Source organism: Stutzerimonas chloritidismutans, assembly GCF_051486945.1.
Classification (GTDB): domain Bacteria; phylum Pseudomonadota; class Gammaproteobacteria; order Pseudomonadales; family Pseudomonadaceae; genus Stutzerimonas; species Stutzerimonas chloritidismutans_B.
Window position 1 is genome coordinate 55,707 of the sequence record NZ_JAHVDX010000003.1, and the last position, 57,671, is coordinate 113,377.

51 protein-coding genes (2 of these 51 cut by a window edge) are annotated in these 57,671 nt (G+C 62.4%); 20 read left to right on the forward strand and 31 right to left on the reverse strand.

Going from position 1 to position 57,671, the window contains the following annotated elements; genetic code table 11:
- From KXR72_RS12305 to KXR72_RS12360, 12 genes are all read left to right on the forward strand, one after another.
- A protein-coding gene (locus KXR72_RS12305) for an HAL/PAL/TAL family ammonia-lyase (RefSeq protein WP_437421393.1) crosses the window boundary here: on the forward strand, positions 1-1,093 show its 3' portion. It extends 452 nt beyond the left edge of the window; the window shows 1,093 of its 1,545 coding nt (coding positions 453-1,545); its start codon lies off the left edge, out of view; the stop codon is at positions 1,091-1,093.
- Positions 1,086-1,511, forward strand: a complete 426-nt coding sequence (locus KXR72_RS12310; RefSeq protein ID WP_437421394.1) for an acyl-CoA thioesterase — start codon at positions 1,086-1,088, stop codon at positions 1,509-1,511. Before KXR72_RS12305 ends, KXR72_RS12310 begins: the two co-directional genes overlap by 8 nt.
- A 32-nt stretch (positions 1,512-1,543) precedes the next feature.
- Positions 1,544-2,113 (forward strand): outer membrane lipoprotein carrier protein LolA, encoded by a 570-nt coding sequence (locus KXR72_RS12315; RefSeq protein ID WP_437421972.1) that lies wholly within the window; start codon positions 1,544-1,546, stop codon positions 2,111-2,113.
- Entirely contained in the window at positions 2,097-4,433 is a 2,337-nt protein-coding gene (locus KXR72_RS12320) for an MMPL family transporter (RefSeq protein WP_437421395.1), read from the forward strand. Before KXR72_RS12315 ends, KXR72_RS12320 begins: the two co-directional genes overlap by 17 nt.
- A gap of 129 nt (positions 4,434-4,562) precedes the next feature.
- Positions 4,563-5,807 (forward strand): NAD(P)/FAD-dependent oxidoreductase, encoded by a 1,245-nt coding sequence (locus KXR72_RS12325; protein WP_437421396.1) that lies wholly within the window; start codon positions 4,563-4,565, stop codon positions 5,805-5,807.
- Positions 5,808-5,817: 10 nt separating this feature from the next.
- On the forward strand, positions 5,818-6,327 hold the full coding sequence (locus tag KXR72_RS12330) for a hypothetical protein (RefSeq protein ID WP_437421397.1): 510 nt from the start codon (positions 5,818-5,820) through the stop codon (positions 6,325-6,327).
- Positions 6,324-7,505, forward strand: a complete 1,182-nt coding sequence (locus KXR72_RS12335; RefSeq protein ID WP_437421398.1) for a beta-ketoacyl-[acyl-carrier-protein] synthase family protein — start codon at positions 6,324-6,326, stop codon at positions 7,503-7,505. The genes KXR72_RS12330 and KXR72_RS12335 overlap by 4 nt, the downstream gene beginning before the upstream one ends.
- Positions 7,502-7,954, forward strand: coding sequence for an ApeP family dehydratase (locus KXR72_RS12340; RefSeq protein WP_437421399.1), 453 nt, complete (start codon positions 7,502-7,504; stop codon positions 7,952-7,954). The genes KXR72_RS12335 and KXR72_RS12340 overlap by 4 nt, the downstream gene beginning before the upstream one ends.
- On the forward strand, positions 7,951-8,679 hold the full coding sequence (gene fabG / locus KXR72_RS12345; protein ID WP_437421400.1) for a 3-oxoacyl-ACP reductase FabG: 729 nt from the start codon (positions 7,951-7,953) through the stop codon (positions 8,677-8,679). Before KXR72_RS12340 ends, fabG begins: the two co-directional genes overlap by 4 nt.
- Positions 8,679-9,905, forward strand: coding sequence for a beta-ketoacyl-ACP synthase (locus KXR72_RS12350; protein WP_437421401.1), 1,227 nt, complete (start codon positions 8,679-8,681; stop codon positions 9,903-9,905). Before fabG ends, KXR72_RS12350 begins: the two co-directional genes overlap by 1 nt.
- Before the next feature lie 30 nt (positions 9,906-9,935).
- Complete coding sequence (locus KXR72_RS12355) at positions 9,936-10,373, forward strand: excinuclease (protein WP_437421402.1); 438 nt, start codon at positions 9,936-9,938, stop codon at positions 10,371-10,373.
- 124 nt (positions 10,374-10,497) lie between these two features.
- On the forward strand, positions 10,498-10,791 hold the full coding sequence (locus tag KXR72_RS12360; protein WP_437421403.1) for a hypothetical protein: 294 nt from the start codon (positions 10,498-10,500) through the stop codon (positions 10,789-10,791).
- Positions 10,792-10,833: 42 nt separating this feature from the next.
- On the opposite strand, the gene hemE is transcribed toward KXR72_RS12360, so the two are convergent.
- From hemE to KXR72_RS12415, 11 genes are all read right to left on the reverse strand, one after another.
- A complete protein-coding gene (hemE, locus tag KXR72_RS12365; RefSeq protein ID WP_437421404.1) occupies positions 10,834-11,898 on the reverse strand; it encodes a uroporphyrinogen decarboxylase in 1,065 nt (354 codons plus the stop codon).
- Positions 11,899-12,043: 145 nt separating this feature from the next.
- Positions 12,044-13,462 carry an FAD-dependent oxidoreductase gene (locus tag KXR72_RS12370; RefSeq protein ID WP_437421405.1) on the reverse strand — a complete coding sequence of 473 codons (1,419 nt, stop codon included), beginning with the start codon at positions 13,460-13,462 and terminating at the stop codon, positions 12,044-12,046.
- 111 nt (positions 13,463-13,573) lie between these two features.
- Positions 13,574-18,022, reverse strand: coding sequence for a glutamate synthase large subunit (gene gltB, locus KXR72_RS12375; RefSeq protein ID WP_437421406.1), 4,449 nt, complete (start codon positions 18,020-18,022; stop codon positions 13,574-13,576).
- 171 nt (positions 18,023-18,193) lie between these two features.
- Positions 18,194-19,660, reverse strand: coding sequence for an SPOR domain-containing protein (locus KXR72_RS12380; protein WP_437421407.1), 1,467 nt, complete (start codon positions 19,658-19,660; stop codon positions 18,194-18,196).
- Between the two features lie 9 nt (positions 19,661-19,669).
- Entirely contained in the window at positions 19,670-20,770 is a 1,101-nt protein-coding gene (gene aroB, locus KXR72_RS12385) for a 3-dehydroquinate synthase (RefSeq protein ID WP_437421408.1), read from the reverse strand.
- Positions 20,771-20,794: 24 nt separating this feature from the next.
- A complete protein-coding gene (aroK, locus tag KXR72_RS12390; RefSeq protein ID WP_437421409.1) occupies positions 20,795-21,343 on the reverse strand; it encodes a shikimate kinase AroK in 549 nt (182 codons plus the stop codon).
- Between the two features lie 2 nt (positions 21,344-21,345).
- Entirely contained in the window at positions 21,346-23,418 is a 2,073-nt protein-coding gene (pilQ, locus tag KXR72_RS12395) for a type IV pilus secretin PilQ (RefSeq protein WP_437421410.1), read from the reverse strand.
- 53 nt (positions 23,419-23,471) lie between these two features.
- Entirely contained in the window at positions 23,472-23,999 is a 528-nt protein-coding gene (gene pilP / locus KXR72_RS12400) for a type 4a pilus biogenesis lipoprotein PilP (RefSeq protein ID WP_437421411.1), read from the reverse strand.
- A complete protein-coding gene (pilO, locus tag KXR72_RS12405; RefSeq protein WP_437421412.1) occupies positions 23,996-24,619 on the reverse strand; it encodes a type 4a pilus biogenesis protein PilO in 624 nt (207 codons plus the stop codon). Before pilO ends, pilP begins: the two co-directional genes overlap by 4 nt.
- On the reverse strand, positions 24,616-25,188 hold the full coding sequence (locus KXR72_RS12410; protein ID WP_437421413.1) for a PilN domain-containing protein: 573 nt from the start codon (positions 25,186-25,188) through the stop codon (positions 24,616-24,618). The genes pilO and KXR72_RS12410 overlap by 4 nt, the downstream gene beginning before the upstream one ends.
- Positions 25,188-26,252: a pilus assembly protein PilM gene (locus tag KXR72_RS12415; protein WP_437421414.1), complete on the reverse strand. Its 1,065-nt coding sequence runs from the start codon at positions 26,250-26,252 to the stop codon at positions 25,188-25,190. The genes KXR72_RS12410 and KXR72_RS12415 overlap by 1 nt, the downstream gene beginning before the upstream one ends.
- A gap of 182 nt (positions 26,253-26,434) precedes the next feature.
- Between KXR72_RS12415 and KXR72_RS12420 the strand changes: the two genes are divergently transcribed.
- The gene (locus KXR72_RS12420) at positions 26,435-28,855 is read left to right on the forward strand and encodes a penicillin-binding protein 1A (protein ID WP_437421415.1); all 2,421 of its coding nucleotides are present in this window, start codon (positions 26,435-26,437) and stop codon (positions 28,853-28,855) included.
- Positions 28,856-28,982: 127 nt separating this feature from the next.
- Here the strand turns inward: KXR72_RS12420 and KXR72_RS12425 are convergent, their stop codons facing one another.
- The 3 genes from KXR72_RS12425 to rpmE form a co-directional block, all read right to left on the reverse strand.
- Entirely contained in the window at positions 28,983-30,251 is a 1,269-nt protein-coding gene (locus KXR72_RS12425) for a malic enzyme-like NAD(P)-binding protein (RefSeq protein ID WP_437421416.1), read from the reverse strand.
- A 146-nt stretch (positions 30,252-30,397) separates the two neighbouring features.
- Positions 30,398-31,186, reverse strand: a complete 789-nt coding sequence (locus KXR72_RS12430; RefSeq protein ID WP_437421417.1) for a thermonuclease family protein — start codon at positions 31,184-31,186, stop codon at positions 30,398-30,400.
- A 19-nt stretch (positions 31,187-31,205) separates the two neighbouring features.
- Positions 31,206-31,418, reverse strand: coding sequence for a 50S ribosomal protein L31 (rpmE, locus tag KXR72_RS12435; protein ID WP_037025455.1), 213 nt, complete (start codon positions 31,416-31,418; stop codon positions 31,206-31,208).
- 199 nt (positions 31,419-31,617) lie between these two features.
- Between rpmE and KXR72_RS12440 the strand changes: the two genes are divergently transcribed.
- From KXR72_RS12440 to KXR72_RS12450, 3 genes are all read left to right on the forward strand, one after another.
- Positions 31,618-33,840: a primosomal protein N' gene (locus tag KXR72_RS12440; RefSeq protein ID WP_437421418.1), complete on the forward strand. Its 2,223-nt coding sequence runs from the start codon at positions 31,618-31,620 to the stop codon at positions 33,838-33,840.
- Between the two features lie 105 nt (positions 33,841-33,945).
- Positions 33,946-35,685 carry an arginine--tRNA ligase gene (gene argS, locus KXR72_RS12445; RefSeq protein WP_437421419.1) on the forward strand — a complete coding sequence of 580 codons (1,740 nt, stop codon included), beginning with the start codon at positions 33,946-33,948 and terminating at the stop codon, positions 35,683-35,685.
- On the forward strand, positions 35,686-36,354 hold the full coding sequence (locus KXR72_RS12450; protein ID WP_437421420.1) for an SPOR domain-containing protein: 669 nt from the start codon (positions 35,686-35,688) through the stop codon (positions 36,352-36,354). It abuts the gene before it with no gap.
- A gap of 49 nt (positions 36,355-36,403) precedes the next feature.
- On the opposite strand, the gene KXR72_RS12455 is transcribed toward KXR72_RS12450, so the two are convergent.
- The 4 genes from KXR72_RS12455 to trxA form a co-directional block, all read right to left on the reverse strand.
- Positions 36,404-37,375 carry a CDP-6-deoxy-delta-3,4-glucoseen reductase gene (locus KXR72_RS12455; protein ID WP_437421421.1) on the reverse strand — a complete coding sequence of 324 codons (972 nt, stop codon included), beginning with the start codon at positions 37,373-37,375 and terminating at the stop codon, positions 36,404-36,406.
- Between the two features lie 34 nt (positions 37,376-37,409).
- Positions 37,410-38,876, reverse strand: a complete 1,467-nt coding sequence (ubiD, locus tag KXR72_RS12460) for a 4-hydroxy-3-polyprenylbenzoate decarboxylase (RefSeq protein ID WP_437421422.1) — start codon at positions 38,874-38,876, stop codon at positions 37,410-37,412.
- Positions 38,877-38,997: 121 nt separating this feature from the next.
- Positions 38,998-40,257: a transcription termination factor Rho gene (gene rho / locus KXR72_RS12465; protein ID WP_437421423.1), complete on the reverse strand. Its 1,260-nt coding sequence runs from the start codon at positions 40,255-40,257 to the stop codon at positions 38,998-39,000.
- A 231-nt stretch (positions 40,258-40,488) separates the two neighbouring features.
- Positions 40,489-40,815, reverse strand: a complete 327-nt coding sequence (gene trxA, locus KXR72_RS12470) for a thioredoxin TrxA (RefSeq protein WP_003283463.1) — start codon at positions 40,813-40,815, stop codon at positions 40,489-40,491.
- A 200-nt stretch (positions 40,816-41,015) separates the two neighbouring features.
- Here trxA and ppx point away from each other — a divergent pair, with 200 nt between their 5' ends.
- Complete coding sequence (ppx, locus tag KXR72_RS12475; RefSeq protein WP_437421424.1) at positions 41,016-42,518, forward strand: exopolyphosphatase; 1,503 nt, start codon at positions 41,016-41,018, stop codon at positions 42,516-42,518.
- A 45-nt stretch (positions 42,519-42,563) separates the two neighbouring features.
- Here ppx and ppk1 read toward each other — a convergent pair whose 3' ends face one another.
- A complete protein-coding gene (gene ppk1 / locus KXR72_RS12480) occupies positions 42,564-44,777 on the reverse strand; it encodes a polyphosphate kinase 1 (protein ID WP_437421425.1) in 2,214 nt (737 codons plus the stop codon).
- A gap of 43 nt (positions 44,778-44,820) precedes the next feature.
- Positions 44,821-45,834, reverse strand: coding sequence for a porphobilinogen synthase (gene hemB, locus KXR72_RS12485; RefSeq protein WP_437421426.1), 1,014 nt, complete (start codon positions 45,832-45,834; stop codon positions 44,821-44,823).
- 302 nt (positions 45,835-46,136) lie between these two features.
- Here hemB and elbB point away from each other — a divergent pair, with 302 nt between their 5' ends.
- Together elbB and KXR72_RS12495 are read left to right on the forward strand one after the other, a co-directional pair.
- On the forward strand, positions 46,137-46,802 hold the full coding sequence (elbB, locus tag KXR72_RS12490) for an isoprenoid biosynthesis glyoxalase ElbB (RefSeq protein WP_437421427.1): 666 nt from the start codon (positions 46,137-46,139) through the stop codon (positions 46,800-46,802).
- 142 nt (positions 46,803-46,944) lie between these two features.
- Positions 46,945-47,415 carry a thioesterase family protein gene (locus KXR72_RS12495; RefSeq protein WP_437421428.1) on the forward strand — a complete coding sequence of 157 codons (471 nt, stop codon included), beginning with the start codon at positions 46,945-46,947 and terminating at the stop codon, positions 47,413-47,415.
- Positions 47,416-47,424: 9 nt separating this feature from the next.
- On the opposite strand, the gene KXR72_RS12500 is transcribed toward KXR72_RS12495, so the two are convergent.
- The 5 genes from KXR72_RS12500 to KXR72_RS12520 are packed head-to-tail and all read right to left on the reverse strand — an operon-like array spanning position 47,425 to position 51,835.
- Positions 47,425-47,886 (reverse strand): YaiI/YqxD family protein, encoded by a 462-nt coding sequence (locus KXR72_RS12500; protein ID WP_437421429.1) that lies wholly within the window; start codon positions 47,884-47,886, stop codon positions 47,425-47,427.
- An 8-nt stretch (positions 47,887-47,894) separates the two neighbouring features.
- Complete coding sequence (locus tag KXR72_RS12505; RefSeq protein ID WP_437421430.1) at positions 47,895-48,527, reverse strand: LysE family transporter; 633 nt, start codon at positions 48,525-48,527, stop codon at positions 47,895-47,897.
- 52 nt (positions 48,528-48,579) lie between these two features.
- Positions 48,580-49,341 carry a TerC family protein gene (locus tag KXR72_RS12510; protein ID WP_437421431.1) on the reverse strand — a complete coding sequence of 254 codons (762 nt, stop codon included), beginning with the start codon at positions 49,339-49,341 and terminating at the stop codon, positions 48,580-48,582.
- Between the two features lie 5 nt (positions 49,342-49,346).
- Positions 49,347-49,928, reverse strand: coding sequence for a mechanosensitive ion channel domain-containing protein (locus KXR72_RS12515; RefSeq protein ID WP_437421432.1), 582 nt, complete (start codon positions 49,926-49,928; stop codon positions 49,347-49,349).
- Complete coding sequence (locus KXR72_RS12520) at positions 49,925-51,835, reverse strand: ATP-binding cassette domain-containing protein (protein WP_437421433.1); 1,911 nt, start codon at positions 51,833-51,835, stop codon at positions 49,925-49,927. The genes KXR72_RS12515 and KXR72_RS12520 overlap by 4 nt, the downstream gene beginning before the upstream one ends.
- 65 nt (positions 51,836-51,900) lie before the next feature.
- Here KXR72_RS12520 and KXR72_RS12525 point away from each other — a divergent pair, with 65 nt between their 5' ends.
- On the forward strand, positions 51,901-52,380 hold the full coding sequence (locus KXR72_RS12525) for a TIGR02444 family protein (protein WP_437421434.1): 480 nt from the start codon (positions 51,901-51,903) through the stop codon (positions 52,378-52,380).
- On the opposite strand, the gene KXR72_RS12530 is transcribed toward KXR72_RS12525, so the two are convergent.
- The 6 genes from KXR72_RS12530 to KXR72_RS12555 all read right to left on the reverse strand — a co-directional run.
- On the reverse strand, positions 52,362-53,234 hold the full coding sequence (locus KXR72_RS12530; RefSeq protein WP_437421973.1) for an AlgP family protein: 873 nt from the start codon (positions 53,232-53,234) through the stop codon (positions 52,362-52,364). The genes KXR72_RS12525 and KXR72_RS12530 overlap by 19 nt on opposite strands.
- An 81-nt stretch (positions 53,235-53,315) precedes the next feature.
- A complete protein-coding gene (rsd, locus tag KXR72_RS12535) occupies positions 53,316-53,780 on the reverse strand; it encodes a sigma D regulator (RefSeq protein ID WP_437421435.1) in 465 nt (154 codons plus the stop codon).
- Between the two features lie 354 nt (positions 53,781-54,134).
- Positions 54,135-54,626, reverse strand: a complete 492-nt coding sequence (locus KXR72_RS12540; RefSeq protein ID WP_437421436.1) for a disulfide bond formation protein B — start codon at positions 54,624-54,626, stop codon at positions 54,135-54,137.
- A 120-nt stretch (positions 54,627-54,746) separates the two neighbouring features.
- Positions 54,747-55,982: a heme biosynthesis HemY N-terminal domain-containing protein gene (locus KXR72_RS12545; RefSeq protein WP_437421437.1), complete on the reverse strand. Its 1,236-nt coding sequence runs from the start codon at positions 55,980-55,982 to the stop codon at positions 54,747-54,749.
- A complete protein-coding gene (locus tag KXR72_RS12550) occupies positions 55,979-57,268 on the reverse strand; it encodes a uroporphyrinogen-III C-methyltransferase (RefSeq protein ID WP_437421438.1) in 1,290 nt (429 codons plus the stop codon). Before KXR72_RS12550 ends, KXR72_RS12545 begins: the two co-directional genes overlap by 4 nt.
- A 16-nt stretch (positions 57,269-57,284) precedes the next feature.
- Positions 57,285-57,671, reverse strand: the 3' portion of a protein-coding gene (locus KXR72_RS12555) for a uroporphyrinogen-III synthase (RefSeq protein ID WP_437421439.1). The gene runs 384 nt beyond the window's last position; only the last 387 of its 771 coding nucleotides appear in the window; the start codon falls outside the window, past its right edge — the gene reads right to left on this strand; it ends in the stop codon at positions 57,285-57,287.

The following is a 57,671-nucleotide window of genomic DNA, read 5'->3' on the forward strand; positions in this document are numbered from 1 at the left end:
CGGCGACCTGACCCCATTGTCCTATGTCGCCGCGACACTCTCCGGCGAACGGGACGTGTTGTTCCAAGGCAAGGTACGTAGCGCCGCCGACGTGCATCGCCAGCTCGGCTGGGCACCGCTGACGCTGCGGCCGAAAGAAGCCTTGGCGTTGATGAACGGTACCGCGGTGATGACCGGCCTCGCCTGCCTGGCATTCGCCCGGGCGGACTACCTGCTCAAGCTTGCCACGCGCATCACCGCGCTAAACGTCGTCGCCATGCAGGGCAACCCCGAGCATTTCGACGAGCGCCTGTTCGCCGCCAAGCCGCACCCCGGCCAAGCCCAGGTCGCCGCCTGGCTACGCGAGGACCTGGCCATCGACGGTCCAACGGCACCGCTGCATCGCCTTCAAGACCGTTATTCCCTGCGCTGCGCGCCGCATGTCCTCGGTGTGCTGGCCGACAGCCTCGGTCTGCTGCGGCAGTTCATCGAGACCGAACTGAACAGCGCCAACGACAATCCGATCATCGACGCCGAAGCCGAGCGCGTGCTGCACGGCGGGCACTTTTACGGCGGGCACATTGCCTTCGCCATGGACAGCCTGAAGAACCTCGTTGCCAACGTTGCTGACCTGCTCGACCGCCAGCTCGCCCTGTTGGTCGACACGCGGTACAACCACGGTCTGCCGAGCAACCTGTCCGGCGCGCCGGCTGCCACCGCGATGATCAATCATGGTTTCAAAGCCGTGCAAATCGGCGCCAGCGCCTGGACGGCCGAGGCGCTGAAGAACAGCATGCCGGCCAGCGTGTTCTCCCGTTCCACCGAGTGCCACAACCAGGACAAGGTCAGCATGGGCACCATCGCCGCTCGCGACGCCTTGCGTAGCCTGAAGCTGACCGAGCAAGTCGCCGCCGCCACGCTGATCGCCGCCCAACAGGGCGTCTGGTTGCGACAGCGACAGGACGGCGCGCGCGCCCTGCCCACCGCGCTCGCACAGATGCATGGGGCACTGAGTGAAGATTTCCCGCCGCTGATCGAAGACCGTGCGCTGGAAAGCGAGTTGCGGCTGTGCCTGGCGCGCATCCGCGCACGCCACTGGAGGCTCTATGCGTAAGGAAGGTGTTTTGCAGGCCGAGGTGGAAATCCTGGTGCCCTTTTTCGACGTCGACTCGATGGACGTCGTCTGGCACGGCCACTACGTGAAGTATTTCGAAATGGCGCGCTGCGCCCTGCTCGACCGCATCGGGCACAACTACGTGCAGATGCGCGACGCCGGCTACGCCTGGCCCATCATCGACATCCAGCTGCGGTACGTGCGCGGCGCCCGCTTCAACCAGCGCATCCGGGTACGCGCCGATCTGGTGGAGTGGGAGCACCGCCTGAAGGTCAACTACCTCATCAGCGATGCCGAAACGGGGGAGCGCATGACTCGCGGTACCAGCGTCCAGGTCGCGGTCGAAATCGCCACCCGCGAGATGCTGTTCGCCTCGCCACGGGTGTTCATTGACGCGGTCGAGCGTGCGCTGTGTTGACCCGCACTGTCTGGCAAGCCTGGCTGGCCCTGATGCTGCTCACCGTGGCGACCGGCGCGCGGGCCTTCGACCTGCGGCAGCTCGAGGCGCAGCTGAGCGAGCCGGCGGTCATCCGCGGCACGTTCGTTCAGGAAAAGCACCTGCGCGCCCTGCCCCAGCCGCTGGTCAGCAAGGGCGTCTATGTCCTGGCCCGCGAGTACGGCTTGCTCTGGCTGCTGCGCCAGCCCATCGAGCAGGACTACCGCATCACTGATTCCGGCGTCGCGCGGCGAAGTGCCGATGGCTGGCACATGACCGACCAGCAACGCGCTGCCGCGCAGCACAACCGCCTTTTCCTGGCCGTGTTGCGCGGCGATTCGTCCGCCCTGGCACGTGATTTCGCGCTCGACCTGAGCGGCACCGCGCAACGCTGGCAGCTCGAACTGACACCGCGCTCGGCCCTGCTCCGGCAGATTTTTTCTCGCATTCTGATTAGCGGCGGTGCAACCCCGCAGCGGATCGAGTTGTTCGAAAGCCAGGGCGACCGAACACTGTTGATGCTGGAAAACAGCCAGATCGACGACCAGCTGAGCGCCGACGAGCACCATGACCTCACCTACTGACGAAGCGCTCAAGCCGCCCGCCTGGCTGCTGCCGCTGTTTCTCCTGGCGATGCTCGCGCTGGTCGGCCTCAGCGCCTGGCAATGGCGCAACGGTCCGCCGGTCACCGCCAACCTGCTGCAACTCTTGCCCAGTGGCGCACCGGATGCGCTCGAACAATTGGCCGAACACCGCATGCAGGAGCCGCTCAACCGCGACCTGATGCTGCTGGTGCACCATGCCGACGATCCAGTCGCCCAGCGTCTGGCGCACACGCTGGCAGGCGAGCTCCAGGCGAGCGGGCTTTTCGCAACGGTTCGCGATTCGCTGGAGGCGGATGTGCCCGCGCTGCGCCGCCAGCTCGCCGACCAACGCCTCGCCCTATTGGGGGACCAGGCCCGCCAGACCTTGATCAGCCAGCCCGACGAGTTTATCGAGCACCGGCTGCAGCGGCTCTATGCCCCTTTCGAAGGGGCAAGCCTGGTGCCTATCGAACAGGACTGGTTCGGCATCGCCGATCTGGCGCAACGTCAGCTACCGCAGCCGGGCAATGTGCAGGCGCGCGCTGACGGCACGCTTGTAGCCGTCAGGAATGGCCAGCGCTGGCAGGTGATACACGCGCAGATACAGGGGGACGCGTTCGACGATGACGTGCCGCTTCAGGTTGCCGATCTGATCGACCGCGCGCGCCAGCGAATAAGCACTGAAGGCGGCGAGCTGCTCGCCGCCGGAGGGCTGCTGCATGCCGCTCATGGCCAGCGCCAAGCCCGAGAGGAAGCCAGCCTGATCGGCAGTGTCTCGTTATTCGCGACCCTGGCGCTGCTGCATCTGCTGTTTCGCACCCCCCGGGTGTTATTGGTCGCACTGCCTGTGGTGGTCGGGGCCCTGACCGGCGCGGCCGCCTGTATCGGCGTGTTCGGCCAAATCCATGTGCTCACGCTGGTGCTGGGTGCCAGCCTCGTCGGCGTCAGTATCGATTTCCCGCTGCACTACCTGTCCAAGAGCTGGACGCTGCAACCCTGGCGCAGCAATCGTGCGCTACGCCTGACGCTGCCCGGCCTGGCCCTGGCGCTGGGCACCAATGTCATCGGCTATCTGGCGTTGGCCTTCACGCCGTTTCCGGCGCTCACGCAAGTCGCCGTGTTCTCTGCCGCGGGGCTGGTCGGCGCGTTCGCCTGCGCCCTGTGCCTGCTGCCCGCGCTGATCGACACGCCACTGCACCCATGGCCGGCGCCGCTGCGCTGGGCGGGCGTCTGGCTGCAGGCCAGGGCGACGCTACTACAGCGGATCGGAACCCCCTGGCTGCTTGCCGCCTTCGTCTTGTTCTGCGTCGGCGGCGTATGGCAGGTCGACTTCCGGGATGACCTGCGCCAGTGGATCAGCCGCGACGCGGGGTTGCAGGAGCAGGCCGAGCGGATCGGCGATATCACAGGCTTTCAGCCCACCAGCCAGTATTTCCTGATCCGCGCCGAGACCGCTGATGAGCTGTTGCAACGCCAGCAGGCTCTTGCCGATGAGCTCGACAACCTGGTCGCCGCCGGGCAGCTACAGCGGTACCTGGCACTCAGCCAGCTCGCCGCCCCAGAGGTCGCGCAGGCCAGCCTCAGCATCGCCTTGCCCCAGCTGCTCGAGGCCAGCGCGCCGCTCCTGGCGCTGGGCGTCAGCGAGGCACAGCTGCAGGCAGAGTTGGCGCGGCTGCAGGCCATGGCGCCGGTATCGCTGGACACCGTACTGTCCGGTCCGCTCGCCGAGCCATGGCGTAGCCTCTGGCTGGGTCGCCAGGCCAACGGTTCTGTCGCCGGGCTGATCAGCCTGCAAGGCCTGCGCGACACGTCGGCGTTGGTCGGTATCGACAAGGGCATCGCCGGCGTTCGCCTGGTCGACCGCCCCGCCGAACTCAACCAGCTGTTTGCCGCTACCCAGCGGGAAGCGGCACTGCTCAAGCTTGCGGCAGCGGCACTGATATTCCTGATGCTGTGCCTGCCCTTCGGTTGGCGCGGGGCGCTACGCTGCTTGTCCGTCCCCCTACTCGCCGCGCTTGGCAGCCTGGCGAGCCTCGGCTGGCTGGGCCAGCCGCTGACCCTGTTCGGTCTGTTCGGCCTACTGCTCGTCACGGCCATCGGCGTCGATTACGCCATTCTCATGCGTGAACAGGTCGGCGGGCCGGCCGTCAGCCTGGTCGGCACGCTGCTCGCCGCGATCACCACCTGGCTCAGCTTCGGCCTGCTCGGGCTGTCCAGTACACCAGCGGTCAGCAATTTCGGCCTGGCGGTGAGCCTGGGTCTGCTGTTTGCCTTCCTGCTCGCGCCCTGGGCGGCGCTGCGCAGCACGGTGCCGTCATGACTGCCCGTGCCCTTTCGGTGCCGCTGCCTGCAGCGGCACGCAATCGTCTTGCCACCCTGTCGCTGACAGGCAAGGAAGCCGCCCGGCTGCAATGCCAGGCACCCCACACCCTTATTGTCGAGTCGAAAAATGACCAAGGCATTCGAACAACGTAGCGTCGTCGTCATCGGCGCCGGCCCTTCGGGCGCCATCGCGGCCGCCCTGCTCAAGCGCAAGGGCCACGATGTGCTGATCCTGGAGCGCCAGCGCTTCCCACGGTTCTCCATCGGCGAAAGCCTGCTGTCGCACTGCCTGGACTTCGTTGACGAGGCCGGCATGCTGGAAGCCGTCCAGGCCGCGGGCTTCCAGACCAAGCACGGCGCCGCCTTCGCCTGCGATACGCGCTACACCGAGTTCGACTTTCGCGACAAATTCACCGAGGGGTTCGGCAGCACCTACCAAGTCCAGCGCGCCGACTTCGACAAGCTGCTGGCCGACCAGGCCGCGCTGCAGGGGGTCGAGATCCGTTACGAGGAGGAAATCGTCGCGGTCGACTTCGACCGGCAGCGCCCACACCTGCGGGCCCGCCGCCAGGATGGCAGCGATTACACCCTCGAGGCCGAGTTCGTCCTCGATGCCAGTGGTTACGGCCGCGTGCTGCCGCGGCTACTCGACCTCGAGGCGCCGTCCAGTTTCCCGGTGCGCCGTGCGGTTTTCACCCATATCGAGGATCGCATCGACGACCCGGCCTTCGACCGCGAAAAAATCCTCATCACGACGCACCCCGACTTGCGCGACGTCTGGTATTGGACGATCCCGTTCAGCAACGGCCGCTGTTCGCTGGGTGTGGTCGCCAGCGCCGAGCGCTACCAGGATCGCCCGGACGACCTGGACGCCTGCCTCAAGGCCTTCGTTAACGAAGCCCCTAACCTGCGGCGCATCCTTGCCAATGCTGTGTGGGACACGCCGGCGCGGCTGATCGGCGGCTACTCAGCCAACGTCAAGTCGCTGCACGGCCCGGGCTTCGCCCTGCTGGGCAATGCGGCAGAATTCCTCGACCCGGTGTTCTCATCCGGCGTGACCATCGCGATGCGCTCGGCCAGCATGGCCGCCGCCGTGCTGCACAGGCAGCTGTCGGGCGAAACGGTCGACTGGGAAGCCGAGTTCGCCGCCCCGCTCAAGCGCGGGGTGGATACTTTCCGGGCCTATGTGGAGGGTTGGTACGATGGCAGCTTCCAGGACGTCATCTACTACCCGCACGCACAACCGGAGATCCGCCGGATGATCAGTTCGATCCTCGCCGGCTACGCCTGGGACTTGAAGAACCCCTATGTCGCCGAACCCAAACGCCGCCTCCGCGTGCTGGCCGAGCTGTGTGCCAGCGCCCCGGCCTGAGCGGCACCCCATGATCCGCCTGCTGTGCTGGCTGCCGCTGCTCCTGCTGGCCGCCTGTGCCCGCGGCCCGGTGCTACCCGCGCATACGCCGGATCTGGCGCTGCCGCTGCAGCTCCATGTGCAGCGGCGCGAAGGCGCCGAGGTGCGTGACTGGCTGCTGGTTATTCAGAAGGAATACCCGGGGCTCCGCTGGTCGTTGCTCGACCCACTCGGCGTGCCCCTGGCGCGCCAGGTCCTGCGTGACGGTGCCTGGCAGGCGGATGGTCTGCTGCCGCCGAACGCCGCGGCGCGCGAACTCTTCACCGCGCTGCTATTCGCGCTCGCGCCGGAACCCCGGCTACCCGACCTATATCCCGGGCGGGACTGGAGCGTCGAACCCAACAGACGCATCCTGCGCATCGACGCTTCGTCGGCCTGGCAGGTCCGCTACCACGACGATGGGCATTTCGATCTCGACGTCGGGCCGTCGCTCACCTATGGTGTCGCCCCCATTGAAAACACCGGAGCTGCCGCGCCATGACCGCCTACCTGCACGCCCTCGGCGTGGTCTGCGCGCTGGGCCGCGGCAAGGCTGAAGTTGCCCGGCGATTGCTGGCCGGGGATCAGTCCGGCATGCAGCGGCGGCAAGTGACCGGCCGCAGCCTGCCGGTCGGCGCCGTGACCGCTGCGCTGCCGGACTTGACCGGCGAGCCGCTCCGATACCGGACGCGCAACAACCAATTGCTGCTGGCCGCATCGGAGGAGATCGACGCAGACATCCAGGCGGCCATCACTCGCTTCGGCCGCGCGCGTATCGGCGTCGTCATCGGCACCAGCACCAGCGGCATTCAGGAAGCGACCGAAGGCCTGGCCGATCGGACGCGCCACGGCGAGCTGCCCGCCGATTATCACTATGATCACCAGGCGCTGGCCGCGCCGGCGAGCTTTCTCAGCGATCGGCTGCACCTTGGCGGCCCATGCTACGCCATATCCACCGCCTGCACGTCCGGCGCCAGGGCGCTGCTGAGTGCGAGCCGGCTGCTAGCGGCGGGGGTGTGCGACGCCGTGCTTTGCGGCGGCGTCGACACGCTCTGCGATCTCACGCTGCAAGGCTTCAGCGCCCTTGAAGCCACCAGCACCCAGTGCTGCAACCCGTTCTCGGTCAACCGTGACGGCATCAACATTGGCGAAGCGGCGGCGCTGTTCCTGATGACCCGTGAGCGTGCGCCGCTCGCGCTGCTCGGCGCCGGCGCCAGCTCCGACGCTCACCACATTTCCGCACCCGACCCAACGGGCCGCGGCGCCATCGAGGCGATGCGCCAGGCACTGGACCAGGCCAAGACAGAGCCGGGGCAGATCCACTACCTGAACCTGCACGGCACGGCTACCACCCATAACGACGCCATGGAAAGCCACGCCGTCGCGGCATTGTTCGGGGACAGTTTGATGTGCTCGTCGAGCAAACCGATGACGGGGCACACCCTGGGCGCTGCCGGCGCGCTCGAAGCCGCGTTCTGCTGGCTGGCAATGTCGGCCTACAATCCCGCTCGCCTGGTTCCGCCGCACCGCTGGGACGGCCATACGGACCCTGAACTGCCTGTGCTGCAGCTTGCCTCGGTCGGCACCACCCTTCCTGTCGGAGGCCCGCTGCGCATGATGAGCAACTCCTTTGCGTTTGGCGGTAACAACATCAGCCTGATCCTGGGAGAGACGTCATGATCGACTGGCCCGTCGCCTCGCTGATCCCCCACGCCGGCGACATGATTCTGCTCGATGCCGTATCGCGCTTCGATGCCGAAAGCCTGGAGGCCCACCTTCACGTCCGCCCCGGCGGCCTGCTCAACCTCGCCGACGGCAGCCTGCCCGCCTGGGTCGGCGTCGAGATCATGGCCCAGGCCGTCGCGGCGTTCGCCGGTTGCCAGGCGCGCCTCGCCGGCCTGCCGGTTGAACTGGGCTTCCTGCTCGGCACACGCCAGTACCGGTGCGATGTGGACCGGTTCCCGGCCGGCTGCGACCTGCAGGTTCGCGTCTTGCGATCGCTGCAGGACGACAACGGCATGGGCGTCTTCGAATGCCATCTGGACGGCCCCGGCCTGCACGCCGAGGCGCGTCTGAACGTTTATCGGCCGCCAGAAGTGGCGAGCTATCTGCAAGAGCCAGCACCATGAGTGAAACCATCCTCGTCACCGGGTCGAGCCGCGGCATTGGCCGGGCCATTGCCCTGCGCCTGGCCCGCAACGGCCACGACATCGTTCTGCATTGCCGCGCGCGACGCGACGAGGCCGAAGCGGTCCAGGCACAGATCCAGTCGCTCGGCCAGCAGGCGCGCGTACTGCAGTTCGACGTGGCTGATCGGCAAGCCTGCCGCGAAGCGTTGGAAGCGGACATCGAGGCGCATGGTGCCTACTACGGCGCGGTCTGCAATGCCGGCCTGACCCGCGACGGGGCCTTCCCGGCATTGGGCGACGATGACTGGGATCTGGTCATGCGCACCAACCTGGACGGCTTCTACAACGTCCTGCACCCACTGACCATGCCGATGATCCGCCGACGCCAGCCCGGGCGCATTGTCTGCATCACCTCCGTTTCAGGGCTGATCGGCAACCGCGGTCAGGTGAACTACAGTGCGTCGAAGGCAGGCGTGATCGGCGCCGCAAAGGCCTTGGCGGTGGAACTGGGCAAGCGTCGCATCACGGTCAACTGCGTCGCGCCTGGGCTGATCGACACCGACATGCTCGACGAGAACCTGCCCATCGAGGAGATGCTCAAGATGGTCCCAGCGCAACGAATGGGCACGCCAGATGAGGTAGCCGGGGCTGTCGCCTTCCTCATGTCTGCCGAAGCCGCCTATATCACCCGTCAGGTGCTGGCGGTCAACGGCGGGCTCTGCTGATGAAGCGCGTAGTCGTCACCGGCATGGCCGGTATCACGTCGTTGGGCAGCGACTGGGCCAGCATCGAAGCCAACTTCAGCGCCAACCGCAGCGGCATCCGGCGGATGGACGAGTGGGACCGTTTCACTGAACTCAACACCCGCCTGGCCGGTCCGGTGGACGACTTTGCCGTGCCCAGACACTGGACGCGTAAACAACTGCGCAGCATGGGGCGGGTGTCACGGCTGTCGGTACGAGCCGCCGAACAGGCGCTGGCGCATGCGGGATTGCTCGAAGACGCCTCGATTCGTGACGGCCGCATGGGCGTGGCCTGCGGGTCGTCCACCGGCAGCACCGAAGAGATCAAGGCATTCGGCAACATGCTGCTGAACTCGGTTGCCGACGGGCTCAACGCCAACTCCTACATCCGCATGATGCCGCACACCACCGCGGCCAATATCAGCATCTTTTTTGGCCTGACTGGTCGGGTAATCCCGACGTCCAGCGCCTGCACCAGCGGCAGCCAGGGTATCGGCTACGCCTATGAGGCGATCAAGTTCGGTCGGCTGCCAATGATGCTCGCCGGCGGCGCCGAAGAGCTCTGCGCTACCGAGGCGATGGTCTTCGATGCACTCTATGCGACCAGCCTGAAGAATGATGCACCGCACACCTCGCCACGTCCCTACGACGCTGCACGCGACGGTTTGGTGATCGGTGAAGGCGCCGGCATGCTGGTGCTCGAGGAGCTGGAGCACGCCCTGGCGCGGGGCGCCACTATCCATGCAGAGCTGGTCGGCTTCGGCAGCAACGCCGACGGCCAGCATGCCACCAAGCCGGAACAGGCCACCATGCGCCGCGCCATGGAACTCGCCCTCGAAGATGCCGGTCTGGCGGCGGATGCGATCGGCTACGTCAACGGCCACGGCACCGCCACCGAGCAGGGCGACATCGCCGAGAGCCTGGCGACCCAGTCGCTGTTCGGCTCGCGCATGCCGATCAGCTCGCAAAAAAGCTTCCTTGGCCATACGCTCGGCGCCTGCGGCGCGCTCGAGTCCTGGTTCAGCATCGAAATGATGAACAGCGATCGCTACATCCATACGCTGAACCTGGACGCCATCGACCCCCGCTGTGGCGAGCTGGACTACCTCGTCGGCGCGCCGCGGGCCATGCAGCACGAATACGTAATGAACAACAATTTCGCTTTCGGCGGCATCAATACCTCTTTGATTTTCCGCCGCTGGGCTTGAGCTTCCCCAAAACACCGCAAGGAGAATGCAATGAAGAAGAACGGATGGATCGGCGCGGCACTCATGCTTTGTGCTCTGCCCGGAATCAGCCAGGCGCGGGACACCACCCATTACCTGCCCTTCGACCAGGTCGTGGCCGAGGCGACCGCCTCCGGCAAGCTCGACGGCAGTGTGAAGTTCTACCTGGCCAAGCGGCCGAGTGGCGCGGAGATAGTTCGCAGCGGCGTTACCACGAGCAAGAAGACCAACGCCTTCAACAAGTCAGACGAAGCTGCATGCAGCTGGGCCCTGCAATCCGCGCTGATCGGCATGGAAAAGGCGGCCAAGGCGGCGGGTGCCAATGCGGTGGTCGACATCGCCAGCAACTACAAGCACGTCGAGTACAAAGACAGCGAGAAGTATGAGTGCCACGCCGGCGCGATCATGGCGGGTGTCGCCCTGAAGGCCAATCTGGCCAAGGTCAAATAAGCCCCTCGGCGCCCCTTCGGCGGGCGCCGACTCCCACCGGCTGTCGCCAGCCATTCGCCCCACCGAACGACAACTGGACCCGCGAGTCAACTGGACAGACACGTGTCGCTACCAGGAGCCGTTCATGTTCGGAAAGTCATCGCACAAATTCGAAGTCAACTACATCTTCAACAACGATCCGCGCGTTCAGATCATCGAGTCGGACGAGGACCGCATGTCGCAAGCAAGCGCCGCACGGCATCTCATCGAGTTGCACAACGGCGACGCGGAAAACAGCCTGGTGATGCCCGAGGCCGGTGCAGACGAAGGCAAGGTGCTCGAGCAGGCCGAGGTAATAGGCATTACCGATATCCGCGTGACCAAACTCGTGCATGAACACGAGCCAGGCACCACGCCGGGCCATTATCAGCAGCCATGAATGAAAAGAGCCGCGAGAAGCGGCTCTTTTTTCTCAAGCAGTTCAACCGTGAAACCGCGCCGATAGCTCGTGAACCGACTCGATGAACGCGCCGGCATGCGCCGGATCGACTTCAGGCGTGATGCCATGGCCGAGGTTGAAGACGTGGCCAGTCCCTTGTCCGTAGGCGGCCAGAATTCGGGCGACCTCGGCGCGAATGGCGTCCGGCTTGGCGAACAGTACGCTCGGGTCCATGTTGCCCTGCAGCGCAACCTTGTCACCGACACGAGCCCGCGCCTGACCGATGTCGCACGTCCAGTCCAGGCCCAGCGCCTCGGCGCCGGTATCAGCCATCGACTCCAGCCATAGCCCTCCTCCCTTGGTGAAAAGGATCACCGGTACACGGCGGCCGTCGTGTTCGCGGATCAGACCGTCCACGATCTTCTGCATGTAGGCCAGCGAAAACTCCTGATAGGCCGCTGCCGACAGACTCCCACCCCAGGAGTCGAATATCTGCACGGCCTGTGCGCCAGCGCGGATCTGGCCATTGAGGTAGGAGGTGACCGACTTCGCCAGTTTCTCCAGCAGCGCATGCATGGCTTCAGGATTTTCGTAGAGCATCGCCTTGGACTTACGAAAATCCTTCGACGAGCCGCCTTCGACCATGTACGTCGCCAAGGTCCAGGGGCTGCCGGAAAAGCCGATCAGCGGCACGCGACCGTTGAGTTCACGGCGAATGGTGCGCACCGCGTTCATCACATAGCCCAGGTCGTGCTCGGGATCGGGGATCGGCAGCGCCTCGATGTCAGCCATGCTGCTGACGACCTTCTTGAAGCGTGGGCCTTCGCCGGTTTCGAAGTACAGACCCAGGCCCATAGCGTCCGGCACGGTGAGAATGTCGGAAAACAGGATGGCAGCGTCGAGCGGGTAACGATCGAGCGGCTGCAGAGTGACTTCGCAAGCCAGCTCAGGGTTCATGCACAGGCTCATGAAGTCGCCGGCCTTGGCGCGGCTGGCGCGGTACTCGGGCAGGTAGCGGCCGGCCTGGCGCATCATCCACACCGGCGTCACATCGACAGGTTGCTTGAGCAGGGCGCGGAGGAAGCGATCGTTCTTCAGGGCGGTCATGTCGGGGTTCCAGCTGAAAAGTGACGGCATTGTCGCAAAGCAGATAACAAAAGGCACGGCGAGCGCCGTGCCTTTTGTCTATGGGCTTGATTCAGATCAGGCCCAACCGATGCAGCCTTTAGAGCTGCGCCGGCAGGCCTGACGTTCACACGCCCAGGTAGTCGAGGATGCCCTCGGCGGCCTGGCGGCCTTCGAAGATCGCCGTCACCACCAAATCCGAACCGCGGACCATGTCGCCCCCGGCGAATATTTTCGGATTGCTGGTCTGATGCCTGAACTCGCCCAGCTCCGGTGCCACAACGCGCCCCTGATTGTCGGTTTTGATGCCCTGACCTTCGAACCAATCGGCAGGGCTCGGGCGGAAACCAAAGGCGATGACTACCGCGTCGGCCGGCAGCACTTCCTCCGAACCCGGGATTGGCTCAGGGCTGCGGCGGCCACGGGCATCCGGCTCACCCAGACGAGTTTCGACGACTTTCACGCCCTCGACTTTACCCTCACCCACGATGGCGATTGGCTGACGGTTGAAGAGGAACTTGACGCCCTCCTCCTTCGCGTTCTTCACCTCACGGCGCGATCCCGGCATGTTCGCCGCGTCGCGACGGTAGGCGCAGGTCACGCTCTTGGCGCCCTGGCGGATCGAAGTGCGGTTGCAATCCATCGCGGTGTCGCCACCGCCAAGCACCACGACCTTCTTGCCCTTCATATCGACGAAGTCTTCGGGCGACTTCTCGAAGCCCAGGTTGCGATTGACGTTGGCGATGAGGAAGTCCAGCGCATCGTATACACCCGGAAGGTCCTCGCCCGGAAAGCCGCCCTTCATGTACGTGTAGGTGCCCATGCCCATGAAGATCGCGTCGTAGTCGGTGAGCAGCTGGTCGATGGTCACGTCCTTGCCCACTTCGGTGTTCAGCCGGAACTCGATGCCCATGCCGGTGAAGATTTCACGGCGGCGGCTGAGCACAGTCTTCTCGAGCTTGAACTCCGGGATACCGAAGGTCAGCAGGCCGCCGATTTCCGGGTTTTTGTCGAACACCACCGGGGTCACGCCGCTACGCACCAAGATGTCGGCACAACCGAGCCCAGCCGGGCCGGCGCCAATGATGGCGACCTTCTTGCCGGTGGGCTTGACCTTAGACATGTCCGGCCGCCAGCCCATGGCAAAGGCAGTGTCGGCAATGTACTTTTCGACCGACCCGATGGTGACTGCACCAAAGCCATCGTTCAGCGTACAGGCACCTTCGCACAGGCGATCCTGCGGACAGACCCGGCCGCAGACTTCCGGCAGGGTATTGGTCTGGTGCGCAAGCTCTGCCGCGGCCAGGATGTTGCCTTCCGAGACGAGCTTCAACCAGTTGGGAATGTAGTTGTGAACCGGGCACTTCCATTCGCAATAGGGGTTACCGCAACCCAGGCAGCGATGGGCCTGTTCACAGGCCTGCTGCGGCTTGAAGGGTTCGTAGATCTCGACGAATTCCTTCTTGCGCTGACGCAGCAGCTTTTTCTTCGGATCCTTGCGCCCGACCTCGATGAACTGGAAGTCGTTGTTCAGACGTTCAGTCATTTCAAAACCTCTTAGCAGCAGCCACAAGCGTTGGCCGCAGGCTGCGTGACAATCACGGGAGCGGGGCGGGCCCCGGACAGGTATCTGGGGCTAGCCGCTTGAATCTGCTTCTTATTGGGGGTTCGCACGGGTGCTGGACAGCAGCGACGCCAGGTTCGCGGCTTTCGGCTTGACCAGCCAGAAGCGCCGCAGGTAGTCGTCCAGGTTTTCCAGCAGTTCGGCGCCCCATTCGCTACCGGTCTCGGCAACATATTCGCGCAGCACGTACTGCAGGTGGCTGCGATGGGCCTCCATCGCCTCACCGGTAATACGCTGCAGATTGACGAGCTCGTTATTCACTCTGTCAACGAAGCTGTTGTCGACATCCAGCACATAGGCGAAACCGCCGGTCATGCCGGAGCCGAAGTTGACGCCCGTTCTGCCCAATACGCAGACGAAACCGCCAGTCATGTATTCGCAGCAATGGTCACCGGTACCTTCAACTACCGCATGCGCGCCGGAGTTACGCACCGCGAAGCGCTCGCCCGCAGTGCCGGCGGCGAGCAGCTTGCCACCAGTCGCGCCATAGAGGCAGGTGTTACCGATGATGGCCGACTCGTTCGATTTGAAGCCGCTGACCTTCGGTTGAGTAATGACCAGCTTGCCGCCTGTCATGCCCTTGCCGACGTAGTCGTTGGCGTCGCCTTCGAGGTACAGGTGCAGGCCGCCAGCGTTCCATACGCCGAAGCTCTGGCCCGCCGTACCCTTGAAGCGGAAGGTAACCGGCGCATCCTTCATGCCCTGGTTGCCATGGGCACGGGCGATCTCGCCGGACACACGCGCACCAATCGAGCGGTCGCAATTGCAAATATCGAGTTCGAACTCACCGCCGCGCTTGGTCTCGATTGCCTCGCGTGCCAGCTTCACCATCTCCTCGGCCAGCAACCCCTGGTCAAACGGCGGGTTACGGTCGACTTCGCAGAACTGCGGCTTGTCGGCCGGCACATGGTCGCTGCCTAGCAGGGGTGTCAGGTCCAGGTGATTCTGCTTGGCGGTCTCGCCGGGCAGAACTTCCAATAGGTCGGTACGACCGATCAGGTCTTGCAGGCTGCGTACACCCAGCTTGGCGAGCCACTCGCGGGTTTCCTCCGCGACGAAGGTGAAGAAATTCACAACCATGTCGACGGTGCCGATGAAGTGGTCCTTGCGCAACTGGTCATTCTGCGTGGCCACGCCAGTGGCGCAGTTGTTCAGGTGGCAGATGCGCAGGTACTTGCAGCCCAGCGCGATCATCGGCGCAGTGCCGAAGCCGAAGCTTTCAGCGCCGAGAATCGCCGCCTTGACGACGTCGAGACCAGTCTTGAGCCCGCCATCGGTCTGCACCCGCACCTTGCCGCGCAGGTCGTTGCCACGCAGGGTCTGGTGCGTTTCAGCGAGGCCCAGTTCCCAGGGCGAGCCGGCGTAGCGGATCGATGTAAGCGGCGATGCGCCGGTACCGCCGTCGTAGCCGGAGATGGTGATGAGGTCTGCGTAGGCCTTGGCCACACCCGCGGCGATAGTACCAACGCCCGGCTCGGCAACGAGCTTGACCGACACCAGCGCGCCTGGATTGACCTGCTTGAGATCGAAGATCAGCTGCGCAAGATCTTCGATCGAGTAGATGTCATGGTGCGGCGGCGGCGAGATCAGGGTGACACCGGGTACGGCGTAGCGCAGCTTGGCGATCAGGCCATTGACCTTGCCGCCCGGCAGCTGGCCACCTTCGCCCGGCTTGGCGCCCTGCGCAACCTTGATCTGCAGCACCTCAGCATTGACCAAATACTCGGGCGTGACGCCGAACCGGCCGGTCGCGACCTGCTTGATCTTCGAGCTTCGCTCGGTGCGGTAGCGCGATGGATCCTCGCCACCTTCCCCGGAATTGGAACGCGCGCCGATGCGGTTCATCGCTGCGGCGATCGCTTCGTGCGCCTCTGGCGACAGCGCACCGAGGGAGATACCAGCCGAATCGAAACGCTTGAGGATCTGCTCGAGCGGCTCGATCTCTTCGAGGGCCAGCGGCTGGTCCGACACCTTCAGTTTGAGCAGGTCACGCAGCATCGAAGCAGGCCGCTGGTCGACCAGCGCGGTGTATTCCTTGAAGCGGCCATAGTCGCCTTGCTGCACCGCCAATTGCAGTGCCGCTACGACGTCCGGGTTATAAGCGTGGTATTCGCCGCCATACACGAACTTCAGCAGGCCACCCTGCTGGATCGCCTTGCGGGTGTTCCAGGCTTCAGCCGCCAGTGCCTTCTGCTCGGCTTCCAAATCGGCGAAGCGCGCGCCCTTGATGCGGCTGGCCACGCCACGGAAGCTGACGTCTACCACTTCGTCCGCCAGGCCAACAGCTTCAAACAGCTGCGCCCCACGATAGGACGTGATGGTCGAGATGCCCATCTTCGAGATGATCTTCAGCAGGCCCTTGGAAATGCCCTTGCGGTAATGCTTGAACACTTCATATAGGTCGCCCAGCACTTCACCGGTACGGATCAGATCACCCAGTACCTCGAACGCCAGGAACGGGTAAACCGCTGTGGCGCCGAAGCCGATCAGCACGGCGAAATGATGTGGGTCGCGCGCGGTGGCAGTCTCGACCAGAATGTTGCAGTCGCAGCGCAAGCCCGTCTCGATCAGGCGGTGGTGAACCGCACCGACTGCCAGCGAAGCATGAACCGGCAGCTTGCCGGGCATGATGTTGCGGTCGCTGAGGATCAGCATGACCTTACCGCCCCTCACGGCTTCCTCGGCCTGGTCGGCGATATTGCGCACCGCTGCCTCGAGCCCGATGGACTCGTCGTAGTTCAGGTCAATGAATTGCCGCTCGAAGCCTGGACGGTCCAGCGTCTGGATAGTTCTCCACTTCGCCGGCGAAATGACCGGGCTGGTCAGAATCGCGCGGTTGGCGTGGTCGGCCGTTTCCTCGAAGACGTTACGCTCGGCGCCGAGGCAGGTTTCGAGCGACATGACGATGGATTCGCGCAGCGGGTCGATCGGCGGGTTAGTCACCTGCGCGAACTGCTGGCGGAAATAGTCGTAGGGCGACCGCACACGACGCGACAGCACGGCCATAGGTGTGTCGTCACCCATGGAGCCCACCGCTTCCTGGCCCTGCTCGCCGAGCGGGCGCAGCACCTGGTCACGCTCCTCGAAGGTGACCTGGAACATCTTCATGTACTGCTTAAGCTGATCGGGCTCGTAGAAGGCAGAGCCGTGGTCGTTGTCTTCCAGCGTCGCCTGGATGCGCAGCGCATTCTGCCGCAGCCATTTCTTGTACGGATGCTGCGATTTGAGGCGGTTGTCGATGTCCTCGGTATGCAGTACCTGTCCGGTCTGGGTGTCCACGGCAAGAATCTGACCAGGCCCGACTCGGCCCTTGGCGACCACGTCCTCGGCCTTGTAGTCCCACACGCCCACTTCGGAAGCGAGCGTGATGTAGCCGTTGGTGGTCGTTACCCAGCGTGCCGGGCGCAGCCCGTTGCGGTCGAGCAGGCAGATGGCATGACGGCCGTCGGTCAGAACGACACCAGCGGGACCATCCCAGGGTTCCATATGCATGGAGTTGAATTCGTAGAACGCGCGTAGATCCGGGTCCATGGTCTCGACGTTCTGCCAGGCCGGCGGAATGATCATGCGCAGGCCACGGAACAGATCCATGCCACCTGTGACCAACAGTTCAAGCATGTTGTCCATGCTCGAAGAGTCAGAACCGGTACGGTTTACCAGTGGGTCGAGGCTCTCCAGGTCGGGCAGCAGTTCGTTTGCGAACTTCAGGCGACGTGCCTGCGCCCAGTTGCGGTTACCGGTGATGGTATTGATCTCGCCGTTGTGCGCGAGGAAGCGGAACGGCTGGGCCAGCGGCCATTGCGGCATGGTGTTGGTGGAGAAACGCTGGTGAAAGACGCAGATGGCCGTCGCCAGACGCTCATCGCCAAGATCTGGATAGAACTGCGCCAAGTCCGCCGGCATCATCAGACCCTTGTAGATGATGTCCTTGTCGGAGAGGCTGCAGACGTAAAATTCCTTGTCGTCAGCCAGTGCCACTTCGGCGCGGCGACGGGCGAAGAACAGCTTGATACCGAAGTCCCGCTCCGAAAGGCCCTCGGCTGATACGAACACCTGCTCGATGCGCGGCAGGCGCTCCAGCGCGAGACGGCCCAGAACACTGGTGTCGACCGGCACTTCACGCCAGCCAACCAAGGTCAAGCCTTGCGCGGCGACTTGCTCATTGATGCGGTCACGCGCCGCGGTGGCCTTAACAGGATCCTGGCTGAGGAAGACCATACCGACGGCGTACAAGTCGGGCAGGTCGGCGTTGAAGTGCTGCTTAGCCATGGCGCGCAGAAACGTGTCCGGCTTTTGCATGAGAAGCCCACAACCATCGCCGGTCTTGCCGTCGGCGTTGATGCCGCCGCGATGCGTCATGCAGGTAAGGGATTGGATGGCGGTCTGAAGCAGGTGATGGCTTGCCTCGCCCTGCATGTGGGCGATCAGACCGAAGCCGCAGTTATCCTTGAACTCTTCAGGACGAAACAGACCTGCTCTCATAGGCGCTCCAACAGCTAATTACGATATAAATCAACCTCTTACCGGATTGACGGAGCAAAGCCCTGTCTTTCACGCGGGCAAAAGGGGGAGCAGTTTACAAAGCGAATGAGAAGGGCACAAATCATTTTTGCGCGCGCCGTCACGGCGCGCGCGCAACCAATCGGCCGCGAATCAGCGACTGCCGCTGATTTCTTTTTGGACACTTCCGATAGTGCGAGCCCAGGGCTTACCAGCCTTCAGCGAAGCCGGCAGTGCCTGAATAGCCCGGACGGCCGCGTTACGACCACTGAAGCTACCGTACGTGACGACGTACAAAGGCTTGCCCTGGTGCTGCTTGACGAAATAGCGGTAACCGTCACCGTGCTGTTGCACGAGTGCCTTCGCATTGTCCTCGTTGCGGGTACCCAGCACTTGCACCAAATAGTTCCCCACTGGCTGACTCGCGTACCAGCCCGCGCCGACCGCTGCCGACCTCTCCGTGACATCTTGTCGCGCCGGCGCCTGTGACTCGGGTACAGGAGCAGGTGCAGGTGCAGACTCCTGCGGAGCCGGAGCCGCCTCGGAAACGACAGGGGTGGGATCCGCTACTGGCGGCTCCACCTCAGGGATCGCAGGAGCAGCCCCGTTCGTCGCCCCCTCGTCTTCCAGCTCAGGCGCGCCAGCGGCTGCCAAAGGCTCACGCATCACGGGCTGTTCCCCCTGCGGAGCCGGGGCGACCTCATCGACCGGCGCCGCAGCCGAACCTGAACCCAGCGGTAACGAGGTCACTGATGGTTGCGCGGGCGTTTCTTCTCCACCGCGCATGAGAAAGGCAACCGCAACGACCAACAGCACCGCTGCCAGAGCCAGCAGGTGCTTCATTGGCAGCGGAAGACGGAATCCGGAGGAGCCCTTTGCCTTCGAATGCTGCATGGCGTCGAGCAGCTCGTCTCGCGCCGCTTCGTTAATGGCACCCGGCCAACCACCGGAAGCTTCATGAATTCGAGCAAGCTGCTCTTCGCTCAAGCAATCGAGGCCGCTTCCTGCACCCTCAAGACGTACAGCGAGGTATTCGCGCGTTTCTTCAGCCTCATAAGGTTGCAGCGCGATGACATGAAACCTTTCCTCACCCTCAACCAGCGCCTCGAGCCGCCCCACCAGCGATTGCTGACCGAAGAGAAACACGTGCGGCCTGCCTTCAGGACTACCCACGGCTAGCCGCAGCAGCGTCTCCACTGCCGCTCCCGTGAGCCGCTCGGCATCATCGACCAGCAGATAAACTTCCTGGCCGGTCAGGCCCAGCTGGATGATTTGCTGCATGATCGCATCGAAATCCGCACGAGCACTTCCAAGCGCCTGAGCGACCTGCTGCAAGACATGATTGGCGTCGAATGTCTCCTGCGGAGTAATCACGACACTCTGAACGGACTGCTTGTTGCTGCTGGCAACCAACGCCTGGCGCACGAGGGTCTTGCCGCTACCTTCGGGCCCCGTCACCACCAACAGCAACTGGCTGTAGCGCGCCAGGTGATGTAACTGCCCGAGCACCGGCTTGCGCTGGGCCGGAAAAAACTTGAAGCCGGGCACGCGCGCTGCGAAGGGGTCATGGCTGAAACCGTAGTGGTTCAGGTACGAATCGTCGGCAGACAAAGTGGTCATCGATATCTCTTAGGCGTTCTGTTGCGTAATGGCGTCGTAATCGGCACGCAGCGTGGATTCCAACACATCACCGGAAAATTCACTCGTTACCACGGCCTGTCCCAGCGACTTCAGCAATACCAGCCGCATCTGCCCATCGAGGACCTTCTTGTCGACGGCCATGTAGCGCATGAAATCATCGGCGCTCATGTCTATGGGCGGCACGACTGGCAGCCCAGCCCGCCGCAACAAAGCAATGCCGCGATCACGATCGGCACGGCTGATCCACCCGAGTCGGTGCGACATTTCAAGCGCCATAACGGTTCCCGCCGATACCGCCTCCCCGTGCAGCCAGACGCCGTAACCTTGATGCGTTTCGATGGCATGTCCGAATGTATGCCCCAGGTTCAAGGTGGCGCGAACACCCGACTCGCGTTCATCCGCACCGACAACCCTTGCCTTCGACGCGCAGGACCGCCGAATGGCTTCGGTCAATGCGCACTGGTCCAGCGCACGCAGCGAATCGACATTGTCTTCCAGCCAGGAAAGGAACGGTTCGTCGCAGATAAGGCCGTACTTAATGACCTCTGCCAGACCCGCAGAAAGTTCGCGGGGCGGCAGCGTCTGCAATGTGGAGGTATCGATGAGCACGGCCTGAGGCTGATAGAACGCCCCGATCATGTTCTTTCCGAGCAGATGATTGATCCCTGTCTTACCGCCAACGGACGAGTCAACCTGCGACAACAGCGTGGTGGGTATCTGGATGAAATCGACACCTCGCTGGTAGCACGCCGCGGCGAAACCGGCCATGTCGCCGATAACCCCACCGCCCAATGCTACGACAGTAGCCTTACGATCGTGGCGCGCTTGCAGCAATGCATCGAAAACAGCCTGCAGGGTTTGCCAGTTCTTATGAGCTTCGCCATCCGGCAGCACTACAGACGTTACGGAGAAGCCGTCAAGGCTGCGCCTCAGCCGATCCAGGTAAAGCGGTGCAACGGTGTCGTTGGTAACAATGGCGACTTGCTTGCCGCGGATGTGACGAGATAACAACTCACCCCGTTCGATGAGCTGCTCACCAATATAGATCGGGTAGCTACGCTCGCCGAGATCGACATGAAGAGTCTGCATGAGGGCCCCACATAAGAAAGGCACCTAGGATAGCGCAGAATGCCCCAGGCTTTCACGAGGCGCGAAGTGCTCCAATTGCTGGAGGATTTCACTGACAACGAGCCGGGGTGGGCGCTCGTCGGTTTGAATGATCAGGTCAGCGATTTCCCGGTACAGCGGGTCCCTGACTGCCATGAGCCCTAACAGCACTTCTCGCGGATTTGAGGACTGAAGTAGCGGCCGATTACGGTCACGTGCCGTCCTGGCCAATTGCTGCTCCACCGAAGTACAGAGGTATATAACCCGTCCACCGTCGCGAAGCGCCTGTCGGTTATCCGGCCGGAGCACCGCGCCTCCTCCGGTCGCCAGCACAACACCCTGCATCCGACAGATATCGACAATGGCAGCGTGCTCACGCTCTCGAAACCCCTGCTCACCCTCGACGTCGAATATCAGAGGAATGGTCGCGCCGGTCCGCTGTTCGATTTCCTTGTCGGAATCACGAAACGGCAGACGCAGTTCCTTGGCGAGCAGGCGTCCGATGGTGCTTTTACCAGCACCCATCGGACCTACGAGAACAATATTTCGGTGCAATACTAGCGATTCACTGCGATGGCTTGGGCGTTCAGGATACGCGGAGTCAGGAAAATCAGCAGCTCCGATTTTGCATCCGAGACCACGTCGCGACGGAACAACCGGCCAACGTAAGGTACATCGCCAAGGAAAGGAACCTTGTCGACCGACTTGCTCTGGGTATTCGAGAACACCCCACCAATCACTACCGTTTCGCCATCGTTCACAAGGATCTTCGCATTTACCTCGTTCTTGTTGATCGATGGCGTACCGTTGACGGCATTAGCGAAGTCAGGCTCATCCTTATTGACCTTCACTTCCATGATGATCCGGTTGTCCGGCGTGATCTGGGGTGTCACCTCCAAGGACAGCGCAGCCTCTACGAACGTCGTCGATGTCGCACCGCTCGAACTGGCCTCCTGGTACGGAATCTCGGATCCTTTCAGGATCTTGGCCGTTTCCTTGTCAGCAGTCATGACCTTGGGCTGAGAGACAACCTCACCGTTGCCGGATTTCTCCATGGCGGAAAGCTCAAGATCCAAGATCAGGTTGTCGGTGATGTAGCCGATACCGATGCCGGCAGTGCGGTTGGCAACGCCTAGATCGACGAAAGGATAGTTACCGTTACTGTCTTCACCGGAATCACCAGCCTCGTCGCCCGAATCGTCGCTTCCGTATACCGCGCCACGGCCGTTAGCGAAAAGCTGGGTTCCACCCCAGCGCACTCCCAGCGCCTTGTCATAATCAACGTTCGCTTCGACGATACGTGCTTCGATCATCACCTGCCGGACCGGAATATCAAGCTGTGCGACGATTCGGCGCAGCTCGTCCAGACGTTCCTGGGTTTGATAAGCGATGATGTTATTTGTGCGGTCATCCACTGCGATCGAACCGCGATCTTCAGAGACGCCCTCTTTATCGGTCACCGACTGGAACAATTGGGCGATGTCTGCTGCTTTGGCGTAATTGACCTGCACCACCTCACGGCGTAGCGGGGCCAACTCCGCGATCTGACGCTGCGACTCCAGCTCTTGGCGCTCGCGCGCCGCAATCTCGTCGGCCGGGGCAACCAGAAGCACGTTACCAACCTGGCGTTTGTCTAGCCCTTTGGTTTTGAGCACGAGATCCAGCGCTTGGTCCCATGGCACATTCTGCAACCGAAGGGTGATGTTGCCCTGGACAGTGTCACTGGCGACGAGGTTGAGATCGGTGAAATCCGCAATCAACTGGAGTACGGAACGGACATCAATGTCTTGGAAATTAAGCGACAGCTTCTCGCCGGTATAGGCGAAACGCTCAGCCTTGCGCTTTTCCTCGTCGGCCTCGGATAGAGGCTTGACGCTAATTGTCAGCTTGTCATCCGTCTGGTAAGCGAGATAGTCATAGCGGCCGGTAGGCTCGATCGCAATGCTGGCTGAATCACCATTACTGGCCGAATCGACGAACTTGACCGGGGTCGCGAAGTCCTGAACGTCAAGCCGAACGCGAAGCGCCTCGGGTAGTTCGGTCTTCGGAAAGGAAACACGGATCTTGCCGCCACGCTCCTCGATACTCGGACTCACCGACGGGTCCGAGAGGGTAATCACCACGTTACCGGCACCGTCGTCCCCGCGCCGGAAGTCGACATTGCTGATCGACTTGCTGGCAGGTGCGTAAACGGCCGGAGCAGTTTGAGCAACAGGCGCAGCTACAGGCGCGGCACTGGGCGCGGCTGCAGCCGACTCACCAAGCACGACGAACAGATTGTTTCCGTCGACCCGGGTCGAATAAGGAACCAACGAAGTGAGATTGACGATCAGACGGGTCCGACCCTGGGCCTCGACAACGGTTACGCTGCGGGCATTACCAACGCCAAGCTCGCGGTTCTTGCTGCCCAGCTTGCTCGATACACCAGGCAGGTCGAGGGCGATACGCGCCGGCTGATCCAGCGTATAGCCGCGCGGAGTAGTCACCGGTTCGTCGAAGGCAAGCTTCAGCTCGACACGGTCACCCGGCAATGAGGCAACATCCAGCGCGTTCAGATTGGCGGCCAGCAAGGCGGGCGATATGAACGCCGCCAGCAATGACAAGCCGAGTCGAGACAGAGTGGTATTCATAAAAGGCTTCCGTTGTACAGATCGCTGTAGGTTTTCCATAGTTTGCCCCGAGCTCAGGACCGCTCTTTCAAGGTCAGGCTGCGCGGGCGCTCGAGCCACCCACCGTCTCCATCAGGAACGATTTCGACCACATCCACCTCGGCTTCGCCAATCTCGATGATCCGTCCGTGGTTGCGCCCCAGATAATCGCCGACCTTGACTCGGTGTACCCCGTCACCGCCTTTTATCAAGGCGTACGTACCTGCACCATTGACCAGCGTGCCGACCATGGTGAAGGTCTCGATATTGAACTCTTCGAGGAACTGCTTGATCCGACTTTCATCCGGATGAATATCCCGAGTACCTTTCTGCTGCTGTGCCAGGTCGACCTTTATGGGCGGCTGGAAAGGATGTCGCAGGTTCGCCGCGCTATAGGTAAACGCTTCATAAGGAAGAAACGCCGGCAGCGGCTCGATAACACCCTTCGGCTTGGCGCGCACGTCATCCATATAGGCCTGAAGGTCCGCAAAGTCGTTGCCGATACCGCAACCGCCAAGCAAAGCCAGCGTCAGGCCCAGCGCAATAGAGCGAACCCCGTTCATTTCTGAAGTCCCTTGTCGTTATAACGATAAGTCTTGGCAAGGATGTCCATGCGCAACTTCGACGACGACTCTTTGCTCTCCGGCTTGATCTCGAAGTCGTGCAGGGTCACGATCCGTGGCAGGCTGGATACGCCACTGACGAAGGTGGCGAGGTCGTGGTAGCTGCCGACCACTTTAATCTGTATCGGAAGCTCGATATAAAACTGCTGCACAACTTCGGGCTGCAACTTGATTTCTTCAAACTCCAAACCGCTACCCAGCCCGGTACGAGTGATGTCTTCCAGCAGGCCAGGCACCTCGGTATCACTCGGCAACTGACGCAGCAGGGCACCAAACGATGCTTCCATTTCGACCATCTGGGTCTTGTAGGCATCCAGGTTGGCCGCTTCGAATGCCTTGGTCGCAAAGGACTGCTTCAACCGCTCTTCTTCTACCTTTCGCTGATCAAGGTTGACCTGCAAATCGCTGAGGTGGAGGTAGTATCCCCCTCCCAACACCAGCACCATCAGCAACAGGGCGGTAATGACCTTTACCGGACCCGGCCAAGAGCCCAGGTTGTTCATATCCAGATCGGAGAGATCGACGCTGCGAAGGCTCTCCAGCGAACTCGACAGGCTCATGGCTTGGCCCCCTCTGCCACTACTACGGGCTGCGTCTGTTGCACGGTCAGCTGGAAGACGTTTTCCTGCTCGACCGCGCCTGCCGTCACGGCTTTTACTTCGTTCAGGTTGGGCGCCTCCAACCAGTCGGAACCATCCAGGTTGCGCATCAGATTCGACACACGATTGTTGGACTCGGCCGCACCGACGATGGCGATGTTCTTGCCAGTCATCTTCAGGCCGGTGAAGTAGACTCCGTCAGGCAAGGTGCGCACCAGCTGGTCGAAGACGCGACCAATGATCGGCCGATTGCCCTGCAGGTCCTGAATGATCTTCATCCGCTCAAGCAATTGTTGCCGCCGCTGCTTGAGCTCCTTGATCTCGGCGATACGCGAGTCAAGTACAGCGATTTCTTTTTGAATGAAGGCATTGCGTGCATTCTGGTGCTCGATCGCACCAGTGAAGTACTGGTCCGCCAGGAACAGCATGCCAGCCGCCACCAGCGCTACGCCGCCAAGCGATACGAGAAACCGCTGCTTGCGCTCCTCGCGAAGCTGTTCCCGCCAAGGCAGTAGGTTGATCTGAGCCATTAGTCGAAACTCCTCAACGCCAATCCGCAGGCGATCATCAGGGACGGCGCGTCACTGGCCAGTGCTCCGGCATTCACCTTGTTGCTCAAAGCCATATCGGCAAACGGGTTGGCTACTAAAGTCTGAGTTCCGATTTTCTGCTGAATGAGCCGATCCAAGTCTGGCAGCGAAGCGGTGCCCCCGGCGAGCAGGATGTAATCCACATCATGGAACTGCCCCGCTGCGAAGAAGAATTGAAGGGAGCGTGATACTTGCTGTACGACCGCCTCCTTGAACGGCTGCAACACTTCGCTGTCGTAGTCATCTGGGAGACCACCCTGCTTTTTAGCAAGTCCAGCCTCCTCCATGGAGAGCCCGTAGCGGCGCTGAATCTCCTCCGTCAGCTGTCGCCCGCCGAAGAGTTGTTCACGCGTATAGATAGTGCGACCGTTGTGCAGCACGCTGAGCGTGGTCATCGTGGCGCCGATGTCGACCAGCGCCACGGTCAACTCCTGATGATCAGCACCTAGCTGAGAGGCGAGCAGCCCATAAGAACGCTCAAGCGCATAGGCTTCGACGTCCACAACCTTAGCCGTAAGCCCGGCCAGGGCGAGTGCCGCTTCGCGAATCTCGACGTTTTCCTTCCGGCAAGCGGCAAGTAGCACCTCGACTCGACCGGGCGCGCGCGCAGCAGGCCCCTGGACCTCGAAATCAATCGCCACTTCCTCAAGCGGATAAGGAATGTACTGGTCGGCCTCGATCTTGAGCTGGTTTTCCAACTCATCGTCGTTGAGCCCACCATCCATTTCGATACTTTTCGTGATAACCGCGGAGCCAGACACTGCAACGGCAGCGGACTTAACACCCGTCCGTGCCTTGGCCAGGAGCCGGGCCAGTGCATTCCCAACGCCATCGAGTTCGGCAATATTCTTCTCGACGACTGCATTTGGCGGAAGCGGCTCGACAGCGTAGGACTCAACCCGATAGCGGGTGCCCGAGCGGCTTAATTCGATGAGCTTGACGGACGTCGAACTGATGTCGATCCCAAGCAGCGTGTTCGCTTTCTTCGTGAAGAGCCCTAGCACGGCCGATTTCCTATCTTATCCGCTACTTACGGATTAATTATGTATAGCCACATTAGATAACAGCCTTGACAGAAGCGCAAATGGCTCAACCATAGAAAATCCGCTTATAATGTGAACGGTTTTTCCTTTCCGCACTGTCTGCGGTTACCGCTCCATTTCCCACCTGGATTCAACGAACCCCGATGCGTTTTCTGAAGTTTTTCCTTTGGTCGTGCATGGCTGTTTTCTGCGGACTCTTGCTCAGTCTCAGTGGCGCTTTTCTTTACCTAAGCCCCAACCTGCCATCGGTTGAATCCCTTCGCAGCATCCAGCTGCAAATTCCGCTACGCGTTTACAGCAGCGACGACAAGCTGATCGCCGAGTACGGCGAAATGCGTCGGTCCCCCATCGAATTCGATGCCATACCGAAAGATTTCATCGCCGCGCTACTGGCTGCTGAAGACGACAACTTTGCAAATCATTATGGCGTCGAAGTATCCAGTCTGATGCGCGCTGCCACGCAATTATTGAAGAGCGGGCAGATTCAGACCGGCGGCAGCACCATCACCATGCAGGTTGCCAAGAATTACTTCCTAACCAGCGAACGCAGCTTTTCCCGGAAGATCAACGAGATTCTTCTAGCCCTCCAAATCGAGCGCGAACTCAGCAAAAACGAGATCCTCGAGCTCTACGTGAACAAGATCTACCTTGGCAATCGCGCGTATGGGATTGAGGCGGCCTCACAAGTCTATTACGGCAAACCGATCGGAGACTTGAGCCTGGCCCAGATGGCAATGATCGCCGGCCTGCCTAAAGCCCCATCGGCGTTCAATCCGTTGGCCAATCCCGCGCGCAGCAAAGAGCGTCGCGACTGGATTCTTGGCCGTATGTACCGGCTTGGCTCGATCGACCAGACGCGCTACGAAGAGGCGCTTGCCGAACCGGTGAATGCGAGCTATCACGGAGCGTCTCCCGAACTGGAGGCGCCTTATATAGCGGAAATGGCACGCGCCGAAATGGTAGGCCGCTACGGCAGTGCCGCTTATACCGACGGCTTTCGCGTGCATACGACCGCTAGCAGTGACCGCCAGATCGCCGCGAACGAGGCGCTGACAGAAGGTCTCATGGAGTACGACCGCCGCCATGGCTATCGCGGCCCTGAAGCGCACCTTGAACATCCTGACGATTGGGCGGAGGGCCTCGCCAAGTTTCGCAGCCAGTCGGGCCTGCTACCTGCAGTCGTCACCCAGCTTGAAGCCGACCAGATCACTGTCGCACTGCGCGACGGCACGAGATGGCCCGTGTCTTGGGACACCATGAAATGGGCGCGACCGCATCTAGGAACCAACAGCCTTGGCCCCACGCCACAGCGCCCCGCCGACGTGGTGAAGGTCGGCGACGTGGTCCGCATCCGAGTCGAGGACGACATAGCATCGTTCAGCCAGATTCCCCAAGCCCAGGCCGCACTGGTCTCACTGGACCCCCGGGATGGCTCGATCGAGGCCCTGACCGGCGGCTTTTCCTTCGGACAAAGCAACTACAATCGCGCAATCCAGGCCAAGCGGCAGCCCGGTTCGAGCTTCAAACCTTTCATTTATAGCGCCGCGCTCGATGCCGGCTACACCCCTGCCACGCTCGTGAACGACTCGCCGATCGTATTCGAGGACAGCATGGACCGGGTGTGGCGGCCGAAAAACGACAACAACACTTTTCTGGGCCCGATCCGCTTAAGGGAGGCGCTGTACAAATCGCGAAACCTGGTGTCGATCCGACTGCTGCAAACTTTGGGCATCCCGTACACCATCGACTACATCCAGCGTTTCGGTTTTCACCCCGAGGACCTTCCACCCAATCTATCGCTGGCGCTGGGAACGGCCACCCTAACCCCCATGGAAATCGCCACCGGCTGGACGGCCTTCGCCAATGGCGGATATAAGATCGAGCCGTACCTTATAGAACGCATCGACGACCGCAACGGCGAAACCATCTACCGCGCGAATCCACCTCGGGTACCCGACTCAAGGTCAGACCAGGTGCTTGGCGACGCAGAAGTCTCGACGTTCGGGCAGCAGGACACTTCGCTGAGCCTATCGGATACCGCAGAAGCTCCACGTCAAGCCGAGCAGATCATTGATGAGCGAACGGCCTACATCATGACCAGCATGCTGCAAGACGTGATCAAGCGCGGAACAGGTCGCCGTGCGCTGGAAATGGGCCGAGCAGACATTGCCGGCAAGACCGGCACCACCAACGAATCCAAAGATAGCTGGTTCTCAGGCTACAACGCTGACGTCGTCACAACGGTCTGGGCCGGCTTCGATCAGCCACAGAGCCTGGGGCGCAACGAATACGGTGGCACTGTCGCTCTGCCTATTTGGATGCGCTATATGAGCGATGTGCTGCACGACATGCCCGAGCACGCCCCGCCCGAGCCCAGCGGCATTCTCACGCTACGGATTGACCCGGAGAGCGGACGCGCTGCGCCGCCAGGTACGCCAAACGCCTATTTCGAGGTTTTTCGCAGCGAAGATACCCCGCCGGAGATGGGCGAACTGGAACCTGGCATCACCGCGCCGGGAAGTCCCCTCCCGGAATCGGAAGTCGCCCCAATGGATCTGTTCTGACCCACTTTTGCCGCCTCGCGTCGGGCGGCAACCTTGCGTGGTCACGCACCGTTGTCGTTGGCAAAAGAAACCCGCCGTTGGCGGGTTTCTTTTTTCGCGACGCCCTTAAGCCGGCGCAGGCCCTCGATCAACGAGCGAAGACGTCGTCGACAGACTTGAGCGGGTAGTTCGACGGATAAGGCAGGGTCGCAACACCACTTTCGATCGCAGCCTTGGCCACGGCATCCGACACCAGCGTGATCAGGCGGGGATCCATGGGCTTGGGAATGATGTATTCGCGACCGAACTCAAGGTGGTCGACACCGTAGGCGTTAGAAACCTCCTTCGGCACCGGCAGCTTCGCCAGGTCACGCAGCGCCAGTGCTGCTGCGATCTTCATTTCTTCATTGATCCGCTTGGCCCGCACATCGAGGGAACCACGGAAGATGAATGGGAAGCCAAGCACGTTGTTGACCTGATTTGGGTAGTCAGAGCGGCCTGTAGCCATGATAACGTCGGAACGTGTGGCATGAGCGAGCTCAGGGCTGATCTCCGGGTCCGGATTGGAGCAGGCGAACACCACCGGATTGGCCGCCATGCGGCTCAGGCCTTCAGCACTGAGCAGGTTGGCACCGGACAAGCCGACGAAAACATCCGCACCATCAAGCGCATCATCCAGGGTGCGCTTGTCGGTTTCGTGAGCAAATACCGCTTTGTACTGGTTGAGGTCATCGCGCCCGGAGTGGATCACACCCTTGCGGTCGATCATGAAAATGTTCTCGACCTTCGCACCCATGCTCACCAGCAATTTCATGCATGAGGTGGCCGCAGCACCAGCGCCCAGGCAAACGATCTTCGCCTGCTCAAGAGTCTTGCCAGCGATTTCCAGAGCGTTGAGCATGCCGGCCGCCGTTACGATAGCGGTGCCGTGCTGGTCGTCGTGGAACACTGGAATGTCGCATTGCTCGATAAGTGCGCGTTCGATCTCAAAGCATTCCGGCGCCTTGATGTCCTCGAGGTTGATCCCACCAAAAGTAATCGAGATACGCTTGACGGTATCGATGAAGGCCTGAGGGCTCTCGGCGTCTACTTCGATATCGAACACGTCAACGCCGGCAAAGCGTTTGAAGAGCACACCCTTGCCTTCCATTACCGGCTTGGAGGCCAGCGGACCCAAGTCGCCAAGGCCCAGAATGGCCGTGCCGTCAGATATGACCGCAACCAGATTTCCTTTGCCGGTGTACCGATAGGCCAGCTCCGGGTCCCGGGCGATTTCGCGGACCGGTGCCGCCACGCCAGGGCTGTAGGCGAGCGAGAGGTCACGAGCGGTGGACGTAGGCTTGGTCAACTCGACACTCAGCTTTCCCGGGCGGGGCTGGGCGTGATAGTCGAGAGCGGCAGTTTTCAGGTCAGTCATGAGGCATTTCCGCTTTATTTTCACTGGGACAGACAGGCGGTCGAGCATACGCGAAGAATGCGCGCCCTCACAAGCGAAGGAAAAACGTGACTGTCAAGGCTTGGGAATACGACTTTCAGCTTAGGCGCACCCAAAACAAACGCGCGTCAGCGTAACGCCTCGACCATGAACGGATGACTGATTCCTAGTTTCCAACGGGCCTGACCCCGCGCGCCTTGGTGGCCCTTTCGATCGATTACCCAGCCCCTGATCTCAACTACACGCCCAAGCTGTGTATCGAAATCTCCAAAGCCTCGAGCGTCGCGATGCGCAACCTGCACCGCCAGCCCATCGAACTCGAGCCATACACCGCCGCGATTGCGCACCACACGCTGCACGCGACCCCGGACGACCGCGAACCCAGCTTTGCGCAACTCATTCACCGCAACGACAGGGTCGCCTTGCCACACACCGCGACGATGACGCCGTGCGGAACGCTCCGCTTCACGATGGCATCCAGCGAGCGCTACGTTTGGCGCGATCGCGACGAAATAGCCCAATCCCTGCTCAAGCATCAGCGCTTCCAGATTGTTCCCGTGCCGGTCGTAGGCATGCGCCAGATACCGGCCGTAGTGATCTCTGATTTGCTGGCCAGGACGCAGACCAAGGCGCCGATCACTGGCGGCAACAAGCTGCTCGAGGCGCTGCTTGGCAGCACTGGCCCAGGGCTCGCTGCGCTGCCCGCGGCGGCCTAGCTCGGGGCTGTTCAAACCGATCAGGCGCACGCTACGCCCGTCGACCAAACGCAAGGTGTCGCCATCGATGACCTTAGCCACGGCGACAGATTCGAGGCCGCCCTGCACTGGGCAGAGCGCCAGCGCAGGAAGAGCGAGTAGAACAGAAACGAAAAAGGCGCCCACGTGGGACGCCTTCTTCAATGCTGTCGCAAGCCTCATCGGCTGCGGTTTCAACGCCTTACTTGGCGCCGAACACACCGAAACGCTGCTTGAAGCGGTCGATACGGCCGCCGGTATCCAGCACTTTCTGCTTACCGGTGTAGAACGGATGGCACTCGGAGCAGACGTCGATGCTCAGATCCTTGGCCAGGGTCGAGCGCGTCTTGATCACGTTACCGCAGCTGCAAGTGGCTTCGATTTCAACGTAGTTGGGATGGATATCGGCTTTCATGGATAAATCCTCTGAACGAGTGTGCCGCCACCCGACCCTATGTCGAGCACCGCACGGAAGGGCGCGAATAATACCAGAGCAGGTCCATGTTGCAAGCCGCACCTGGATACAGGCGACGGGCGTCGTCTCTGCGCCGGGATGGGAGCAACCGCGGGGCTCAGGATCGTTTACCATCGGTGCACCAATCAAGGACCCTCCCGTGTCGCGATCGATCCTGCGCCTGGCGCTACCATCTCCCTTGCGCCGCCTGTTCGACTATTTGCCACCCTCCGGCGCCTCCGAGGCCGCGCTCAAGCCCGGCGTACGGCTGCGCGTGCCGTTCGGACGACGCGACGTGGTCGGCGTGCTCATCGAGGTGGCCTCCGAAAGCGAAGTGCCGGAGGCCAAGCTGAAGCCGGCGCTGGAACTGCTCGATGTACGCCCCGCCTTGCCGTCCGCACTGTTCAAGCTCTGTAGGTGGACCGCGCAGTATTACCAGCACAGCCTGGGCGACATCCTGAGCTGGGCGCTGCCGGTGCTCCTGCGTCAAGGTGAGCCTGCCGAGGCGAGGCAGGAGCGCTTCTGGCACGCGACGCAAGGTGCACGCGCGGAGGATCCGCGGCTAAGCCGAGCACCGCGTCAGCGCCAGGCGCTCACGACCATACTGCAACATCCTCACGGCGTTGCGCACTCACTGCTCAACCAGCTGCAGTTGAGCCGAGAAAGCCTGGAGCCGCTCATGCAGAAGGGGCTGGTTCGCGTCGAGACCCGTCGCCGGCAGCCGCGCCAGCAGCACCACGGCAGCTGGCTGCTGCAGGCAGAGCTGCCGCTCAACACCGAGCAGCAGGCGGCCTTCCATGCCATCCGCGCCGGCATGGCCGGTTTCCATGCCTTCCTGCTGGCTGGCGTAACCGGCAGTGGCAAGACCGAGGTTTACCTGCAGCTGATCCATCAGGTCATCACGAGCGGCAAGCAGGCGCTGGTACTGATTCCAGAGATCAATCTGGGCCCACAGACGCTGGCCCGCTTCGAAAAGCGTTTCAACGCGCGCATCGCCCTGCTGCACTCCAACGTCAACGACCGGGAACGCCTCGACGCCTGGCTGGCCGCGCGCGACGGCGAAGCCGATATCATCATCGGCACCCGCTCGGCGCTCTTCACGCCGTTGAAAAGCCCCGGCCTGATCATTCTCGACGAAGAGCACGATGCCTCCTACAAGCAACAGGAAGGGCTGCGATACCACGCGCGCGATCTCGCGGTAGTCCGCGCGCGCCAGGAGAACGTGCCAATTGTGCTCGGATCAGCCACGCCGTCCCTGGAAAGCCTGCACAACGCCCATGCCGGGCGGTACGCCCTGCTCAAGCTGACGCGCCGAGCCGGAGACGCGCAGCCTCCTCGCTTCCTACGGCTGGACGTAAAGAGCCGTCCGCTTGACGCCGGACTCTCCGGCCCTCTGCAACAGGCGATGGCCCAGACGCTGGCGGCCGGCCAGCAGGTACTGGTCTTCCTCAACCGCCGCGGCTTTGCGCCGTCATTGATTTGCCACGACTGCGGTTGGCTGAGCCAGTGCCCCCGCTGCGATGCACGGATGACGCTGCATCAACGCCACAACGAACTGCGCTGTCATCATTGCGGCCACGCTGAGCGTCCGCCGCGTAACTGCCCGGAGTGCAACCGGGTGGACTTGAGGCCCGTCGGCGCCGGAACCGAGCGAGCAGAAGAGCGGCTCACCACGCTGTTCCCGGACGTCCCCGTGCTACGCATCGACCGCGACAGCACCTCTCGCAAGGGCTCGATGGAGGGCTTGCTGACGCGCATCAACCGAGGCGAGCCTTGCATTCTGGTCGGCACCCAGATGCTTGCTAAAGGCCACCATTTTCCCCGCGTCACGCTCGTGGCCATCCTTGATGCCGATGGTGGCCTGTTCTCCGCCGATTTCCGCGCCAGTGAGCGCATGGCCCAGCTCATCGTCCAGGTCGCCGGGCGCGCCGGGCGGGCGGGCGAACCGGGCAAGGTGATCATTCAGACACACTTGGCCGACCATCCCTTGCTGGTCCAGTTGACCGAGGACGGGTATTTCGCCTTCGCAGCGCAAGCCTTGAGCGAACGCCGCGCCGCAGGCCTGCCGCCGTTCACCCACCTGGCGCTGCTGCGTGCCGAAGCGCACCGCCCCGGTCAGGCCGAGGACTTTCTCGACCAGGCCTGCGGACACGCCGAAACCCTGATCGCAGACCTTAGCCTGGACGGCATCGAACTGCTTGGCCCTGTACCAGCGCCCATGGAACGTCGCGCCGGGCGTTTCCGTGCGCAACTGCTGCTACAGGGCAATGCACGTGCGCCATTACATCGTTTGATGGCGGCCTGGATGCCGCTGCTCGAACAGCTGCCAGGCAGCCGCACGGTACGCTGGTCATTGGACGTCGACCCTATCGACCTGTTCTGATCGTCTCCATGCGCCGGGCAACCGCGTTAAGCCTTGAAGGTTGCGCCCCGCCCCACTGATAATGCGCAGTTTTCGACCAAAGCCTCCGCGCCGACCGAGCAGACGATGAAAGACAGCATTCGCCACCTGATCCAGCAAGCCCTGACCCGCCTGACCCAAGACGGCGTGGTGCCGGAAGGGCTTAGCCCGACGATCCAGGTGGAGAACACCCGCGACAAGACCCACGGTGATTTCGCCAGCAACATTGCCATGATGCTGGCCAAGCCCGCCGGCATGAAGCCGCGGGACCTCGCCCAACAGCTCATCGACGCACTGCCGAGCGACCCTGCAATCAGCAAGGTGGAAATCGCCGGCCCCGGCTTCCTCAACTTCTTCCAGAACAGTTCGGCACTGGCCGAGCGCCTCGATGCAGCGCTGCAGAGTGCGACGCTGTGCGTGAGCAAGGCCGGCCCTCGCCAGCGAGTCGTGATCGACCTGTCTTCCCCGAACCTGGCGAAGGAAATGCACGTTGGCCACCTGCGCTCGACCATCATTGGCGATGCGGTCGCCCGCGTGCTTGAGTTTCTCGGCGACGACGTGATCCGGCAAAACCATGTCGGCGACTGGGGCACGCAATTCGGCATGCTGCTGGCTTACCTCGAAGAAAAACCCGCTGCGGCCGAGAGTGAGCTGTCCGATCTCGAGCAGTTCTACCGCGCGGCCAAGCAGCGGTTCGACGAGTCCCCCGAGTTTGCTGACCGGGCCCGCGAGCTGGTGGTCAAGCTGCAGGCGGGCGATCCGGACTGTCTACGCCTGTGGACTCGTTTCAATGAAATTTCACTGTCGCATTGCCAGAAGGTCTATGACCGACTGAACGTGCGCCTGACCCCGGAAGACGTAAAGGGCGAAAGCGCCTATAACGCCGAACTCGGTACCGTGGTCCAGTCGCTGAAAGATAACGGCATGATCAGCGAAAGCGACGGCGCTCAATGCGTGTTTCTCGACGAGTTCAAGAATGCCGAGGGCAATCCGCTACCGGTGATCGTGCAGAAGGCCGGCGGGGGCTACCTGTACGCCACGACGGATCTTGCCTCCATGCGCTACCGCAGCCAGCAACTCAAGGCTGACCGGGCGCTGTACTTCGTCGATCAGCGCCAGGCGTTACATTTTCAGATGGCCTTCGAGGTCGCCCGCCGCGCCGGTTTCGTTCACCCCGGCATGCAACTCGAACACATGGGCTTCGGCACCATGAACGGCGCCGACGGCCGCCCCTTCAAAACGCGCGATGGCGGCACCGTGAAGCTGGTCGATTTACTGGACGAGGCTGAATCGCGCGCCTACGACCTGGTCAAGGGCAAGAACCCGGACCTGGACGAAGCCGAACTACGCCAAATTGCGCGCGCCGTGGGCATCGGCGCAGTGAAGTACGCGGACCTGTCCAAGCACCGGACCAGTGACTACAGCTTCAACTTCGAGCAGATGCTCAGCTTCGAAGGCAATACCGCACCCTATCTGCTTTACGCCTACACCCGAGTCGCCAGTGTGTTCCGCAAGCTAGGGACCGGCATGGACGGGCTGACCGGCGTCATCCAACTGGAGGCCGAGGCGGAGCAGGCCCTGGGCGCCAAGCTCGCGCAGCTTTCCGAGGTGCTCAACAGCGTCGGCGAGAAAGGTGTCCCACACCTGCTGTGCAGCTACCTGTACGATCTCGCCGGGCTGTTCTCGAGCTTTTACGAACATTGCCCAATCCTTACTGCCGAGAGCGACGAGGTGAAGCACAGCCGCTTGCGCCTGGCCGCCCTGACCGGCAAGACACTCAAGCAGGGCCTGGAACTGCTGGGCCTGGAAACCCTGGAGCGGATGTAAGTGGCAGCCAAGAAGAAACCCGCACCGAAACGCGGGGCAAGCCGCTACCAGGCGCCTTCGAAAAAACCCGTACCGGGCTGGGTATGGCTGGTCTGCGGGCTGGTCATCGGTGGCTTCATCATGTTTTTGATGAACCTCGAGCCAGGGCGCGATGAGGTCAAGCGCGCCAAGGAAACGGCCAAGCCAAAGGAACAGCCCAAGCGCCCGACAGCGGCGAGCGGCGAGTCGGTCAAGCCGAAGTACGACTTCTATACGCTCCTGCCTGAATCGGAAGTGATTCTGCCACCAGAAGAACCGGCGCAGACCCCGCCGACGCCGCCTGCCGCGGTAACGCCCGAGGAAGCGGCAAAGATCGATGCGGCACGCGCCGAAGCGGCGCTCAACGGCCAGACCCCACCGCCACCGCCTACCGTGGCCAAGGCACCGACGACGCAGTTCTTCCTTCAGGCCGGCTCGTTCCGTCAGAAGGCCGAAGCCGAACGGGTACGGGCGCAGGTGATCCTGCTGGGCCAGGATGTCCGGATCGAAAACGTCACAGTGCGGGACGAGGTCTGGTATCGCGTCCTGGTCGGCCCTTATCGGGACCGCGACCAACTCGGCGCCGCCCAAAAGACCCTGTCGGCGAGCGGCTACAGTAATTTGCTGCTGCAACAACGCCAGGTCCGCTAACCTGCCGCCGGGCTCGGAACGTCAAGCTCCGAGCCCGAATCGCCTTGCCTTAGCCTTCCCGTGGCGCGTAAGCAAACACGTCGGCGCGCATCTGCGAGGCGTCCATGCCCGCCTCGACCAATGCATCCAGCGTGCCGTAGATCATCGCGGGTGACCCGCTGGCGTAGACATGCAGCGGACCGAGATCGTCGAAGTCTTCACGCACCGCCTCGTGCAACATGCCGCGGCGCCCTTCCCATTCACAGGGGTCACTGACGATTCGATGGAGGAACAGGTTAGGCATGCGTAGCCAGTCGCCCCAGTGCGGTAGGCGATAGAAATCCTCGGGCCGGCGGACGCCCCAGTAAAGGTGGACCGGATGCGCGAAGCCCTCCGCTCGGCAGTGCTCGATCAGGCTATGCATCTGGGCCATGCCGGTCCCGGCGGCAATGAGTACCAGCGGGCCGTCCGGCAACTCTGCGAGGTGAGTGTCGCCAAAGGGCAGCTGAACCGTCGCCATTCCAGCTTGGCGAAGGTGGCCGAGCAACTGGTCTGTGGAGGCCTCGCGCGCCAGGATATGCAATTCCAACTCCCGACCGCTCGCCGGCGCAGAGGCCAGCGAGAAGGCACTGTATTCACCCTCCTCACGCCGCAGCAGCAAGTACTGCCCTGCGTGATAGCGCGGCAACTTGCCTGCCGGCGCCCGCAACTGCACGCGATACACATCGCCACCAACGTCTTCGCAGGCGACCAGCTGACAGCTAAGCGTACGCACCGGCAATTCACCGGGCGCGAGCACGCCATCCCAAAGCAGTACGCAATCGTCTTCGGGTTCGGCAAGGCAGGCGAACACTTCGCCCTTGTCGTGGCTTTCGCCACGCTGGCGGACCCGACCATTGACCAACAGCGCAGCGCAAATCTGGCAATTGCCGTTCCGGCACGCCTGCGGGCAGTCGTAGCCGAGCCGGCGCGCCGCGTCGAGGATCAACTCGCCGCGCTCGACCTCAAGCACAGCGCCGGAGGGTTGCAAGGTCACTTTCATCGAACGAAGCCCTGAATGAATGAGTGGCCAACCACTAGTCGATGCCCAACTCGGCCCAGAGTTCGTCGACGCGCCGCTTGACCGACTCATCCTGGACGATGGCGCGACCCCATTCACGGCTGGTTTCGCCGGGCCATTTGTTCGTGGCATCGAGCCCCATCTTCGAGCCCAGCCCGGAAATCGGTGAGGCGAAGTCGAGGTAGTCGATGGGCGTGTTGTCGATCATGACCGTGTCGCGCTTGGGATCCATGCGTGTAGTGATGGCCCAGATAACATCATTCCAGTCGCGCGCATTGATATCGTCGTCCGTCACGATAACGAACTTGGTGTACATGAACTGGCGAAGAAACGACCAGACGCCGAGCATCACTCGCTTGGCATGCCCGGGGTACTGCTTCTTCATGGTGACGACCGCCATGCGGTAGGAGCATCCCTCCGGCGGCAGATAGAAGTCGGTGATCTCCGGGAACTGCTTTTGCAGGATCGGCACGAAGACTTCATTGAGCGCAACGCCAAGGATGGCCGGCTCATCCGGCGGTCGTCCGGTGTAGGTGCTGTGATAGATCGCATCGCGGCGCCGCGTGATGCGGTCGACGGTGAACACCGGGAAGCGGTCCACCTCGTTGTAGTAGCCGGTGTGGTCGCCGTACGGCCCTTCATCGGCCATTTCGCCAGGCTGGATATGGCCCTCGAGCACGATTTCAGCACCAGCGGGCACTTGCAGATCGCTGCCCCGGCACTTCACCAGCTCCGTGCGACTGCCGCGCAGCAAGCCGGCAAAGGCATATTCGGACAGCGAATCGGGAACCGGCGTCACAGCGCCCAGGATGGTCGCTGGGTCGGCGCCGAGCGCGACGGCCACTGGATAGGGCTGCCCAGGGTGCTTCTCGCACCATTCGCGAAAATCCAACGCGCCCCCGCGATGACTGAGCCAACGCATGATCACCTTGTTGCGCCCGATTACCTGCTGACGGTAGATCCCGAGGTTCTGGCGCTCCTTATTCGGTCCCTTTGTGATCGTGAGCCCCCAGGTGATCAGCGGCCCGGCGTCGCCCGGCCAGCAAGTCTGCACGGGCAATGTCGTCAGATCGACGTCGTCGCCCTCAATTACCAACTCTTGGCATGGCGCATCCTTGAGCACCTTCGGCGCCATGCTGATGACTTTCTTGTAAATCGGCAGCTTGTTCCACGCGTCCTTCAGCCCCTTTGGCGGCTCCGGCTCCTTTAGAAAGGCCAAGAGTTTGCCGATCTCACGCAACTCGGATACGTCGTCGGCACCCATCCCGAGCGCAACGCGACCGGGCGTGCCGAACAGATTGCCGAGTACCGGCATGTCGAAGCCGGTCGGGTTCTCGAAAAGCAACGCCGGCCCTTGCTTGCGCAGGGTCCGGTCGCAAATTTCGGTCATTTCCAGTACGGGGGAGACGGCAGTCGAGATGCGCTTGAGCTCACCTCGTTTTTCCAGGCCGCTGATAAAGTCGCGCAGATCGCGGTACTGCATGCTTGAGCCTCATGGGCCGGCAGGGTCGGGCCGCAAAGTTTAGCGCCCGCGTAGGGTTTTCCAAAACCTGCAGATAGACGAAGGCCGGGTTACCCCGGCCTTGTGGGCAACGACGAGTCGCTTACTTGCGCTTCATGGACATGAAGAATTCGTCGTTGGTCTTGGTGTCCTTGAGCTTGTCGAGGAGGAACTCGATGGCCGCACTTTCATCCATCGGATGCAGCAGCTTGCGCAGGATCCAGATGCGCTGAAGCTCTTCCTCGCTGGTCAGCAACTCTTCACGCCGGGTGCCCGAACGGTTGATGTTGATGGCCGGGAACACCCGCTTCTCGGCGATGCGGCGATCCAATTGCAGCTCCAGGTTGCCGGTGCCCTTGAATTCCTCGTAGATCACCTCGTCCATCTTCGACCCGGTTTCCACCAGGGCGGTAGCGAGAATGGTCAGGCTGCCGCCTTCCTCGATGTTGCGCGCAGCACCGAAGAAACGCTTGGGTTTTTCCAGGGCGTGAGCGTCGACACCACCGGTCAGCACCTTGCCCGAACTTGGGATCACAGTGTTGTAGGCACGCGCCAGTCGGGTGATCGAATCGAGCAGGATGACTACGTCCTTCTTGTGCTCGACCAGCCGCTTGGCCTTCTCGATGACCATTTCGGCGACCTGCACATGGCGGGTCGGCGGCTCGTCGAAGGTGGAGGCGACCACTTCGCCGCGCACGGTGCGCTGCATTTCGGTCACTTCTTCCGGACGCTCGTCGATCAACAGGACGATCAGGTGGCACTCGGGATTGTTACGCGTGATGTTGCTGGCGATGTTCTGCAGCATGATCGTCTTGCCCGCTTTCGGCGGTGCGACGATGAGGCCGCGCTGGCCTTTGCCGATCGGGGCGCAGAGGTCGATCACGCGACCGGTCAGGTCTTCGGTGGAGCCGTTGCCAGCTTCCATCGTCAGACGCTGATTGGGAAACAGCGGCGTCAGGTTCTCGAAGAGAATCTTGCTCTTGGCGTTTTCCGGCCGGTCGAAATTGATGGTGTCGACCTTCAGCAGTGCAAAGTAGCGCTCACCTTCTTTCGGCGGGCGAATCTTGCCGACGATGGTGTCACCGGTACGCAAATTGAAGCGGCGGATCTGGCTCGGCGAGACATAGATGTCGTCAGGGCCGGCGAGATAGGACGAATCCGCGGAGCGCAGGAAGCCGAAGCCATCTTGCAGAATCTCCAGCACGCCATCACCGGAAATTTCCTCGCCGCTTTTCGCGTGCTTTTTCAGCAGGGAGAAAATCACGTCCTGCTTGCGCGAACGGGCCATGTTTTCGATGCCCATCTGTTCGGCCATTTCCAGCAGTTCGGTGATGGGCTTTTGCTTAAGTTCGGTCAGATTCATAGAAAGAGATCAGGGAGGATGAAGAAAGCGATTAGCTTGAGAGGCCGCGCAGCAAGAGACGAACGGGGTCGTTGTGCTTTTATGAGGCGGAAGTGCGTCGGCGACGGCATGCAGAGGGCGACGGAAGAAGCGTCGCGAGGCCGAATTTAGCACCGTGCAGACGAAGCGTCCACCCTGCCGGCAAAAAAAAGCCCCCGCATTTAGCGGGGGCTTTCATCGCAACAGGGGCAATCAGATGTTGCTGTCGAGGAACGCAGCGAGTTGCGACTTCGACAATGCTCCGACCTTGGTCGCCTCGACGTTGCCGTTCTTGAACAGCATCAGCGTCGGGATTCCACGGACGCCATACTTCGGCGGGGTTTCCTGATTCTCGTCGATGTTCAGCTTGCAGACCTTGAGACGGCCTTCGTAATCCTTGGCGATCTCGTCGAGCACCGGAGCGATCATCTTGCACGGGCCACACCATTCGGCCCAGTAGTCGACCAGAACAGGACCATCGGCCTGGAGCACATCTTGCTCGAAGCTGCTGTCGCTGACGTTGTTGATGTATTCGCTCATGGAGGTTCTCCAGGGTCAAAACCGAAAGTGACGCCATCATAGCCCGGCTTCGAAAGGATCGAAAGCCGCAGCCTGTCGCTCGGGCATAAGGGCCGAGCGGGCACGAAACCCGATGGCAGAACGACGCAGCTAGGCGGCGGCGCGTTGGCGGATGCCGCCGATCATGTCAGGATGTCGTGGTTTTGCACAGAGATTGCCCCATGGTCCCACAAGCTGCCGAAGCCTTTCCCATGATCGCCGCGCTCGATCTCGGCTCCAACAGTTTCCATATGGTGCTGGCTCGCACCAGTAACGGCGAGATGCGTATCATCGAGCGGCTTGGTGAAAAGGTGCAGCTGGCGGCCGGCATCGACGAAACCCGCCAACTCGATGATGCGGCCATGCAGCGCGGGCTCGACTGTCTGCGCCGGTTCGCCCAACTGGTCAACCATCTGCCGCAGGGCGCGGTGCGCGTAGTCGGCACCAACGCGCTTCGTGAGGCCCGCAACCGGGCTCAGTTCATCCGGCAGGCTGAGGCCATCATCAAGCATCAGGTGGAAGTGATTTCCGGCCGTGAAGAGGCGCGCCTGATCTACCTCGGCGTGTCGCACACCTTCCCGGCGACGCCTGGCAAGCGCTTGGTCGTCGACATTGGCGGTGGCAGCAGTGAATTCATTGTGGGCGAGGGCTTCGATTCGTTGCTGCGCGAGAGCCTGCAGATGGGCTGTGTCAGCTTCACCCAACGCTTCTTTCGGGACGGCAAGATCACGCCGGCGCGCTATGCCCAGGCCTACACTGCTGCACGCTTGGAGCTGATGAGCATCGAGCACGGCCTGAGGCGGCTCGGCTGGCAGGACGCCGTTGGTGCGTCCGGCACCATCCGTGCGGTGGGCCTGGCAATCAAGGGCGCCGGCCTGAGCAACGGCGAAGTCACCGCCGAGGGAATCGGCTGGCTCAAGCGCAAGCTGTTCAAACTGGGCGACGTGGAGAAGCTCGACCTCGAAGGCATCAAGCCGGATCGCCGGGGCATCTTCCCCGCTGGCCTCGCGATCCTCGAAGCGATCTTCGACGCACTGGAACTCGACAGCATGGCGCACTCCGAAGGCGCCCTGCGCGAAGGCGTGCTGTATGACCTGATCGGACGCCACCATCACGAGGACATCCGCGACCGCACCTTGAATTTTCTCATGGAGCGGTATCACGTCGACACCGAACAGGCGGCACGCGTCGAAAGCAAGGCGCTGGAAGCCTTCGATCAGGTCGCAGGCGACTGGGGCCTGGATCAGGACTGGCACCGCGAGTTGCTTGGCTGGGCGGCCCGTGTGCACGAGGTGGGCCTGGACATCGCCCACTATCACTACCACAAGCACGGCGCCTACCTGATAGAGCACTCCGATCTGCCAGGCTTTTCGCGCCAGGACCAGCAGATGCTCGCGCTACTGGTCCGGGGGCACCGGCGAAACATTCCCAAGCAGAAGTTCGAAGAGATGAGCGAAGACGGCGTCAAGCTCACCCGCCTTTGCGTATTGCTGAGGTTCGCCATCCTGTTCCATCACATCCGCGGCCCCCAGCAGGCACCCGAATTCCGCCTCAGCGCTGGCGATAACAGCCTGGACGTGGCCTTCCCTGAAGGTTGGCTCGCGCAGAACCCGCTGACGCAGGCGGATTTCGACCTGGAAGCAGAGTGGCTGAAGCGAATCGAATTCGACCTCAGCGTCCATTGACCTCTTAGCCTGACGCCGCGCCTCGGCGCGGCCAGGCATTTGAGGTCAGCGTGTCAAGGGACTACCGAGGCGTTCCAGCAAGGCATTCTGTATGTTGCGCGGATTCTGGTTGCCGCTTGGGCTGTTGCGTAGATAGTTGCCGTCGGGCTGTAAGGTCCAGCTCTGGGTGTTGTCCGTCAGGAAACCTTCCAGCTCCTTTTTCACCCGTGTGACGAGCTTCTTGCCCTCGACCGGGAAGCAGGTTTCGACACGCCGATCGAGGTTGCGCTCCATCCAGTCGGCACTCGACAGGTAAAGCTTCTCGTCGCCGTTGTTGAGGAAATAGAACACGCGACTGTGTTCAAGGAAGCGGCCGATGATCGAGCGCACCTGAATGTTGTGCGAGACCCCAACGATGCCCGGCCGCAGGCAGCACATTCCACGCACGATCAAATCGATACGCACCCCCGTCTGGCTGGCCTTGTACAACGCACGGATCATCTTCGCATCGGTCAACGAGTTCACCTTGAGGATGATGTGCGCGGCGCGGCCTTCCGCGGCGTGCTGGGTTTCCTGCGCGATGAGGTCGAGCAATGCCTTCTTCAAGGTGAAGGGTGCGTGCAGCAATTTCTTCATGCGCATGGTCTTGCCCATGCCGATCAGCTGGCTGAACAGCTTGGAGACATCCTCACAGAGCGCATCGTCTGAGGTGAGCAAGCTGTAGTCGGTGTACAGGCGCGCGTTACCGGCGTGGTAATTGCCAGTCCCGAGGTGCGCATAGCGCCGCAGCTCGCCATTTTCGCGGCGCAGGATGAGCATCATCTTGGCGTGCGTCTTGTACCCGACGACCCCGTAGATCACCACCGCACCGGCCTGTTGCAGACGGCTCGCCAGTTGAAGGTTGGATTCTTCGTCGAACCGCGCGCGCAGTTCGATGACTGCAGTCACCTCCTTGCCATTGCGCGCCGCCTCGACCAACGCATCGACGATCTCCGAGTTAGCGCCCGAGCGATACAGCGTCTGCTTGACGGCCAACACGCAGGGGTCCTTGGCCGCCTCGCGCAACAGATCCACCACAGGCGTGAAGGATTCATAAGGGTGGAGCAGCAGCACGTCCTGCTTGCCGACCACATTGAAAATGTTCTGGCTGTTCTGCAGCAGCTTGGGGATGGCGGGTGTAAACGGCGTGTACTGCAACTCCGGATGACTATCCAGGCCTGTGATGCTGAACAGGCGCGTCAAGTTAACCGGCCCGTTGACACGGTACAGCTCGCTCTCGCTCAGGCTGAATTGCTTCAGGAGGAAATCCGACAGGTGCGACGGGCAGGTATCGACCACCTCCAGGCGCACCGCATCGCCGTAGCGGCGCGAGAAAAGCTCGCCGCGCAGGGCCCGCGCCAAGTCCTCGACATCTTCGGTATCGACCGAAAGGTCGGCGTTGCGGGTCAGGCGGAACTGATAGCAACCCTTGACCTTCATGCCATGGAACAGGTCATCCGCATGCGCATGGATCATCGATGACAGGAACACATAATTAGCACCCGGCCCGCCAACCTCCTCAGGCACTCGAATTACGCGCGGAAGCAGACGAGGTGCGGGAATGATCGCAAGGCCGGAATCGCGTCCGAAGGCATCGATACCTTCGAGTTCGACGATGAAGTTCAGGCTCTTGTTGACCAACAGCGGGAACGGATGGGTCGGATCCAGGCCGATCGGAGTGATGATCGGCGCGATCTCGTCGCGGAAGTAACGGCGCACCCAGCTCTTGAGCTTGGTTGTCCAGTGACGCCGACGGATAAAGCGGATCTGGTGGTTGGCCAGTTGCGGCAGCAGGATCTCATTGAGTATCGAGTACTGGCGACCAACCTGCTCGTGCACGAGTTCGGAGATGCGCGCCAGCGCCTGATGCGGCTGCAGGCCATCCGCGCCGGCCTGCTCGCGGGCGAATGTCACCTGCTTCTTCAGGCCTGCCACGCGAATCTCAAAGAATTCGTCAAGGTTACTGGAGAAGATCAACAGGAACTTGAGCCGCTCCAGCAGTGGATAGGACTCGTCCAGCGCCTGCTCCAGCACCCGGATATTGAACTGCAGCTGCGACAGTTCGCGATGGATGTAGAGACTGTTGTCGTCCAGGTTCGGCACCGGCGGCGCTGGCAACGGCGCTGTCGCTGGCGCCTCGTCGACCACCTCGCCCTCGACAGGCGAACTCATTGCATCGAGCGGTTGTGCTTCGCCCTCAGCCTGTTGAACATCGCTTTCGCTCAATCCCTGGTTCGTCATCGCTCTGCCTCGTCGGGGCTTGGGCGCCCTGTTCAAAACGGGATTAGCCCCCGTGTTTCAATTGTTGTGCTGCCTGCTTGGCAAAGTACGTGAGGATGCCATCGGCGCCAGCACGCTTGAAGGCTGTCAGCGACTCGAGAATGACAGCCTCGCTCAACCAGCCGTTCTGGATCGCGGCCATGTGCATGGCATATTCGCCGCTGACTTGATACGCGAACGTAGGCACACGGAAGGTCTCCTTCACCCGCCAGACGATGTCCAGATACGGCATGCCCGGCTTGACCATCACCATATCGGCGCCCTCGGCGAGGTCCGCCCCCACCTCATGCAAGGCCTCATCGCCGTTGGCCGGGTCCATCTGGTAGGTATTCTTGCTGCCTTTGCCCAGGTTCGCCGCCGAGCCCACGGCGTCGCGGAACGGACCGTAATAGGCGCTGGCGTATTTGGCGGAGTACGCCATGATTCGCACGTTATGGTGCCCAGCAACCTCCAACGCCTCGCGAATTGCCTGGATGCGGCCATCCATCATGTCGGACGGCGCGACGACCTGCGCCCCGGCCTCGGCGTGCGACAGCGCCTGACGCACCAGCGCATCGACCGTCACGTCGTTCTGTACATAACCCTGATCGTCGAGAATGCCGTCCTGGCCATGCGTGGTGAAGGGGTCGAGCGCCACGTCGGTGATGATCCCCAGGTCCGGGAATCGCTCGCGCAATGCACGCGTCGCACGCTGGGCGATGCCTTCAGGATTCCACGCCTCAGCCGCATCCAACGACTTGCGTTCCAGCGGCGTGACGGGAAACAAAGCCAGCGCCGGAATACCCAGTGCGACCAGTTCTGCGGCCTCCTCGACCAATAGATCGATCGACAACCGCTCCACGCCTGGCATCGAAGGGACCTGCTCGCGCCGATTCTCTCCGTCCAGCACGAATACCGGAAGAATGAGGTCGTCCACGCTCAGGGCATGCTCGCGAACCAGCCGGCGGGAAAATTCGTCCCGACGGTTGCGGCGCAAGCGGGTAGCGGGGAACAGACGATTGGCGGGAACGAAACTCACGAAGCACTCCAGGCCCGTAGCACGGGCGAATATGACGTTTATAAGCCGACTATATGACCGAAAGATGACAATCGGCGACAGCCAGCCCAATCCGGTTGGGTGCATTGTCGCCACCTGCTGCCGGGGCTGCCAGTGCTTTGATCAAGCCCGCCGATAACGCGTCACCCCGCTGCCGCGCACTGAACCACCGTCACGCCGGGGATATCAAACAGACGAAGACGCCGCTTAACTCGCGGTCTACAAGGCATTAGCATCTGCCCATTCGCCCAATGGCGGGCCGCAAAAAAGACCCAGGAGTCGCTATGAACAGAAAAGTCGCCGTCATACTTTCCGGCTGTGGTGTCTACGATGGCTCGGAAATCTACGAAAGCGTCATCACGCTGCTGCGCCTGGACCAGCGGGGTGCGACGGTCCAGTGCTTTGCGCCGGATATACCGCAACTGCACGTTATCGACCATCGAACCGGTGAAGAGACGAGCGAAAGCCGCAATGTGCTGACCGAAGCCGCGCGCCTCGCTCGCGGCCAGATAAAGGACCTCCGCGAGGCCGACGTCGCCGAATTCGACGCGCTCATCATCCCCGGTGGTTTCGGTGCGGCGAAGAACCTGTCTGATTTTGCCAGCAAGGGCGCGGCCTGCCAGGTGCAACCCGATGTGCTTGCCTTGGCTCAGGCGTTCGCCAAAGCAGGCAAACCCGTCGGCATGATGTGCATAGCGCCGACCATGGCCGCTCAGATCTTTGGTGCCGGCGTGGTCTGCACGCTAGGCAATGACGACGACCCGGCCGCCCAGGCCGCTCGGGAGATGGGCGTCGAACACACGGCTTGCGAGGTCACCGAAATCGTCGAGGATACCCAGCGCAAGCTGGTCACCACGCCGGCCTACATGCTCGCGCAGTCGATCAGCGAAGCGGCATCGGGCATCTACAAGCTGGTCGACCGCGTGCTCGACCTGACCCACACCAAATAGTCTCGGCCAACCATGGTTGGGCAGGCGCATGGCGCCTCCCCGGCCAGGGGTATACGGACAATCCCTCCGGCGCTCACGCCGCGCCACTGGTCATCGACACGGCGATGCGTCAGCTTTGCCTGACCTATCAAGGAGCGCGCCCATGACCTCTTCAGACGCCGAATCGCAGGACGCGCAGCACCAGGCAGTCCGCCAGCTGTTCGAACGCATTCCCTTCAATGAATACCTAGGCATCGAGCTTGATGAGGTGACCCGCGAGCGGGTGGTGATGCACTTGCCAATGAAGCACGAGCTGATCGGCAATTTCTTCCACGGCATCCTGCACGGCGGCGTAATTGCCTCGCTGCTGGACGTGGTCGGCGGTGCGATGGCAATGATCGGCGCCTTCGAGAAGCATCAGCACCTGAGCCGTGAAGAGCGTGCGTTGCGCCTGTCACGCCTCGGCACTATCGATCTGCGCGTGGACTATTTGCGGCCGGGCCGGGGCGAACGCTTTAGCGCCAATGCCACGTTGCTTCGGTCTGGCAACAAGGTCGCGGTGGTGCGCTCGGAGCTGGTCAACGAGCATGGCGTACTCATCGCAGTGGGCACCGGCACCTACCTCTGCGGCTGAGCGCAGCGTTCAGGCCGAACGGGCCTTGCGCAGCTGGATCAGGATGCGGTCCAGGGCATTGGCGAAGGCCTGGCGGTCCCGGTCACTGTAGGGGGACTGACCACCGCCGACCTGCCCCTGCTCGCGCAGGTCGGTGAAAAGATTGCGCACGGCCAGACGCTCGCCCATGTTGCGCTCGTCAAACTCCCGCCCACGCGGATCAAGCGCCGTCACACCCTTTTTGACCAATCGGTCTGCCAGCGGCACGTCGCTGCAGACGACCAGCTCGCCCGGCTGCGCATGCTCAACGAGATAATCGTCCGCGGCATCGGGCCCGCTTGGCACGACGACCAGCCGGACGCAGGCGAACGCAGGTTTGATCTGACTTTGCCCGGCAACGAGCACTACCTCGAACTGGCGCTTGAGCGCGAACTTGACGACCTGCTCCTTGGCAGCCTTGGGGCAGGCATCGGCGTCAATCCAAACCCGCATCGGCTCGCTCATGTCGACGCCCGCTGTACCGTGGCCAGAAGCGCCGCCGCGCCGGCGAATAGGGTAGCGAAGCTGCGATTGACCAGGCGTTGTTGGCGCGGTGTGCGCAGCAGGCGCAACACCTTGGCCGCGAGCCCGGTGTAGCCGGCCATGACGATCAGATCCACCGCGACCATGGTCGCGCCCATTTGCAGGTACTGAACAACCAATGGTCCCCGGGGATCGAGGAACTGCGGCAGGACCGCGAGGATGAACACGATCGCCTTGGGGTTGCTGGCGTTGATCAGGAACCCGCGAAATACCAGCGTCAGCGGGCGCCCCACCGGACGTGGAGCGTCAGGCGATTCGAGCGCCGATGGCAGCGCCTGCCATTGTCTCAGCGCCAACCACAGCAGGTAGGCGACGCCGAACCATTTGATCAGGCTGAAGGCCAACGACGACGTCGCCAGCACGGCACCCAGGCCGGCCGCAACGACAGCGATCTGCAGCGCCAGCGCTATCTGCAAGCCCAGCGCATTCCAATAGCCACGCCAGAAACCATATTGCAAGCCACAGGACATGGAGGCGATAGCGCCCGCACCCGGTGACAGGCTGATGATCCAGCAGGCGACGAAAAAACCAAGCCAGGTATCGAGCGTCATGTTGCAGGTCCTCGAGCATTCGGGCCACGCCGGCAAGGCACGACCCTGCTGGCTAGTTCGGCAAGTCCTTGTTGAGCTTGACCGGTTCCTTGAGCTTGCGGTTCATGGCTTTGCGCATACGGATATTGAGCGCCTCGACCGCAAGCGAGAAGGCCATGGCGAAGTACACGTAACCCTTGGGCACATGCGCGCCGAAGGCTTCAGCCACGAGCAGCGTACCAACGACGATAAGGAAAGACAGCGCCAGGATCTTCAGCGTCGGGTGCCGCTCGATGAAGTCGCTGATGGTGCCCGCGGCGAGCATCATCACGCCCACCGCGATGACGATGGCCGCAACCATGACCTGCACGTTGTCGACCAAGCCCACCGCCGTGATCACCGAATCCAGCGAGAACACGATGTCGATCACCGCGATCTGCAGGATGATGCCGATGAAGCTCGCGCGCGCCACCCCGCTGGCCCCCTCGCCGCCCTCTTCTTCGCCTTCGACGCTGTGCCAGATTTCCATGGTGCTCTTGAACAGCAGGAAAAGCCCGCCGAAGAACAGAATCAGGTCCCGCCCGGACACACCATGATCGAACACCCGGAACAGTTCGTCGGTCAGGCGCATGACCCAGGCGATGGAGAGTAGCAGCAGGATCCGCGTACCCATGGCCAATGCCAAGCCGAAGAACCGCGCGCGTGGCTGCTGCTCTTTCGGCAGCCGCCCGACCAGGATCGAGATGAAGATGATGTTGTCGATGCCGAGGACGATTTCCAAGGCGGTCAGCGTCAGAAACGCGACCCAGATTTCAGGGCTGCTGAGCCATTCCATGAATGCTACTCGTGAGTGGTGTGGTTGAAGGGCTTCAAATCGGTACCGCGCCAGCGGCGCACCACCTTCTGGAAGAACAAGCTGTTGGGCACTTGCACGACCGGGCCGGTTCCTTCCTCGACCACCTCTTCGAGCGTGGTGTAGAGAAGGTTGATGTCGACGACGCGCCCCTTGACGATCGGTTTGTCGGCACTCTCGACCAGTTCGACCAGGTCACCGAGACGGAACGGGCCGACCGTGAGGATCAGCACGGCACACAACAGGTTAGACAGCACGCTCCAGATGGCAAAAAAAGCGACCGCGGCGACCGCGACAAAGCCGGAGAAGGCCGTCCACAACACCGTGGCGGACACGCCGAATCGCTCGAGCACCATAATCAGCGCACCGCCGATGATGAACCAGCGCACGCCGCCGCGCAGCGGCAGTAGCAGCTCGGGTGGCAATGGATAACGTGTGCTCAGCCGAGTGAGGCCGCGCACCAGCAGGCGCTGCAGAACATAAGCGACGATCAGGATGAGCAGGATTTGCAGCCCGAGCAGCCACTGATCGCCCCACTCTCGCGACAAGTAAAGAAATTGCTCGCTCATGCGCTGGCCTCCAGCGCACTCTGCAATGACTCCAACGCTTCGAGGGCCTCCAGCCACGATTCCTCGAGCGATGCTTCGCGGGACTTGAGCGATGCCTGCCTGGCCAGCAGGTCACGCAGTTCGTCTTTCTGAGCCGCCTCGTAAACCGTCGCATCGCCCAGACGAGTCTCGACCACGGCCAGTTTCTCCTGCACGCCAGCCAAGTCCTTTTCAAAGGCTTCGGCTTTGCGCCTGAGCGGCGCTAGCTGTTGGCGCAGGGCCGCGGCAGCTTGGCGCTGAGCCCGTTTATCGGTTTTGTCGGCGCTCGGCTCCGTTGCGCTGCCGGGCTGCTGCCGCACGCGGTAATCCGCAAGCCAGCGTGCGTAATCGTCCAGATCGCCCTCGAACATTACGACCCGCCCATCAGCGACGAGCAGAAATTCGTCCGTGGTGCTCTTGAGCAGATGGCGATCGTGCGAAACCACCACCACGGCGCCTTCGAAATCCTGAAGAGCCAGCGTCAAAGCCAAGCGCATCTCCAAGTCGAGGTGGTTGGTCGGCTCGTCGAGCAGCAGCAGGTTGGGCTTGCCCCAGGCGATCAACGCCAGGGCCAGTCGCGCCTTTTCGCCGCCGGAGAAATTGAGCACCGGCTCATCGCAGCGGTCTCCGCGGAAATCGAAGCCGCCGAGAAAGTCACGCAGAATTTGCTCCCGCTCGCCCGGCGCGATGCGCTGGAGGTGCAGCAGCGGACTGGCTTTCGCGTCCAGAGCATCCAGCTGGTGCTGTGCGAAATAGCCAACGACGAGATTCTCACCCCTCTGCAGCCGCCCGCCCAGCGGTTGCAAGCCTCCGGCGAGGGTCTTGATCAGCGTCGACTTGCCCGCGCCGTTGGGGCCGAGCAGGCCGATCCGCGCGCCAGGCGCGAGCTGCAGCTTCACCTTGTCCAGAATGAGTTTTTCACCGTAGCCGAGGCGCCCCTCGCCGAGGTCGAGTAGCGGGCTGGACACTTTGTCGGCCTCGCGGAATGCGAAATCGAATGGCGAGTCGATGTGTGCCGGCGCCAGTTGCTCAAGCTTCTCCAGCGCCTTGATGCGGCTCTGGGCTTGGCGCGCCTTGCTCGCCTTGGCCTTGAACCGGCGGATGAAGTCTTCCATGTGCGCACGCTGCGCCTGCTGCTTTTCGAACGCCTGTTGCTGCTGGGCCAGCCGCTCGGCACGGGCCCGTTCGAACGCGGAGTAGCCACCGCGGTAGAGCGTCAACTTGCGCTGCTCGACATGCACGATGTGGCCAACCACCTCGTCGAGAAAATCCCGGTCGTGGGAAATCAGCATGAGGGTGCCGGCATAGCTTTTCAGCCACGCTTCGAGCCAGAGGATGGCATCAAGGTCCAGGTGGTTCGTCGGTTCGTCCAACAGCAGCAGGTCGGATGGGCACATCAGCGCTTGCGCGAGGTTCAGGCGCATCCGCCAGCCACCCGAGAAGCTGTCTACCGGGCGCTCCATCTGCTCGCTGGCGAAGCCGAGCCCGGCGAGCAGCTTGCGCGCCCGCGCGTCTGCGCTGTACCCGTCCGCGTTATCCAGCTCGGTATGCAGACGCGCCAAGGCAGTCCCATCCTGCGCTTGCTCGGCTGCTGCCAGCTCGGCCTGGACACGACGAAGCTGGACGTCGCCATCGAGCACGTAGTCCACGGCCAGCCGATCGAGCACATCGACCTCCTGACGCATGTGGGCGATGCGCCAGTCTGGTGGCAACTGGCAGTCGCCGCCGTCGGCGCTCAGCTCGCCGCGCAGGAGCGCGAACAGCGTGGATTTTCCGGCACCATTGGCGCCGACCAGCCCGACCTTTTGGCCAGGGTGCAGTGTCAGCTCGGCGCCCTCCAGCAAACGCTGGGGCCCGCGCTGTAGAGTCAGGTCTTGGAGTCGGATCATAATGGCGGCGGAGTTTATCAGGTCGCCTTGAACACCATCCGACCGACAACGAAAAAATCCTGCCGATGAAAACCGACGACACGCTCTGGAATTTTGCGCTCGAGCTTTACGCCAAACCCGGCGTCGAGACGGCCTGCCTTGGCTGGCAAGATGCCGGTGGTGACGTCTGCCTATTGCTCGCAGGCGCATGGCTGCAGCAGCGCAACACGGCATTCAGCGACGCGCGCCTGGACGATTTGGAGCGGATCAGCAACAACTGGCGCGAGCAAGTCGTGGCACCTATGCGTGCGCTTCGAATTGCCTGGCGGGCAGGCGCGCAAAACGACCCTGCGCTGCACGCATTACGCGAGCGCCTTAAACGGATCGAGCTGGACGCCGAGCAGGTACAGCTGCATCGACTGCAGGCGGCCGTTGAAGACTGGCCACCTGCAACTGGTGAGGCGGACTGGATCGAGCGGATCGGCGCGCGCCTGGGACGAGACGATACGTTCGGCCCACTCACGACCCTCCGAGGCGCGCTGGGGGATCAGCCCGCTGACGTTTGAGTGTTTGGCGAGGCTTTCGCCGAAGGCTTACTACTACGGGGCTTTTTAGCCGCAGGCTTGCGCGCCGTTGCCGGCTTGCCTGCTGGCGGCTGAGCCGCAGGGGCTTTCTCGACTGAAGACGCGGCGGTTGCAGGTTCAGCTGATGCGGGTTTGGATCGGGCGGATGCAGGCTTACCGGCCGGCTTCGTCGCTGGCCGAGCAGCTGGTTTCGCTGCCGCTTTGCGGGCCACAGGGGCGCTTGCGTTAGCGCCGCTCGCCGTCGGCCTCGTGGCTTTCGTCGAGGGCCGCGCCGATCCACCGGAGGTGGCGGGTCGCTTGGTGGCGGTCACTTTATCCGAACTGGCGACAGTCGCCGCCTTGGGCGTCGCACGACGCGAGGCGGGCGCCTTCTGCTTCGACGTGTTTGCCGGCGCGCCAGACTTGCGTGCCTCCAGGGCCTTGGCCGCGGCTTGCTGAACCTGCGTCACGCCCTCGGCGAGCTTCAGGGCTTGCTCGGCGTCACGCTTGAGTTCTGCCAGGTAATTGAGGGTTTCACTCTGGCGCGACTGCAACAGCGCCAGCATGTCATCGAGTTCGGAAATTCGGCTGCGCGCGCGGGTCTGCGCCTTCGCCTTACCCGCACTGCCAGCATCGTCGAGCTTGGCTCGGGCCTTGACCAGTTTTTCCTGGGTCTTGCCACGCTGCTTTTCGAGCTTGGCAAGCAGCACCTCCGCCTCCCTCTGCGCCGAGCCACAGGCTTTTTGCAAATGTTCCACCAGGCTGCGTGACAGCTGCTGGAGCAAATGAAGCGGGGTGTCGACCGACTGTTTCTTCGCTGGCATGAACACGCCTCCTGGCGGAAATGGAGTAGCCATACTAGTCGGGCTACAGAGTTCCGCCAACCGGGTCACCGCAGCGGCATGCCACCGCGTGCTACAGACCCGGCAGCCCGCCTATCAAGCCGGCATCGCGACCTGCTTGTGCGCGGTATGCAGCACCTCGATCAGGCAGTCTTCCAACTCGAAACGCTCGTGCAACAACTGGCCCAAACGCTGCAATTCGTCCGGGAAACCTGCGCTTTCCAGGCATTCGCCCTTGTCGCAGCGATCGTTAAAGGCTACTGCCACCTCGGTGATGGCTTCGATACGCGGATAGATTTGCCGTGCCAGGTCAAGACCACGCTTGTCCCCGAACGCCTCGGCCTCGTTAAGCAGCTGCTCGTAGATTTCGAAGTGCCCTGCCGAAACATAATCGAGCAGGATCTCGCAGAATTTCTGTAGCGCCGAGCGGCTATCCGCCCCCTCATCTGCATGCAGCCCATCGAATGCACTGATCAGCTCATGACGTTCCTGCAGCCAGCGATCGATCAGCAGATGTACACCTCCCCAGCGTTCCTGGGCGTTCCGACAGCTCTCGAGCATGATGACCTCACTTCCCTAATCGATGATGCTTGTTGCGCCTTCCGAGACGATTTGTTGTCTTGGGGTATCGGCCTTGGGTGAGTGGCAGCCAGCCGGGCGGAACGGGTATCGGAGAAGCGCTGCGCGCTGGCGTGCCAAATCAGGGTCGATCACATCTGGATTCGCCTGACCTGCCAATGCTCGCTACCTCTCACGCCTTCCAAGCCGGCGCTGCCCCCGCAGACTAAGCTGCACGGACCGAAGCATCAAGCAGCACCGGGCAAAAACCTCACGCAGCGCAGCCGAGCCAAATCGCTTCGATCAGAGCATTGACCGTCTCGCCCGAAGATGATTCGCCGGCCCCGACAAAATGCCTCAGCCGCGCCTGAGAAGCTGCCAGAAGCTGAAGCCGACCATGGCGATGAAACCCAGCAGCGTCCATTCGGGAATGCTCATTCCCAGCAGCGTCCAGCTGACCTCGGCGCATTCGGCCGTGCCATGCAGGACTAAGCGGACAATGTCCTGGAAGGGCAGCGCATCCATCATGTATTCAAGGCTGGGCAGGCACGCCGGCAGCTCATCGGCCGGCATGTTCTGCAGCCAGATCTGGCGAATCGCGGTCGCTCCGCCAGCCAGGGCGAAGAGCATTGCCAGCACCGAATAGACACGGCGGCCCGTTTTGGCTGGGCCGTGCAGGGCAGCCACCAGGCAGACCAGCCCGAAGCCGATCACGCAAATGCGCTGCACGATGCACAACGGGCACGGCACGAGGCCAACCACGTGCTCTAAATAGAGCGCAGCGGCCATCATCAAGACGCAACCGATAAAAGCGAGTAAAAACAGCGAACGCGGGCTTGCCAGGTTCATGATGACTCCGCGGGGAGGAAAAGCTCGCTACGGTAGTGCGGCGCGACCTGACCTGCAAGCCGCTTGCAGACAGCCGCGCGAAGCCGCGGGACAGACGTCACGCGGCAGCAGGGGATACGGCTAGCGGATGACGACAGGCAGCGGGGCGGCGCCTTCCTGATCGAGCAGAACCAGACCCTCCTGGAACAAACGGTTACTGCGCTCGTTATCACCTAGCTGAGCCAACAGGCGAGCCAGCTCGGCACAGGTGTCGGCACGGTGCTCGATCGCCAGGCTGGCTTCGAGGTAGTCACGCGCCTTGCCCCAGAGTGCGTTGCGAAGACTGAGCCGCCCCAGCGCGAGTAGCAGTTCGGCATTGTCCGGATGCGCCTTCAACCAGCCTTCCGCATTGGCCAGCTGACGCGAAGGATCGCGCCCCTGAACCCGACCGTAGCGTTCTACGAGCCGATCATCGAATTGGCGTTTGATCGCCGTATGCAGCAACTCTTCAGCCTTATCCTGGCCGCCTAGCCGGGTAAGCCCGTCGGCATAGGCGCGCACCAGTGCAGGCTCGTTGCGCAACGAACCCGGCACGGTTTGCCAACGCTGATCCAGTGCCTGGCGAGCTTCATCGCCTGCGACTGGCTGACCGGAGCCGGCCTGCTCCAGCGCTGCCGTCCAGGCCAGCACTTCAAGTTCATTCAGACGGGCCGGCGGCAATACACGATGCTTGCGCAACTCAGGCAGCAGGCGGCACAGCGCAGGCCAGTCCTGCAACTGGACATAGAGCTGCTGCAACAACGAGAGAACCTGCGGATGTCGCGGATGTTCACCGTGCAGCGCATCGAGCGACGCGCGCGCTTCGGCGTACTGGCCGCGTGCGATCTGCAGCTGCGCCTGGGTCAGGCCGACGGCCAGCCCGGCTTCAGGCTCACGCTCGCGCGCCTTGCGCAGCAGCTCGTCGCTCTGCTCGTACTCGCCCAATTCGCTGGCGGCACGGGCCGCGCCCAGATAATGCACGAGCGGTTGGCGGTCATGCTCGGCTGCGGTCCGCAAATGCCCGAGGGCCGGGCCCCACTGCCCTTCCGCCAGTTCCCGCAGGCCGCTGCGTGAGGCCTTGGCGACGCGCCGCGCACGGTGGCGCCGTGACCAGGGATTGACCAACGCGCCGGAGGCATGCAGTAAGCCCAGGACGCCATGCACGACGATCGCCAGCAACCAGAGCCCGGCAAGCAGGCCAACGAACACCCAGAAGCTGGACTCGTACCGAAACCGGTCGTAACTGATCAGAACGTAGCCGGCATCCTGCGACACGGCCCACCCCAGAAAGCCGATGGCAATCAGTAAAAGAATCAGGAAGACGGCCAGTCGCTTCATGTGCGCACGCCTCCCTCTTCTTCAGGCGCGACCGGAGCCGCCTCTTGGTCGGCCGGAGCTGCGTCCCCGCCTTCGGCGTCGTTGCGGGAGGCACTTTCTGCTTCCGGGTCGCCGGCACGCTCGGCCGACTCGCGCTTCTGCACGTAGGTTTGCAGCGCATCGAGCGCCGGTGACAGATCAGGGAGACTTACCTCGACCTGCCGGTCAGCCAGTTTCTGCAGACGATCACGCAGACCACGGCTCTGGCCATTCGCTTCGCTGAAATGATCCTCGATCAAGCGGGCCGCCTGTTCGAGCGACTGCCGATAGACCTCGGTGTTGCTGTTGAGCACTGCCCACTGCGCCTGCTCGATGGCCAGCGAGAGCGCGAGCCTGACCTGGGCCAGGCTTTGACCTGCCAGCAGCGGGCGGACGTCGTTGCCGGCATTGAAATCGACGCGCACGTAGCGCGTCAGCTCGTCGACCCAGCGGCGCCAGGTGGTGTCACTGCTCTCGACCGCCCCCTCGCCGACCTCGAACTCGGGTGCCAGCCCGCTCAGCTGGCTGGCTCGCCCGCGCAATGCACCGAGTTGCAGGAACAGCCCGGTGCGGTCGATCTCAGGCAAGCTGCGCAAGGCCTCGAGCCCTTCAAGCAGCTTCTGCCGGGCACCGTAGGCGCCGGGATCGTCCTGATTGCGCAGGATCACGTCGGCTTCCTCGACCAGCGACGCCGCGCTGTTGACGTCTTGCATCGCCGACAGTCGCAGCATGGCCATGCGCAGCAGGTGCTCCGCTTCGGCCAGGCGCCACTGTTCGCGGCTGGCGCCCAGGACCTGTTCCACACGGCCGGCGAGCCGTTGCTGGTCACTTTGGACCTGGGCCAGCAGGCGGCGCCGCTCCTCCAGTTGCTCAGCCGAAGGAAGCTGCTCCAGACGACCCATCCGGCTCGCCAGTTGCTGGTTGCGATCGTTCGCCTCGCGCGCTTGGGTACGAGTCGCCTCGACGGCATCGCGTTGCGCCTGCTCACGATCGGCAAGCTGCTGCGTCTGCCAAATGCCGTAACCCCCGGCGGCCAAGCCCGCCAACCCGACCAACAATGCAACGCCGGCCAGGGCTTTGCCACCACTAGAACCCGACGTAGTGGGCGTTTTGGGTGGGGGCGTCTTAGGTGGCGGTGACTTGGGCGGCGGTGTCTTCGCAGACAGATTCGGATCCTTGAGTGGTTCTGTCTTCACCGGTTCGTGTGGGGCGCCGGGATCGCTTCCCTTGGGTTGCTGCGGTGACTTGTCGGGATCTGTTTCGCTCACGTTTCCATCCTTTGCATCAGGAATGCGGGCTCGGGGTTTCCCGTAACGCCGCCAGCAACGCCGAAGCTCCAGCGCCTCGGCAGTCCACGATTCGTTTTGCACCCAGTTGCGTTGCCAGTGCCGCGACTCGGGGGCTCGGTATGAATAAGGTTAGTTCACGCAGCTCAGCCCAGTCGTCACCGGCCAATTGGTGCAACGACTCAAGGCCCTGCCCACTGCTGACCATCAACGCATTCAGCCGTTCCGATCGCACGGCCTGTAGCAGCGCGCCCGCCGGGTACTGCGGCAGGTAGCGACGATAGAGTTCGAGGCTGTCGACCTGCACGCCCCGCGCATTCAGGGTATCGACGATCAGCTCTCGCCCCCCCTCACCACGCAGCAGCAACGCCCTGGGTTGCGGCAC

Excerpts from the sequence above, each read along its gene's own strand:
- KXR72_RS12310 (WP_437421394.1), top strand. The coding sequence starts at position 1,086 with ATGCGTAAGGAAGGTGTTTTGCAGGCCGAGGTGGAAATCCTGGTGCCC.
- KXR72_RS12315 (WP_437421972.1), top strand. The coding sequence starts at position 1,544 with ATGCTGCTCACCGTGGCGACCGGCGCGCGGGCCTTCGACCTGCGGCAG.
- KXR72_RS12320 (WP_437421395.1), top strand. The coding sequence starts at position 2,097 with ATGACCTCACCTACTGACGAAGCGCTCAAGCCGCCCGCCTGGCTGCTG.
- KXR72_RS12325 (WP_437421396.1), top strand. The coding sequence starts at position 4,563 with ATGACCAAGGCATTCGAACAACGTAGCGTCGTCGTCATCGGCGCCGGC.
- KXR72_RS12330 (WP_437421397.1), top strand. The coding sequence starts at position 5,818 with ATGATCCGCCTGCTGTGCTGGCTGCCGCTGCTCCTGCTGGCCGCCTGT.
- KXR72_RS12335 (WP_437421398.1), top strand. The coding sequence starts at position 6,324 with ATGACCGCCTACCTGCACGCCCTCGGCGTGGTCTGCGCGCTGGGCCGC.
- KXR72_RS12340 (WP_437421399.1), top strand. The coding sequence starts at position 7,502 with ATGATCGACTGGCCCGTCGCCTCGCTGATCCCCCACGCCGGCGACATG.
- fabG (WP_437421400.1), top strand. The coding sequence starts at position 7,951 with ATGAGTGAAACCATCCTCGTCACCGGGTCGAGCCGCGGCATTGGCCGG.
- KXR72_RS12350 (WP_437421401.1), top strand. The coding sequence starts at position 8,679 with ATGAAGCGCGTAGTCGTCACCGGCATGGCCGGTATCACGTCGTTGGGC.
- KXR72_RS12355 (WP_437421402.1), top strand. The coding sequence starts at position 9,936 with ATGAAGAAGAACGGATGGATCGGCGCGGCACTCATGCTTTGTGCTCTG.
- KXR72_RS12360 (WP_437421403.1), top strand. The coding sequence starts at position 10,498 with ATGTTCGGAAAGTCATCGCACAAATTCGAAGTCAACTACATCTTCAAC.
- hemE (WP_437421404.1), bottom strand. The coding sequence starts at position 11,898 with ATGACCGCCCTGAAGAACGATCGCTTCCTCCGCGCCCTGCTCAAGCAA.
- KXR72_RS12370 (WP_437421405.1), bottom strand. The coding sequence starts at position 13,462 with ATGACTGAACGTCTGAACAACGACTTCCAGTTCATCGAGGTCGGGCGC.
- gltB (WP_437421406.1), bottom strand. The coding sequence starts at position 18,022 with ATGAGAGCAGGTCTGTTTCGTCCTGAAGAGTTCAAGGATAACTGCGGC.
- KXR72_RS12380 (WP_437421407.1), bottom strand. The coding sequence starts at position 19,660 with ATGACCACTTTGTCTGCCGACGATTCGTACCTGAACCACTACGGTTTC.
- aroB (WP_437421408.1), bottom strand. The coding sequence starts at position 20,770 with ATGCAGACTCTTCATGTCGATCTCGGCGAGCGTAGCTACCCGATCTAT.
- pilQ (WP_437421410.1), bottom strand. The coding sequence starts at position 23,418 with ATGAATACCACTCTGTCTCGACTCGGCTTGTCATTGCTGGCGGCGTTC.
- pilP (WP_437421411.1), bottom strand. The coding sequence starts at position 23,999 with ATGAACGGGGTTCGCTCTATTGCGCTGGGCCTGACGCTGGCTTTGCTT.
- pilO (WP_437421412.1), bottom strand. The coding sequence starts at position 24,619 with ATGAGCCTGTCGAGTTCGCTGGAGAGCCTTCGCAGCGTCGATCTCTCC.
- KXR72_RS12410 (WP_437421413.1), bottom strand. The coding sequence starts at position 25,188 with ATGGCTCAGATCAACCTACTGCCTTGGCGGGAACAGCTTCGCGAGGAG.
- KXR72_RS12420 (WP_437421415.1), top strand. The coding sequence starts at position 26,435 with ATGCGTTTTCTGAAGTTTTTCCTTTGGTCGTGCATGGCTGTTTTCTGC.
- KXR72_RS12425 (WP_437421416.1), bottom strand. The coding sequence starts at position 30,251 with ATGACTGACCTGAAAACTGCCGCTCTCGACTATCACGCCCAGCCCCGC.
- KXR72_RS12430 (WP_437421417.1), bottom strand. The coding sequence starts at position 31,186 with ATGAGGCTTGCGACAGCATTGAAGAAGGCGTCCCACGTGGGCGCCTTT.
- rpmE (WP_037025455.1), bottom strand. The coding sequence starts at position 31,418 with ATGAAAGCCGATATCCATCCCAACTACGTTGAAATCGAAGCCACTTGC.
- argS (WP_437421419.1), top strand. The coding sequence starts at position 33,946 with ATGAAAGACAGCATTCGCCACCTGATCCAGCAAGCCCTGACCCGCCTG.
- KXR72_RS12455 (WP_437421421.1), bottom strand. The coding sequence starts at position 37,375 with ATGAAAGTGACCTTGCAACCCTCCGGCGCTGTGCTTGAGGTCGAGCGC.
- ubiD (WP_437421422.1), bottom strand. The coding sequence starts at position 38,876 with ATGCAGTACCGCGATCTGCGCGACTTTATCAGCGGCCTGGAAAAACGA.
- rho (WP_437421423.1), bottom strand. The coding sequence starts at position 40,257 with ATGAATCTGACCGAACTTAAGCAAAAGCCCATCACCGAACTGCTGGAA.
- trxA (WP_003283463.1), bottom strand. The coding sequence starts at position 40,815 with ATGAGCGAATACATCAACAACGTCAGCGACAGCAGCTTCGAGCAAGAT.
- ppx (WP_437421424.1), top strand. The coding sequence starts at position 41,016 with ATGGTCCCACAAGCTGCCGAAGCCTTTCCCATGATCGCCGCGCTCGAT.
- ppk1 (WP_437421425.1), bottom strand. The coding sequence starts at position 44,777 with ATGACGAACCAGGGATTGAGCGAAAGCGATGTTCAACAGGCTGAGGGC.
- elbB (WP_437421427.1), top strand. The coding sequence starts at position 46,137 with ATGAACAGAAAAGTCGCCGTCATACTTTCCGGCTGTGGTGTCTACGAT.
- KXR72_RS12495 (WP_437421428.1), top strand. The coding sequence starts at position 46,945 with ATGACCTCTTCAGACGCCGAATCGCAGGACGCGCAGCACCAGGCAGTC.
- KXR72_RS12500 (WP_437421429.1), bottom strand. The coding sequence starts at position 47,886 with ATGCGGGTTTGGATTGACGCCGATGCCTGCCCCAAGGCTGCCAAGGAG.
- KXR72_RS12505 (WP_437421430.1), bottom strand. The coding sequence starts at position 48,527 with ATGACGCTCGATACCTGGCTTGGTTTTTTCGTCGCCTGCTGGATCATC.
- KXR72_RS12510 (WP_437421431.1), bottom strand. The coding sequence starts at position 49,341 with ATGGAATGGCTCAGCAGCCCTGAAATCTGGGTCGCGTTTCTGACGCTG.
- KXR72_RS12515 (WP_437421432.1), bottom strand. The coding sequence starts at position 49,928 with ATGAGCGAGCAATTTCTTTACTTGTCGCGAGAGTGGGGCGATCAGTGG.
- KXR72_RS12520 (WP_437421433.1), bottom strand. The coding sequence starts at position 51,835 with ATGATCCGACTCCAAGACCTGACTCTACAGCGCGGGCCCCAGCGTTTG.
- KXR72_RS12525 (WP_437421434.1), top strand. The coding sequence starts at position 51,901 with ATGAAAACCGACGACACGCTCTGGAATTTTGCGCTCGAGCTTTACGCC.
- KXR72_RS12530 (WP_437421973.1), bottom strand. The coding sequence starts at position 53,234 with ATGGCTACTCCATTTCCGCCAGGAGGCGTGTTCATGCCAGCGAAGAAA.
- rsd (WP_437421435.1), bottom strand. The coding sequence starts at position 53,780 with ATGCTCGAGAGCTGTCGGAACGCCCAGGAACGCTGGGGAGGTGTACAT.
- KXR72_RS12540 (WP_437421436.1), bottom strand. The coding sequence starts at position 54,626 with ATGAACCTGGCAAGCCCGCGTTCGCTGTTTTTACTCGCTTTTATCGGT.
- KXR72_RS12545 (WP_437421437.1), bottom strand. The coding sequence starts at position 55,982 with ATGAAGCGACTGGCCGTCTTCCTGATTCTTTTACTGATTGCCATCGGC.